The 57671-nt window shown below is 56.4% G+C and carries 39 protein-coding genes, 6 pseudogenes and 1 riboswitch (1 of these 46 running past the window's edge); of the genes and pseudogenes, 27 read left to right on the forward strand and 18 right to left on the reverse strand.

Annotation, left to right across the window (positions count from 1 at the left end; translation table 11 throughout):
* Positions 1-212: 212 nt before the first annotated feature.
* From GOX66_RS19440 to GOX66_RS19450, 3 genes are all read left to right on the forward strand, one after another.
* The gene (locus GOX66_RS19440) at positions 213-854 is read left to right on the forward strand and encodes a helix-turn-helix domain-containing protein (protein ID WP_170764682.1); all 642 of its coding nucleotides are present in this window, start codon (positions 213-215) and stop codon (positions 852-854) included.
* Positions 855-919: 65 nt separating this feature from the next.
* The gene (locus GOX66_RS19445) at positions 920-1120 is read left to right on the forward strand and encodes a YgaP family membrane protein (RefSeq protein ID WP_170764684.1); all 201 of its coding nucleotides are present in this window, start codon (positions 920-922) and stop codon (positions 1118-1120) included.
* A complete protein-coding gene (locus GOX66_RS19450; protein ID WP_170764686.1) occupies positions 1117-1734 on the forward strand; it encodes a rhodanese-like domain-containing protein in 618 nt (205 codons plus the stop codon). The genes GOX66_RS19445 and GOX66_RS19450 overlap by 4 nt, the downstream gene beginning before the upstream one ends.
* Positions 1735-1758: 24 nt before the next feature.
* On the opposite strand, the gene GOX66_RS19455 is transcribed toward GOX66_RS19450, so the two are convergent.
* From GOX66_RS19455 to GOX66_RS26085, 4 genes are all read right to left on the reverse strand, one after another.
* Positions 1759-3246: a TIGR01777 family oxidoreductase gene (locus GOX66_RS19455; RefSeq protein ID WP_170764688.1), complete on the reverse strand. Its 1488-nt coding sequence runs from the start codon at positions 3244-3246 to the stop codon at positions 1759-1761.
* Between the two features lie 171 nt (positions 3247-3417).
* Positions 3418-4239: a citryl-CoA lyase gene (locus tag GOX66_RS19460; protein WP_170764690.1), complete on the reverse strand. Its 822-nt coding sequence runs from the start codon at positions 4237-4239 to the stop codon at positions 3418-3420.
* A complete protein-coding gene (locus GOX66_RS19465; RefSeq protein WP_170764692.1) occupies positions 4236-5429 on the reverse strand; it encodes a CaiB/BaiF CoA transferase family protein in 1194 nt (397 codons plus the stop codon). Before GOX66_RS19465 ends, GOX66_RS19460 begins: the two co-directional genes overlap by 4 nt.
* Entirely contained in the window at positions 5413-5535 is a 123-nt protein-coding gene (locus GOX66_RS26085) for a hypothetical protein (RefSeq protein ID WP_272871534.1), read from the reverse strand. Before GOX66_RS26085 ends, GOX66_RS19465 begins: the two co-directional genes overlap by 17 nt.
* 280 nt (positions 5536-5815) lie before the next feature.
* Positions 5816-5935: riboswitch (TPP riboswitch) on the forward strand.
* Between the two features lie 109 nt (positions 5936-6044).
* Between GOX66_RS26085 and thiC the strand changes: the two genes are divergently transcribed.
* Together thiC and GOX66_RS19475 are read left to right on the forward strand one after the other, a co-directional pair.
* Complete coding sequence (thiC, locus tag GOX66_RS19470; protein WP_170764694.1) at positions 6045-7835, forward strand: phosphomethylpyrimidine synthase ThiC; 1791 nt, start codon at positions 6045-6047, stop codon at positions 7833-7835.
* Positions 7836-8150: 315 nt separating this feature from the next.
* Entirely contained in the window at positions 8151-8915 is a 765-nt protein-coding gene (locus tag GOX66_RS19475) for a TIGR01458 family HAD-type hydrolase (RefSeq protein ID WP_170764696.1), read from the forward strand.
* Between the two features lie 112 nt (positions 8916-9027).
* On the opposite strand, the gene GOX66_RS19480 is transcribed toward GOX66_RS19475, so the two are convergent.
* A complete protein-coding gene (locus GOX66_RS19480; RefSeq protein WP_170764698.1) occupies positions 9028-10047 on the reverse strand; it encodes a hypothetical protein in 1020 nt (339 codons plus the stop codon).
* A gap of 258 nt (positions 10048-10305) precedes the next feature.
* On the opposite strand from GOX66_RS19480, the gene GOX66_RS19485 reads away from it, so the two are divergent.
* The 6 genes from GOX66_RS19485 (at position 10306) to GOX66_RS19510 (ending at position 19466) form a co-directional block, all read left to right on the forward strand.
* Positions 10306-11031, forward strand: a complete 726-nt coding sequence (locus tag GOX66_RS19485) for a hypothetical protein (protein WP_170764701.1) — start codon at positions 10306-10308, stop codon at positions 11029-11031.
* The gene (locus GOX66_RS19490) at positions 11028-11915 is read left to right on the forward strand and encodes a hypothetical protein (RefSeq protein ID WP_170764703.1); all 888 of its coding nucleotides are present in this window, start codon (positions 11028-11030) and stop codon (positions 11913-11915) included. Before GOX66_RS19485 ends, GOX66_RS19490 begins: the two co-directional genes overlap by 4 nt.
* Entirely contained in the window at positions 11915-13339 is a 1425-nt protein-coding gene (locus GOX66_RS19495) for a hypothetical protein (protein ID WP_170764705.1), read from the forward strand. Before GOX66_RS19490 ends, GOX66_RS19495 begins: the two co-directional genes overlap by 1 nt.
* Before the next feature lie 174 nt (positions 13340-13513).
* On the forward strand, positions 13514-15244 hold the full coding sequence (locus GOX66_RS19500) for a thiamine pyrophosphate-binding protein (protein WP_170764707.1): 1731 nt from the start codon (positions 13514-13516) through the stop codon (positions 15242-15244).
* A gap of 16 nt (positions 15245-15260) precedes the next feature.
* Complete coding sequence (locus GOX66_RS19505) at positions 15261-18086, forward strand: peroxidase family protein (protein ID WP_170764709.1); 2826 nt, start codon at positions 15261-15263, stop codon at positions 18084-18086.
* Positions 18087-18089: 3 nt separating this feature from the next.
* Positions 18090-19466, forward strand: coding sequence for a hypothetical protein (locus GOX66_RS19510; protein ID WP_170764711.1), 1377 nt, complete (start codon positions 18090-18092; stop codon positions 19464-19466).
* A gap of 505 nt (positions 19467-19971) precedes the next feature.
* Here GOX66_RS19510 and GOX66_RS19515 read toward each other — a convergent pair.
* The 3 genes and pseudogenes from GOX66_RS19515 to GOX66_RS19525 form a co-directional block, all read right to left on the reverse strand.
* Positions 19972-20175: pseudogene (locus GOX66_RS19515) on the reverse strand (integrase); the annotation flags it as partial.
* 50 nt (positions 20176-20225) lie between these two features.
* Positions 20226-21557 (reverse strand): sensor histidine kinase, encoded by a 1332-nt coding sequence (locus tag GOX66_RS19520; protein ID WP_170764713.1) that lies wholly within the window; start codon positions 21555-21557, stop codon positions 20226-20228.
* A 65-nt stretch (positions 21558-21622) separates the two neighbouring features.
* Positions 21623-22285 (reverse strand): response regulator transcription factor, encoded by a 663-nt coding sequence (locus GOX66_RS19525; protein WP_170764715.1) that lies wholly within the window; start codon positions 22283-22285, stop codon positions 21623-21625.
* A 234-nt stretch (positions 22286-22519) separates the two neighbouring features.
* Between GOX66_RS19525 and GOX66_RS19530 the strand changes: the two genes are divergently transcribed.
* From GOX66_RS19530 to GOX66_RS19555, 6 genes and pseudogenes are all read left to right on the forward strand, one after another.
* Entirely contained in the window at positions 22520-23584 is a 1065-nt protein-coding gene (locus GOX66_RS19530) for a Bug family tripartite tricarboxylate transporter substrate binding protein (protein WP_237212689.1), read from the forward strand.
* Positions 23585-23705: 121 nt separating this feature from the next.
* On the forward strand, positions 23706-25679 hold the full coding sequence (locus GOX66_RS19535; protein WP_170764717.1) for a tripartite tricarboxylate transporter permease: 1974 nt from the start codon (positions 23706-23708) through the stop codon (positions 25677-25679).
* A 93-nt stretch (positions 25680-25772) separates the two neighbouring features.
* A complete protein-coding gene (gene acnA / locus GOX66_RS19540) occupies positions 25773-28418 on the forward strand; it encodes an aconitate hydratase AcnA (protein WP_170764761.1) in 2646 nt (881 codons plus the stop codon).
* A complete protein-coding gene (locus GOX66_RS19545; RefSeq protein ID WP_214652697.1) occupies positions 28415-29563 on the forward strand; it encodes a PrpF domain-containing protein in 1149 nt (382 codons plus the stop codon). The genes acnA and GOX66_RS19545 overlap by 4 nt, the downstream gene beginning before the upstream one ends.
* Positions 29560-30060: a ribonuclease E activity regulator RraA gene (rraA, locus tag GOX66_RS19550; RefSeq protein WP_170764719.1), complete on the forward strand. Its 501-nt coding sequence runs from the start codon at positions 29560-29562 to the stop codon at positions 30058-30060. Before GOX66_RS19545 ends, rraA begins: the two co-directional genes overlap by 4 nt.
* A 132-nt stretch (positions 30061-30192) precedes the next feature.
* Positions 30193-30531 (forward strand): annotated as a pseudogene (locus tag GOX66_RS19555) (IS6 family transposase); the annotation flags it as partial.
* Positions 30532-30584: 53 nt separating this feature from the next.
* On the opposite strand, the pseudogene GOX66_RS19560 reads toward GOX66_RS19555, so the two are convergent.
* Positions 30585-31286: pseudogene (locus tag GOX66_RS19560) on the reverse strand (IS6 family transposase).
* A 62-nt stretch (positions 31287-31348) separates the two neighbouring features.
* Between GOX66_RS19560 and GOX66_RS25890 the strand changes: the two are divergent.
* Positions 31349-31513, forward strand: a pseudogene (locus GOX66_RS25890) (IS6 family transposase); the annotation flags it as partial.
* 189 nt (positions 31514-31702) lie between these two features.
* Positions 31703-34183: a DNA/RNA non-specific endonuclease gene (locus tag GOX66_RS19565; protein ID WP_170764721.1), complete on the forward strand. Its 2481-nt coding sequence runs from the start codon at positions 31703-31705 to the stop codon at positions 34181-34183.
* Positions 34184-34252: 69 nt separating this feature from the next.
* On the opposite strand, the gene GOX66_RS19570 is transcribed toward GOX66_RS19565, so the two are convergent.
* The 4 genes and pseudogenes from GOX66_RS19570 to GOX66_RS19585 all read right to left on the reverse strand — a co-directional run bounded on the left by GOX66_RS19570 (position 34253) and on the right by GOX66_RS19585 (position 39019).
* The gene (locus GOX66_RS19570) at positions 34253-35332 is read right to left on the reverse strand and encodes a trypsin-like serine peptidase (RefSeq protein WP_170764723.1); all 1080 of its coding nucleotides are present in this window, start codon (positions 35330-35332) and stop codon (positions 34253-34255) included.
* 302 nt (positions 35333-35634) lie between these two features.
* Positions 35635-36334, reverse strand: a pseudogene (locus tag GOX66_RS19575) (IS6 family transposase).
* A 200-nt stretch (positions 36335-36534) separates the two neighbouring features.
* Complete coding sequence (locus GOX66_RS19580; protein ID WP_170764726.1) at positions 36535-37512, reverse strand: hypothetical protein; 978 nt, start codon at positions 37510-37512, stop codon at positions 36535-36537.
* Between the two features lie 814 nt (positions 37513-38326).
* Positions 38327-39019: pseudogene (locus GOX66_RS19585) on the reverse strand (IS6 family transposase).
* Between the two features lie 484 nt (positions 39020-39503).
* On the opposite strand from GOX66_RS19585, the gene GOX66_RS19590 reads away from it, so the two are divergent.
* The 7 genes from GOX66_RS19590 (at position 39504) to GOX66_RS19620 (ending at position 49698) form a co-directional block, all read left to right on the forward strand.
* Entirely contained in the window at positions 39504-40613 is a 1110-nt protein-coding gene (locus GOX66_RS19590; protein ID WP_170764728.1) for a Fic family protein, read from the forward strand.
* 588 nt (positions 40614-41201) lie between these two features.
* Positions 41202-42251 (forward strand): sugar ABC transporter substrate-binding protein, encoded by a 1050-nt coding sequence (locus tag GOX66_RS19595; protein ID WP_214652701.1) that lies wholly within the window; start codon positions 41202-41204, stop codon positions 42249-42251.
* Positions 42252-42418: 167 nt separating this feature from the next.
* The gene (locus GOX66_RS19600; protein WP_170764730.1) at positions 42419-43951 is read left to right on the forward strand and encodes a sugar ABC transporter ATP-binding protein; all 1533 of its coding nucleotides are present in this window, start codon (positions 42419-42421) and stop codon (positions 43949-43951) included.
* A 12-nt stretch (positions 43952-43963) separates the two neighbouring features.
* Positions 43964-45124 carry a sugar ABC transporter permease gene (locus tag GOX66_RS19605; protein WP_214652705.1) on the forward strand — a complete coding sequence of 387 codons (1161 nt, stop codon included), beginning with the start codon at positions 43964-43966 and terminating at the stop codon, positions 45122-45124.
* A gap of 82 nt (positions 45125-45206) precedes the next feature.
* Positions 45207-46274 carry a substrate-binding domain-containing protein gene (locus GOX66_RS19610; protein WP_170764732.1) on the forward strand — a complete coding sequence of 356 codons (1068 nt, stop codon included), beginning with the start codon at positions 45207-45209 and terminating at the stop codon, positions 46272-46274.
* Between the two features lie 57 nt (positions 46275-46331).
* Complete coding sequence (locus GOX66_RS19615; RefSeq protein ID WP_170764734.1) at positions 46332-47315, forward strand: carbohydrate kinase family protein; 984 nt, start codon at positions 46332-46334, stop codon at positions 47313-47315.
* A gap of 34 nt (positions 47316-47349) precedes the next feature.
* Complete coding sequence (locus GOX66_RS19620) at positions 47350-49698, forward strand: glycoside hydrolase family 65 protein (RefSeq protein ID WP_170764736.1); 2349 nt, start codon at positions 47350-47352, stop codon at positions 49696-49698.
* 51 nt (positions 49699-49749) lie between these two features.
* On the opposite strand, the gene GOX66_RS19625 is transcribed toward GOX66_RS19620, so the two are convergent.
* Complete coding sequence (locus GOX66_RS19625; protein WP_170764738.1) at positions 49750-50907, reverse strand: sugar-binding transcriptional regulator; 1158 nt, start codon at positions 50905-50907, stop codon at positions 49750-49752.
* 138 nt (positions 50908-51045) lie between these two features.
* Here GOX66_RS19625 and GOX66_RS19630 point away from each other — a divergent pair, with 138 nt between their 5' ends.
* A complete protein-coding gene (locus tag GOX66_RS19630) occupies positions 51046-51708 on the forward strand; it encodes an HAD family hydrolase (RefSeq protein ID WP_170764741.1) in 663 nt (220 codons plus the stop codon).
* 147 nt (positions 51709-51855) lie between these two features.
* Here GOX66_RS19630 and GOX66_RS19635 read toward each other — a convergent pair whose 3' ends face one another.
* The 4 genes in view from GOX66_RS19635 to GOX66_RS19650 are tightly spaced (at most 5 nt apart) and all read right to left on the reverse strand, a layout consistent with a single transcriptional unit that may run on beyond the window.
* The gene (locus GOX66_RS19635) at positions 51856-54486 is read right to left on the reverse strand and encodes a nitrate reductase (RefSeq protein ID WP_170764743.1); all 2631 of its coding nucleotides are present in this window, start codon (positions 54484-54486) and stop codon (positions 51856-51858) included.
* Positions 54486-54818, reverse strand: a complete 333-nt coding sequence (gene nirD / locus GOX66_RS19640) for a nitrite reductase small subunit NirD (protein WP_170764745.1) — start codon at positions 54816-54818, stop codon at positions 54486-54488. The genes GOX66_RS19635 and nirD overlap by 1 nt, the downstream gene beginning before the upstream one ends.
* Positions 54815-57247, reverse strand: a complete 2433-nt coding sequence (gene nirB / locus GOX66_RS19645; RefSeq protein WP_170764747.1) for a nitrite reductase large subunit NirB — start codon at positions 57245-57247, stop codon at positions 54815-54817. Before nirB ends, nirD begins: the two co-directional genes overlap by 4 nt.
* A 5-nt stretch (positions 57248-57252) precedes the next feature.
* A protein-coding gene (locus GOX66_RS19650) for an ABC transporter ATP-binding protein (protein ID WP_170764749.1) crosses the window boundary here: on the reverse strand, positions 57253-57671 show its 3' end. The gene runs 1282 nt beyond the window's last position; 419 of the gene's 1701 nt are visible here — the last part of the coding sequence; its start codon lies beyond the right edge, outside the window; the stop codon is at positions 57253-57255.

The following is a 57671-nucleotide window of genomic DNA, read 5'->3' on the forward strand; positions in this document are numbered from 1 at the left end:
GATTTCATGCTTTCAAGGCGGCGAAACAAGCCTGCAGCCACAATCTTCTTCGGCAATCCATTGACCTCCAGCATCCTGGCGAAGGAGTTCGTGACGGCCGGACTGTCGGCAACTGTAACCTCGGCCTCAGGCGGCTTTGTCACAGGTTCCATTGGTTTTTTCCGTGATGTTCTGCGCGTAGATTAAAGCTGATTGTTAGTGGAGATGCGCCAGTGAATCTGCAAAACTGGACCGATGCCATTCTTGACCGGCTGGAAGCCGTAGGGACGCGTCTTGAAATCAATGACGGCGCCGAGCTTTTTGCCCCCGGGGCCTATGGCGAGGTGTTTCTGATCGTGCGTGCGGGCATTGTTCGGGTGGAACAGACAGGGCCCTCGGGACGGACAGTGGTTTTGTATCGCGTTGGGCCGAACGACAGCTGTGTGATGACCACGTCCTGCATGTTGTCCGATATTCCCTATTCGGGCTTTGGCTACGCCGAAGGACAGGTGATCGCGTTGGCAATCGGGCGGGAACGCTTTAACGCGCTGTTGGCCTCGGATGCCGAATTCCGAGCCGCGGTTTTCAGGGCCTTTTCCCTGCGTATCGTTGAACTTTCCGAGGTCATCGACGATTTGCTGCTGAACCGGATGGACCAAAAGCTGGCGCAGTGGCTGGTGGATCAAGGTGGTCAGAGGCCGGACATCCGCATCACGCACCAACGTATCGCCACCGAACTTGGCAGCGCCCGAGAGGTCATGTCGCGTATCCTCAAGGATTTCGAACGTCGCGGATGGGTGGGTTTGAAACGCGGTGTCGTCCAAGTATGGGACATCCCCGCCCTGCGACGCCATGCCAGATCAGATGCTGTGTGACCCCGTCACATAATCCACGGCTCAAACCTGCGAATCTCGTCTCAAACCAATAAGGAGATTCGATTATGCAATTCACCACCAACGTCGGTTCGGCCGACCGTATCCTGCGCCTGATATTGGGGTCCGCGCTGATCCTTCTGGCCGTGACCGGAACAATTGGTTATTGGGGCTGGCTTGGTACGGTATTCGTTGTGACCGCGTTTGTCAGGTTCTGCCCGATATACGCGATGTTGGGATTGTGCACCGATAAAAAGGCCGGCCGATGAACACGCTGCGCTTTCCGTCTCGTCGGTCAGTTCTGAAAATGGGGGCCGCCAGTGCGCTGGCGGCTCCTGCCTTGATCGCGTCAGCGGCTGCCGGCACTGAAACGACAATTGATCCTGCAACGCTGAGCGACCGGCAACGAACGCCTTTGGGCCTGTATATGACGCCGCTTGAGGCGTACACGGCCTTACGGCACGCCCCGGACATCATGTTTGTCGATGTGCGAGATCCGATTGAAATCTCATTTGTTGGGCACCCTGAAGGGGTGGACAAGATCATCCCGCTGGGAATTGTGACGCATCAGATTGAGCCTGACAGCGGGCAGTATCGTACGGTCAACAACCCGAACATTGTGGCCGAATTCGACGCGCTGCTGACATCCAGGGGCAAGACCAGGGATGACGCCATCATTGTGACCTGCCGCTCCGGCGCGCGGTCGGCCCTGGCTTCCAGGAGGCTTATTCGGGCGGGGTACAAAAACGTTTGGAATCTGGTCGAAGGATTCGAAGGAGACAAGGACGCAAACGGTGTAAGGTCTGTGAATGGATGGCGCAACGCCGGGTTGCCGTGGGGCTATCGCCTGGAACCGGGCGTTGCGTGGGTGCGTCCTGGTTGATCGGGTTCTTGTGGCGGGCGCCGCCTAGGCCCGCCGCTCTTGCGTGTGACTTACTGGCGCAAAGGACCGCGTACCGGTAATTGAGCGTAGGGCAGGAGTCAATTTTGGGTGCGCAAACACAAAGCCGTTCTGTAGCAGCTGTGACGGAAGGACACGTTGTCCGCCAACCATTGTTTCACGCGCCATATCACCCGCCAGACCGGCAAGCAGCCATTCGGGAAAACGCAGGAAAGCAGGCCGGTTCAAAGCCCGCGCCAGGGCGTGCGTGAAGTCGATATTACGAACCGGTTCCGGAGCAGTTGCGTTGACTGGTCCGTTGATATCCCGCCGCGCAAGCGTAAAGGCGATGATCTGAACTATGTCGTCGCGCTCGATCCAGGACATCCATTGCTGCCCGTTGCCCAGTATCCCGCCACCGCAGAACTCAAACGGCGTCAGCAACCGGGCCAACATTCCGCCTTCGACGCCCGGCACAAGCCCGATACGCAGGGTAACAACCCGCACGCCATGCGCCGCGATCTTGTCGGCGGCGCTCTCCCAGGTATCACACACCTGATGAACGAAGGCAGGAGAGGGGGGAGAGGATTCGGTCAACTTTTCGTCCTGACGCAGCCCGTACCAGCCAATGGCCGACCCGTTGATCAGGCAATCCGGTCTATGGTCCAGCCTTTGGATCAATGCCTCCAGCGCCCTCGTCATCTCAACGCGAGAGTCGATGATGCGCGCCCGCTTTCTGGCCGTCCACAGTCCGTTCGCGACGGGGTCTCCGGCAAGATTGACAATGGCGTCAAACCGGTCAGTGCTGTGGATCTGGTCTAAACTGGTAATGATGCGCACCGGATGAATCAGAATTTCGGCTTTGCGCAGATCTCGGGTAAGTACGGTGACATAATGCCCGCCCGAAACCAGAGCCTGCACCAGCCGTTGTCCGATGAACCCGGTGCCGCCGGTGATCAATACGTGTTGCCCAGGTTCAAGATCCCCGACAAGAGTGACCGGGTCACCGGTAGTCAATCGTGTACTTCGGTCCGCAGCCATCAAGTCGCGTGCGCTGAACAACCCAACGCCAACGGCCGAGAGGGTCGCCATGACGCTCCACCAGTCGTAGTTGACGGGAACCAGCGCCGTTGGCAAGGTCGACCAGGCCCACAAATAGGGCGCGGCAAGCGCAAGGATCGCGCCGTAGTTCAGGGCAAGAAGGGTGTGATTGATGCGCTCGCTGCCGGGCAGGCGGCGGGTCATGTCCTCTTCGACGAAGTCCCAAAGTGTGATCAGGACTTCAAGACCTAGGATGATGGCGAGGGCAATAGTGAATGCGCCATGTGGCTCGAACCAGCCGAAACATAGAAAAATCACTGCATAGAAAAAGTTGCGAACCCCATGCAGGCGCAACTCGGTCTTTTGAGACGGGCGCCAGGCAAGCCGTTCCGTCCCTTCATGGTGCACGAGCGTATCGAATGCCCCCATGAAAACTTGAATGGAAATCAAAGTCCAAAGAAGAGGGTTGTCCATGTCCGTTCCTAAGCCAGCCCTTGATCAGCATACGAGCTGAAATACCGGTCGATGCCGCCGTGCATTCTGCTACCGGAATGAGTCCAAAGTACTGAGCGCTGCGGCATAAACGAACCGCTGCAACTTGGAACTCATTTGTTGATGGCTTGAATCTGCTTTTCAATTCGCAACTTAGTCAGCATCAATGATCGGGTTCGGACCGGTGTAGGTCCAGCGATAGCCTGGAGGCGTAGGGCCCTTGTTGCGACCACCCTGGTTGATCTGTTCCCAGGCGTGGGCAATGACACCCACTGACCGTGACAAACAAAACAGGCCTCGGGCCAGGGGCCCGGCAAAACCCAGTTCGGCGTAGATAACTGCTGTCGCGCCATCAATATTCATCGGCACCGGTTTGCCTTTGCGACCGTTGAGCGTTTCCTGAACGGCTCTGCCGACCGTCGCAAAGCGACCTTCCACTGTTCCTGATTTAACCGCTTCATCTACCAGGCCTAATAGACGCGGCGCGCGAGGGTCTTCGGGCTTGTGAAAACGGTGGCCAAAGCCCGGTACAAACATTGTGCGCTCCGCTTGCCAGCGGTCAATCATTTCTGCCGCCGCATCCAATGGGGGCTGACCACCGGCGATGGCGTCGTCAATCCAGAAATACAACTCAACCGCTTGCTCTCCGGCGCCACCGTGAACGTCATCAAGCATGTTGACCGCCGAAGCCATCGCGCCGTTCAGCCCGAGGCCACAGGTCACGGCCATCCGAGCCGCCGCAATGGACGGCGCCTGAGGTCCGTGGTCCACGGCTGCAACCAACGCACATTGCAACAGATCAGCCTGCGCCTGCGTGGGTACCTCCCCTCTCGTCATCAGCCAGATCATTTGCGGGAAGGTCACATTGCCGATCAAGTCTTCAATTGGCGTTCCCCGAAACCTGATCTGTCCCGGTGCCATGTCGATGATGTCGGTGGTCCACCAATCGGATACATCCGAGCGGGTATCGCTCATATGGCGCCCTCCTCTTTCAACTCGTCCAGTTCGTCCTTGGACAGCCCGAGCTCTGCCCAGATGGTATCGTTGTGCTCCCCCAGAAGGGGAGGCGGCGTGTCGACTGTTGGTGCGGCGCCGTCGAGTTTCATACCCGTCGTTGCTACCTGAATGTCGCGTCCAACACCGGGCACATCTGTAAACGTACTCAGAAAACCCCGATCCGCGATTTGGGGCATGCTGAGCACTTCTGGCACCGTGAGGACTGCTCCGGACGGCACTCCGATCCGGTTGAGTTCTTTGGCCCAGTCCCGCGCCGGGCGGGTCTTAAGGACCACTTCAAGATCGGCTTTCAACGCATGACGATTTTTTTTACGATCCTCTCGTGAGCGGTATTCTTCCCGGTCTCGCAGCTGGGCCAGCCCAAGGTGATCGGTGAGAAGTACCCACTGTTCATCCTTATTGGCGGCAATATTGATCAATCCGCCACCGGCTTCGAAAGCACCCGAGGGGGCGGAGGTTGCGTTTTCGTTTCCGTTGGCTTTGGGTTCCTCTCCGGCGATCAGGTAGTTGGATACAACCCAGCCCATCGTCGCGAGCACGGATTCAAGCATGGATACATCGATAAACGTGCCACGCGGTTGCGCATTGAGTGCGGCGGAAATCCCGAAAGCCGCAGTGATCCCACCCACTGTGTCTGCCACCGGAAAACCGACACGTAGGGGGGCACTTTCATGATCCCCGGTAATGGACATCAATCCGGAAGCGCCTTGTATTATTTGGTCGTAGGCCGGGCGATGCATCCAGTTGCCATCCTGCCCGAACCCCGAAATTGCACAATAGATAAGGGTTGGGTTTGCTGCCTTGAGGTTTTCATAGCTGACGCCGAGACGGTCCATCACCCCCGGTCGGAAGTTCTCAACAACAACATCCGCGCTTTCGACCAGTTTAACGAACAGCGCCTTCCCCTTGGGATTTTTTAGGTTCACTGTGACCGACTTTTTCCCGGCGTTCTGGGCCAGAAAAGACACGCCCATCCCCGCCGCGTTCAATTCGGGATCCGCTCCCAATTGCCGGGCCAGATCACCTCGGCCCGCAGCTTCGACCTTGATCACTTCGGCACCCAGGTGCGCCAGGTGATGACAGCAAAACGGACCGGCCAGCACGTTTGTCAGATCAAGAACACGGATACCTTCAAGTGGCTTCGACATCGTTCGTCCCTCGGTAGGCATTGGCAACAATCATCGCGATTGAAAGTGCCGCCGCAAGGTCAACCGATGTATTTTGAATTAAAACTGCGATAATCCCCGCCGCCATCACCGGTCTCTCCGGTAGGACCATTTGCCGGTCAAGGATTGTCAGGTTGACCTTGAGCACCGGAGATTGGCATCGCACGGCTGATCATAGGACTGCGTTTCGCAGTTGACGGCGCAAAGTCAATGACTTGACCGTGCCGACCGTTGTCCCAGAGTTCGCGTACAACCTGCAGGATCCCGGTATTGCGTCCATATGGATGCTCCAGACACCCGTGAGAAAGGGCATGGTTGGCATCGGAGAGATTTGGTTCTTGCTTATGCGGTGAATCACGCGTTAAACCCTCAGCACGCAGGGGAGTCCCACCGAGGGGACTGAGAGGCTGACGGGGCATTGCCCGGGGACGCGACCCTTTGAACCTGACCCAGTTGATACTGGCGTAGGAAGCTAGGGCGCGCAGGCCACGAATCCGGGCAGGCGTTCTCCGAACAGGGGGCCAACCGCCCTCTCGTTTCCCCAAGCCAAAACTCATCTGGTGTCTTTTTGAGTTGAACCGCTTGAGGAGCACCACCATGAACGTCCCCAACCCAAAAATCACCACGGGTGAATTGCCCGCATCGCGCAAGATCTACGTGAATGGCAAGCTGCACCCGGATGTCCGCGTGCCGATGCGTGAAATCTCGGTCCACCCGACGGCGGGCGAGCCTCCGCTGCCGGTTTATGACAGCTCTGGCCCTTATACAGACCCGAATGTGATCACCAATATTCGACAGGGTCTGACGCCATTGCGCCGAAAATGGATCGAAGCGCGGGGAGATATCGAGGAATATGACGGGCGCGAAATCAAACCCGAGGATAACGGTTTTGTCGAAGGCGACCGGTTGACGCCGGAGTTTCCGGTGCGCCCACGTCCGCTACGTGCGAAAGATGGTAAGGCGGTCACGCAGCTGGCCTATGCTCGCGCCGGGATCGTCACACCGGAAATGGAGTTCATCGCCATCCGCGAAAACCAATTGCGCGAAGCAGTGGCCGAGCAACGCGAAGGCAACGACTGGGGCGCCAACATTCCCGACTATGTAACCCCTGAATTCGTACGAGATGAGGTCGCCTCAGGCCGTGCCATCATCCCCGCTAACATCAACCACCCGGAAAGCGAACCGATGGTTATCGGGCGCAATTTCCTGGTCAAGATCAACGCCAATATGGGCACTTCAGCCGTCACATCCTCGATGGAAGAGGAAGTGGACAAGATGGTCTGGGCGATCCGCTGGGGCGCAGACACAGTTATGGATCTGTCCACGGGCCGCAACATCCACAACACACGCGAGTGGATTATCCGCAACAGCCCGGTTCCGATTGGTACGGTGCCGCTCTATCAGGCGCTGGAGAAGGTGAATGGCATTGCCGAAGACCTGACTTGGGAGGTGTTCCGCGACACGCTGATCGAACAGGCCGAACAGGGCGTGGACTATTTCACCATCCACGCGGGCGTCCGTCTGCACATGGTTCCGATGACGGTAAACCGGGTGACCGGCATCGTCTCGCGCGGTGGTTCGATCATGGCCAAGTGGTGCCTGCACCATCACAAAGAAAGCTTTCTGTATGCGCATTTCGACGAAATCTGCGACATTTGCAGGGCCTATGACGTATCGTTCAGCCTTGGGGATGGCCTGCGCCCCGGCTCGATCGCGGACGCCAATGATGAGGCGCAATTTTCCGAGCTGGAGACATTGGGAGAACTGACCAAAATCGCCTGGGCCAAAGATTGCCAGGTGATGATCGAAGGCCCGGGCCATGTGGCCATGCACAAGATCAAAGAGAACATGGACAAGCAGTTGGAGTGCTGCCACGAAGCACCATTCTACACGCTTGGGCCCCTGACCACCGATATCGCTCCGGGGTATGACCACATCACCAGCGGTATTGGCGCCGCGATGATCGGTTGGTTCGGCTGCGCCATGCTCTGCTATGTGACGCCCAAGGAACACCTGGGCCTGCCGGATCGGGACGATGTGAAAACCGGCGTCATCACTTACAAGATAGCAGCCCATGCCGCCGATCTGGCAAAGGGTTTGCCGGGTGCACAGCGCCGCGACGACGCCCTGTCCCGCGCCCGTTTCGAATTCCGTTGGGAAGATCAGTTCAATCTGTCACTGGATCCTGATACAGCGCGCGAGTTCCATGATCAGACGCTGCCGAAACAGGCGCATAAGGTGGCGCATTTTTGTTCCATGTGCGGGCCGAAATTCTGCTCGATGCGGATCAGCCACGACATCCGGTCCGAGGCCCAGAAGGAGGGAATGGAAGCTATGGCAGCCAAGTTCCGCGAAGGGGGTAATCTCTACATGCCTTCCGAGGAATAGGTGGGTGTTTTACAATTGCGGGGCCAGCCTATCTGGTCCCGCTTCCGACTGCACGCGGATGAAGGAAATAACCATACCGCAACCTGACCGCTTATACCGTTAGTGCGAGGTTACAGTTGGAAACCGCGTGAAAAGAGCCGTCCGGGCTTTTGCGGAACGCCTGGCATTCCTGGGTTGAAACGCGGTCCCTGTGGGTAAATTGCTGACCTTAGTCGCGCTTCCTAAAGACCCTTTGCTCTGCAAAGCAGACGAAGTGCGGCTTTAACGAATGGTGTCACATTTGACGTGTCGAAAAAGCTCCGACACACTTTGGCAATGATCCAAACGGTATTACTCGATATTTCCGGTGTCCTTTACCAAGGCACTGATGTGGTTCCCGGAGCCATTCAGGCACTGGCGCGATTGCGGTCCAGCGGACGGCAGGTGCGTTGCCTCACCAACAGCACCCGGATGCCTAAGCGCCTGATATTAGGAAAATTGCAAGACCTTGGTTTTGCTGTACAGCCAGAAGAAGTTTTTACGCCTGTCGCTTTCGTTCTCGATTGGCTGAACCGTACAGGGCATAGCCCACATTTGCTTGTCCACCCCGCACTGGAGGAAGAATTTGTCAGCTGCGACAACACCGGACCGCCAGCCGTTATCGTTGGCGACGCCGCCAACGCGTTTTCTTTTGATAATATGAACCGTGCGTTCCGGATGTTGCAGCAAGGCGCGCCCTTGGTGGCCCTCGCGAACAACCGTGTCTTCATGGATAGCGATGGGGAGTTAAGTCTGGACGCAGGATGCTTCATAAAAGCGTTGGAATATGCCGTGGGGATGCAAGCTCGGGTGTTTGGAAAGCCGGAACCCGAGTTCTTTCGAGCAGCAATAGCCAGTGCGAAGGGTAATCCCGACCAGACCGTAATGATCGGTGATGATGCTGAAAGTGATATCGCAGGCGCCTTGGTTGCCGGCCTAGCGAAAGGTTATTTGGTGCGAACGGGAAAATATCGCCAAGGCGACGAGGCGCGTTTCTCACCCAAGCCTACCGCGACTGTGGCCGATATTTCCGAAGCGGTATCACGCATTTTGGCCGAATGAAGAACGTAAGAAAATGGCATGTCGTAAACACCGAGCAACGTATAGGGGCGCCTACTCTTTCAGAGCCTTTCCTATACCTATTCGGATGGGTCTGAACACAGACTAACGCCATTCAAACCGCAACGGACGAGATGCCCCCGGCAAATGAGGCGAGAATCGGTGCGGTCAGCGCAAATCCCGCGCGTAGGAATTCTCCTGTGCCTTCTTTCAGCCCGTGCGATGCTTTCCAGCCCTCGACGTCAAAGCTGTCTTCAGTCTTTGTGCCGCGGCTGGCAACCCGGGACAGTTTTTTGACCCTGCTGTCCAGGATTAGGGCAACCGGAAGATAGAAACTCAGCATCAGCAGGCAGAAGTAGGTTCCGGTGAACAACGCCGAAGCGGTTACTAGCGAGTTATAGTGGACCTTGGCGGACTCGACGATCAGAGGCATGGGCCAGTACATCCAACTTGATGCAAAAAACATGCCGAAAGTCAGAATGAGACTGGTAAGGTACAGTTGCTGCCGCATCTGGCGCAGGTTTCTGCCCAACTCGTCAGCGGTTTCCTCCACAGTTTCGCCGTCACAGGACGCCAGGCACAGGATCATGCCAGCGATCAACGCACCCACAGCAAGCCCGGCGAGGGCGTTGATAATGTCCAGCACCCGTCTGAACATGGTGAAAACCGGTATTTCTCCGCACCGGCCCAACAGCCAGAAATCGTCAGGTTCCAGGCACCCGGGCAACGACCCCTTGGACAAAGCCATTTCAAAGACCGCCTTGCCGACCTGATGGTATATCCGGGGGGCGCTCGCCGTCGCGTACTGCTGGATCGTGGGCAGCAGGGCCAGCGCAAAGATGGCGAGCGTGGTACCAATGGCGGCAATTCGCGTACCCCGCGCCATAGGACGCATCAGGTTGCGGGCAAGTACCGCGACAGCCAGAACAGCAAGTGATGCAAAAAACCATGAAGCCGCAAGAAACCGGAAACGCCCGACCGCTTCCAGCCAGGTGTTTTCGTTCTGCAGTATCTCTGGCGGCACGTTCAGGTCGTTTGCGATCAGGTGTGTTTGCATCACTTCGTGAATTGCGAATATGAGCACGGGCAGCAACGCTATTGCGAAATAATGCAGTTCCACTCGACGGTTAGACACGACCGGCCTCTTGCGCTGCTGAAGTTGCTTGTAAAATTCGTAGCACAAAACGGACCTGCCGGCATCCGTCAAGAGGTGTTTGCCTTTGGTCCGGTGGGTCGTGACGTTTGGCCAAGCGTTTCTACCGACGCCCTCTGGCACGGATCATCTGCGTTACTGCATGCGAAGATTGTGCCTGCCAGAGGCGGCATTCTTCTGAATTCAGTCGTCTTGTGATAGAGTTACGCAAGCCCACAGGATCGCGATGCCTGGCACGGAATGGCCGAAAACGACGCACATACACCCGGCGATGAAGCCTCTGAACAGTCTGAGGCTCTCATTCTCTACACGCGCAGTGTCGGGAATGTAGAACAGTCAACGAATGCGGAACCCGAACGAAAGAAAAGCCAGACAGGCGCGTGGTTTGCCGAACTGCTGATGTCGCTGATTAAGACCTCGGTCGCTTTCTTTCTGGCCTACCTGCTGGTGCAGAGCGTCGAGCTTGATCTGAAACGCGCGCAGTTCACTGCCGATGCCGCAGACAAGCTCAAAACCTATGTGATTGATCTGAACAGCCCGGAACTTGCAAACGACTCTGAAAAATCCAAGGCAACTGCGCTTGCCCTTGGAGGGTTTGGAAGCGTCGCGGCCTATCCCCTTGTGCAATTTATCGATCATGGGAATGAGTTTCAAATCGGATGGGGAAAGCTCGGGCTGGAGCAGGCGGGGCTGATTACAAATGACGCGACCTGCGATGTCATCGTTCGCGTAATTGACGACCCGACCGAAACCTTCAAATGGAGCACGCGCAAAGCGGTGGCTGAAATCGCTGGCACAGTGGGGTGTCGGGACGCGGTAGGCCCCTTAACACGATTGGGTGCGAACTTGACCGCTGCCGGTGTGCCGTCGGACGTGCAGCCGGATTTCGAGGCGGCAATTCAGACGGCGCTGACGCAAATTGAAAGAGCCAACCAGAGGGCGCAACCATGGTGGAAGGTTTGGTGAACTATATGTCTTGCACGTACAGCCCTTCGAGGCTGATCAGAACCATCCTTGCCGGTCTTGCTGCGGTGTTGCTTGTGGGGCAGCAGGCGCATGCAGCGCTACAAGGGTGTCCGGATGAGGCCGCGGCGAAAGACAAGCTGCTGATTGGCTCGATGGATCTTGTGCGCACAATCAGCGAGCGGAAAAGGCGTGCTTTGCTTGCGGCATTCGAGATGCATTTCGACAAGGCCGATGCGTCGCTGGGATCGCTTGCAAATGTCATCTATTGCCCGCAACGGCAGATGCGGGACTCGGACAATTACGATGCAAATGTAACCGGTGTACTCAATGACGAGCGGGTGCTGCTGGAGGTTGGAGCCCGTGTCAGCGGTGACGACATAATCGTGGCGTATGTGGTCATTCCGCTTCGCCACTACGAATACCACAATGCCCGCCCGCCACGCATGCCGGGTTATCACGAAGCCCTTTATGAACAGACACAGATCGACGCCGGGTTGGCGGATCTGTTTCGCGGGAATGCCGAATTGCGCCTGATGGCCGCGTTGGCGCTTGGTCTCAGGCATGAAAAAGCGGCTGAAGCGGTCCCGGCGCAAGAGCGCAAAACGAGGCTTCTGCGTTCCCGCGCGTTCTATTGCGATGCGATCGGTACGCTCGAGGCGGCTCGGCCAAGGCCGGACTTTCTGGGTCTGGAACAAGCTGAATGGGAAGATCTGGGGGATTTCGCCCACGCGGGTGCCGAACGCGTTTATCAACAGGCGATCGCCGATTTTGGAGACCAGAGCGTGCTTCCCATACTACAGGAAATTCGCGGTGACGGCAGTGCGGACAGCGGCGTCTGCGTGGACCCGCTGCCCCCTCGGACCGACAGCGGAGGAGGTCAGTGATGAAGGATGCAACCGACATTCTCAAGACCCGACTGGCGGCGCTAATCCTTTGCGGTGTGCTGACGCTGCTTACGGGCGCGTCGTTCGGCGCGCGAGGGGCGGATGCGGGCGGCTTTACCGCGTGTGACAGTCCCTACATCTTCGAAGGGTCGGCTGCGAATATCGTGCCGTTGGAGTATCTGGCAACCTCGGCCGAAGCGACTTCGTCCGAGGGTAACAGGCTGGAAAGGTTGCAGGAAATGGCACAGCGGTTTTCATGGCTGTTCAAGCTGGACAGCTGGCATCAGCCGACCTATGGCAGTCTGGGCGTCGTCGCCCATATGTTCCTGGGGCAGGTGTGCGATCCTGATGAGGTTCTTGAAAAGTTGCTGGCAGGAGGTGCATCTGTACCGCTGCGTAATGGACAAGTCCTAGTCTTCATGCAGGGCCGCATCTTTATCGAGGATGAACAGATTTTCCTGCAATCCAGGCTAAGGGGGTTTCGCCGCCAATCGCATCAGTATGAGTTTTTGCAGCCGATGCCGCGAAACTATGCGGAAGAAGTCCTGTTCGTGCCCCTTGCGGGGTCTGATCAGAGGTTGTCTGTCTCGGTGCCTGCACTGGACGTGACCTTTGCCGCGCGGGTCATCTCGGCAGAACTGTTTGACGGCATCGACAGTGCGTTTCTCGAGGCCAGCAGAGTCTTTGCCCAACCGGATGTAAATGCGTCCAGCGAGGAATTGATGTTCGAACCGGGTCAACCGAGGGCGTTCAGCGTTCGGATCACAAACGAACCGGGTTGGATCGAAGTCAACGACGAGATGGGTGGACACCCCGACCACGGGTTTATCCGGGTGAACCCGGAAGCCTCCCGGCTGTTTCACCATAGCCTGCCCGAGCTTGATTTTCTGAACGGTATCCTTGGTTTCCTGAGGTTGCAGCAGGATCATGAGCTTGGTGAATATCCTCCGGTGCCGGGGCGGGCTCCGTCCCAGGCGATTGCGGCCTTCGAGCGCTATCTGGAAAACGAGTTGACGGGTGACGAGCCTGAACTGCGTGCGCTGGCGCATGGTCTGATCGGATTTATTGAAGCGTCGGAATTGAACAACTGGTCCGCGTCGCGAAAGTCATTCCTGCGCGCGGCCGAACTTGCTCCGACGGACACCCATTATCGCAATGCCCTTGGGGTGACGGACGCGATTCTGTGCTGTTCGGGGGATGCACGGCCACCCTATCGCGACCCGGCCAGGTGGTTCGCCGATGCGATATCAGTGTATCCGGTAAACGGCGAGGCTCTGAGCAACCTGCTTCATTTCCTCGAATTTCTGATGGCGACCGAACGCACGCCCGAGGGGATCGACACTGCCAACTTGCCAAAAACGCTGAATGTGGTCCGAAACGTCACCGAAAAGAACCCGCACTTGCTCCGAAAAGACCTTAGATAACACTGATCTGTTCTGTTGAACGCCGCCTTCCCGTTGCGAGAACAACGTTTCGATTGCCGGATTTCACCACCCGCGTTGCTACCTATGCGCGAGTTTAATCCCGTGCTGTTTCTAAAAACGGCAATTTCTGCTATGGTTGGGATTATTGTTGAGACATTGATTGGATGGCATTAGATGCGGGTTTACGACGCAGTAGTTGCCGCACTTGAGACTATCGGAGTCGATGCCGCGTATGGCGGGGCCGGCGAAAACGCCGCTGGGCTCATGCTTGCCCTGGATGCTTCCAACAAGATCAGACCGGTTATTGCTAAGAACGAACAGGGTGCGGCCTTCATGGCCTGCGGCCACGCAATGTTCACCGGCAAACTTGGCGTGTGTTTCGCCACAGCCGGACCGGGGGCTTTCAACCTGATCTCGGGCATGTGTGTGGCCCTGACGGACAGCTACCCCCTGCTGGCGATCAGCGGGTATTCTACTGTTGCGTGGCAGGGACGCGGCGGGCTGAATGAAACCTCGGGTCTGGCACGCACACCGGATTCCCGGATGATGTTCCGCGCCGCGACCAAGAAAGACCCGGAAACAGGCGAACCTGCGGATTTTCTTGTCACCGACCCTGATGATCTGATCGATACCCTGCAGAAGGCCATCAATATAGCATTCGAAGGACGGCCTGGCCCGGTTCATATCGCGGTCGCAGAGGATATCACTGATCCAAAAGTCGAAGTGACGAATTTTCGACCTCTGAGCGAGCCTCAGACAGGCGTGGCACCCGATCCGGATGCGCTGGACAGGGTTTCAAAAGCGCTGGAACAGGCGATCAAGGCTGAAAAGACCGTGGTCATGCTGGCCGGCTTTGGCGCAATCCTTGCCGGGGCGAACGATATTGCCAAGTCGTTCATTGAGCGATTCCAGATTCCGCTGCTCACCACGATGGATGGCAAGGGGATCGTTGCCGAGGAAAACCCGCTTGCGATCGGACTTTATTGTGATTCAGGCCACAAGGCGGCCTGGGATTTGTTTTCGGATGCCGATGTGGTGCTGGCCGTCGGTAATTCATTTGCGCAGCATGCGACATTTGATTTTTTTGACGGGCTGTTTGACGAAAAAACGCTGATCCACGTCAACATCGATGCGGGTGAGTTCGACAAATTCTACAAAGCGGACCACGTAATCCTCGGTGATGCCCGGCAGGCGTTGCAGGGCCTCTTTGAACGCCTCGACGCGGTGATCGGACCAGTGCCAAAGCGTGACTATAGGCCAAAGGACTATGACGAACGCTTTATCATCTCGCCGCAGAAGCAACTGCATCCGGGCGAAATGGTCCAGAAAATCTCTCAGCTTCTTCCACCGGGTGGGATCGTTCTGGCCGACGCAGGCGCACATGCTGCCTGGGCCGGGTACTACCTGGAACTCAAAGAGGGCCAGAACTTCCGCAAGCCCGGAACGTATGGGCCAATGGGTATTGGTGTCTGTGGAGCAATCGGCGCAAAATATGCCGAGATGCACCGCCCCGTGGTCGCCACGGTCGGCGATGGTTCCTATCTGATGAGCGGTTTCGAACTGATGACTGCGGTACAGTATGACATTCCAGTGGTCTGGGTCATTTTCAACGACCGCGAATTCAAGCTAATCAAGCTCTATCAGCTATCCGCCTTCTTCAAGACGGGACTGACCGAATTCGAAAATCCCGACTACGCTGCCTATGCCCGTGCCTGTGGCGCCGATGGGTATGTCGTCAATCAGCTGGATGAGTTCGAGAAGGCGTTCGGCGCAGCACTGGCAAGTGGCAGGCCATCCCTCATCGATGCGCGGATCACGCGATTGGCTTTGCCAAACTACTCACCTCATCCCGAAGGGGTGCTGGCGGCGATCCGGAATGGCATACGCACGCGATTTGGATTGTAGTCAAGAGGAGGCCACAATGGACGGCAGTTCGGAACCCCTGCGGAAATGGCGTGAGGTTTTTGTGGGCGGGTCGCCCGAGGCCGAACTGAAAGAATCCAAGGCGCTGGCCGAAATGATGATGGCGGCTCAGCTGAAGTCCATGGCAGCAGGCGGCGCGCGCAGCGTTGACCGGGCTTTTCACAAGAAAGCCATCGTTGCGTTCAAAGGCGCTGAACTTCGATTTGCCGATAACCTGCCCGAGGATTTACAGGTTGGGTTCGCGCTGCCTGGTAAAACGTATCCGGCAACTGTGCGGTTTTCGAACGCTTCCTCGCAAACCCAATCCGACGAAGACAAGGATTTGCGCGGACTGGCTGTACGCGTGTGGGAATCCGACAGTATTGGTCACGATCTGCTGGCCACCAACTTCCCCGTGCCTCATGCACGCAACGCCCGGCAATTCGTGGTATTTGCCCATGCCGTGTCCGGTGGGCGGATGTCAAAACTGGTCGGACTGATACGCCTGTGTTTCCTTCTGGGATTCTCCGAGACCCGTCGCATGCTGGGCAACGTGCGAACGGCCCTACGGGTTTGTGACAGCGTTGCGCTGGAGAGCTATTGGAGCCGCGGCGCAATCGCCTGGGGCAACGAAGCGGTGCGCTACACGTTCAGCCCGGCAAAAGACATCGCGGGTGTTCAGGGCGCATATGCCGGCGCATCTCGCCTGTCGTCAGAATACGCGGCGCGTCAGGCGAAAGGAGAAGTCGTTTTCGACCTCACGGTTCAGCGGTTTGTATCTGAGGAGCAGACACCCATCGAAGATGCGGCGCATGAATGGGACGAACTGGTCAGCCCGCCGGTCAAGGTTGCCGAACTGGTTTTGCCTCAGCGCGATCTGTCCACGCCCGAAGCGCTGGCAGAGGCGCTGGAAATCGAAAATATGGGCTTCAACCCCTGGAATACGACCGAGGAGTTCCGCCCGCTGGGAAATCTGAACCGGGCGCGCAAGGCTGCCTATGATGCGTCCTCGTCTCACCGGCAGGGCAAGCGGTTCAAAGCGCCGCCGCCGCCGCTTCGAAACCGGGTTTTCGGCTCGGCTGCCCGATCCATCCTGCGGGCGGTGAATCGGCGCGTGCCATGGCACCGTATCCCATTCCTGTTGGTGCAGCTTCTGAATTTAGATGCGCTCAGACACGATCTGAGACAAAAGAACCTTATCGACACCGACCCCGAGGAGCCTGTTCCAAGTGCCCGCGCGGTCCCACCTGAACCTGCTCCCGCGCATCGCGTGTATCGCACCCATGACGGTAGCTATAACGACTTGTCGGATCCCAGAATGGGTGCGGCCGGGGCCACCTTTGGGCGCAACATGCCGCCGCAAGTGCAGCCCGACAACAGTCCGAACCCGGTCGAGGTGGCGCGCCGGCTGATGGACCGGCAGGCATTCATCCCGGCCAAGATACTCAACATTCTCGCGGCCTCGTGGATTCAGTTTCAGGTCCATGACTGGGTTGCCCATGAACGCCGGAAACTGGGTGAAGACGACGACATCGTTCCGATCCCCGATGGTTATCCCGATTGGAAGAACCGGCCCGACGGTGAACCGGAACGCGAGATGCGAATTGCAAGCAATATTCCGAAGAAAGGGGCTGACGACCCCTTCCTGTTTGCCAATGAGAATTCCCACTGGTGGGACGGCTCGCAGGTTTACGGTGTCAACTCCGATGCCGCCAGAAAGCTGCGGGACGGGCCGAAACTCAAACTGACAAAAGAGGGCTACCTGCCCCTGAACACCAAGGGCTTCGAGCTGACCGGGTTCAACGAAAGCTGGTGGCTGGGGCTTTCCACGCTGCATACGCTTTTTGCCCGCGAACACAATGTTCTGTGTGACGAATTGGAGCGTGCTTATCCAAAGATGGATGAGGAGCGGGTGTACCAGACCGCGCGCCTTATCGTTTCTGCCCTGATCGCCAAGATTCACACAGTTGAATGGACCCCGGCCATTCTGGGAACCGAGGCGCTTGATATCGGCATGAAGACCAACTGGTATGGTCCGCCGAAGTCCTGGCTGACACGGCTGGGCATCTGGCTAACAGACGTGCACGCATTGAAAGGCATTCCCGAAACCGAACCGGATCACCATACTGCGCGCTATGCCCTGACCGAGGAGTTTGCCACAGTCTATCGGATGCATCCATTGATCCCGGATGACTACATTTTCTATGACTACAAATCCGGCAAGGAAAAAGCGCGGCGCGGGTTCCTTGAGATACAGGGTGAACAAACCGACGAGCAACTGCGTGAATTGGGATTGCGCGATTGTCTGTATTCTCAGGGCGTTGCCCATCCTGGTGCGATCACGTTGCACAATTTTCCGAAATCGCTTCAAAATCTTGAAAGGTTTGGCGAGTTGATTGACCTGTCTGTGGTGGATATCGTTCGGACCCGTTCCAGACGCGTGCCACGGTACAACGAGTTCCGAAAAGGCCTGCACATGCCGGCTGTGACCGAGTGGGACGAACTGACTGCAAGCCCCGAGACCAACCGCATCCTGAAAGAACTCTACGACGACATCGACAAGGTCGATACCGTGATTGGCCTGTTGGGGGAAACGCCTCCGGACGGATTCGGATTCTCGGATACGGCCTTTCGGATCTTTATCCTGATGGCGTCGCGCCGGTTGCAGTCGGATCGGTTCCTGACCACCGATTTCCGACCCGAAATCTATACGCAACTGGGCATGGATTGGGTCGCACAAAATGGCATGAAGTCTCTGCTGTTGCGCCATTTCCCCGAATTTGCACCAGTGCTGCCGAAAACCGCCACGGCCTTTGCGCCATGGCACAAGGTGCAGGAGGGCTGAGACATGCCGGACAAAAAGGCTCGGAATGGGTTGGACTCGTTCCTGAACGCACCGCTTGCGCGCACGTTGTGGAACCGGCGGACCAAGCGGGTCAGCCGCGGATCAAACGTGGTTGCAGGCTCGTTAAGCTGGACGTCCCAGAACGATCGCGCGCCCCTGTCGCCCCTGCAGGAAGCGATCCTGATTGCCGCAACCGGAGCGAGTGGCCTCACAATGCCGGACCGTCCGTTTTTCGACGATGAAAGCGGCGATCCGATCATGTCCAAACCAAACCTGGTGATGGAGGGGCGCACCGCAGGCAGCCCCGACAACGCGCAGGGCACCCACTTCTTCATGATCAATGACAGCGGCACATACTTCCTGCGCCGTCTGGATCCACTTGAAGGTGGAACCGGGAACTGGACGCCCGAAGTGCTGATTGAACGCGCGGAACAGGCGAAGGTACGTATCCTCGACCGTCGCATTGATGTGCCGGACGGTATGCGTGATTTTCCCGCCTATCTGGATTCAAACCGGTTTCTGTCGAACACTCCTGGTTCCACACTTTTCTTTCCCGTCGTTAACCTGTCATACCAGTATATCAACGCCCTGATGTATATCCTGACTCAGCCGGACAAGGCGCGTCCCGTCATTGTGGATGACCGCAACTTCTATCAGCCCGCCGGCGTGAAACGGTGGATCGACAAGGGTTTTCTGAACCCCGACATCAAAATCCCGCTGGGTGTTCTGGGACAGATGCGGACCCAGATCGAGGCCGATCTTCTGATCCAGAACCTGTTTCTGGTGACCGAGGCGCTGGGTCTGGGCGGCTGGATTCATGCGGCCATATCACCGCCGGTTCTGATGGGCGATCCAAAATTCAGCGACCGCTTTGGCACCATGCTGGGCTTTGACTACGTCACGCCCAAATGGCGGCTTATGGATCTGTTGCGCTGGCACACACTGCCGATCGCGGCGATGAAGCATGTACGGGCTCATGCCGTCGGCCTGCGCCATCATGGAGAGCATCTGATCAAGGGCAAATGCCCACCTTACTATCCTACCATGTCCGATGCAGTCGATGCGGTGGTTTCTGGCAAATTTGGCCCAGACGGGATCTACAAGAACGAGGCGTTGTTTCAGCAAATCTACAAGGACGGCTTCGGGAACAAATATTTAGAAGAGGCCGGTGAATACGAGCAGGACATCATCGATTGCGCCCGCGACATCTGTACTTACATCTACAAAACCCACGGTCGCTTCCCGGCCCATTGCGAGGCGATCCACGCGCCCGGCATCTGGTTGCAGGCCCATCGTGTGGAAAACGAATATTACGATGCGTATTTCCGGAATGGTCTGACAGCCGCACAGCGCGAGCACGACTCGAATTGGCCGGCGTGAGCCCTAAAAGGTTGGAACACCACTCACGGGTGAGGAATTATCAATATCAATAGTGGTTCGCACGCAATATTGAACAAAACAAAAGATTAAGCGTGATGTCACGATAACTGAAGCAACCCGGTTTGGTTCAGTACGTTGACACGTTAACCGTTCGGAAAACGGGAACTGGAGGAGCTTGGGTTTCAAGCTGCTCTGGTGGCGGCATTCCAAGCGTCAAATGCCTCGGGGTGGCGATAACAGATTGTTAAGGCTGAGCGGCGGTGCGCGGGGGCGTAGAAGAATTTCCGAGCGGATGAGTGGATAGCCACGAGCCGTGGCAAGCCATCTGGAGACCGAAAACGCAGCATCGCCCTTCTCGCTTTCGAATCGGAAAGCGGCTATTCTCATCATGATTTTTGAGACTATTCACTCGTAAACCCCGAGAGCGTCAATATTCCAGACTATGCAACAAATCCCGCAGGCTGTGTCCCGAGAACAGGGCGATGCGGTCTTACTCGGGCAGCTAGGCGCGGATCCCGGCGGCCAGCACGGTCTGTTTGATGAGCCGCGCGACGTGCCTGTTCAATAGCCGTGCCTCAAGCGCGCGTTTGTCATTGCGCGATGTACGCGCGAAGACCTGTCCAAAATCGATACTGGCGAAGTGCAGCCATTGGTCGAACGCATGAACCGGGCAGGTCTGCTCGTTCGATCCGCGCCCGATCTTGACCTGAATTTGCTTCGAAAAAGTGGAGTGCACGAACTAAACGGACAGGGCTGAACTCAGTTTCCAGTGATCCTTATGTCGGGAAAAGCTATCCGAACACAAAGCCCCGTTCCCTGAGGGCCGTCGTGAAGCGATATGCCCGCATTGTGCCACTCAGCGATTTCCCTTACGATCGACAGGCCCAGCCCACATCCACTTCCTTTCGAACCCGGGAGGCGAACGAAACGGTCGACGACCTGAGCCCGATCCGGCAAAGGAATTCCGGGGCCGTTGTCTTCGACTTCCAGAATCGCGGTGGCGTGATCGACTGATATCCGCACTGTAATCCTCACGTCCTCTAGGCCGTACTCAATTGCATTGTCGATCAAATTATTGACAAGTTCCTGCAAGAAAACCGGGTCACCATGAATAAGTGCGGGAGACGCGCTTTTCTCCAGCCCGATATCGGTGGATTTGCCTTTCTGCCGTTGAACCCAATCGAGCACCACGCGTGCCGCAAGATCATTCAGGTCGACCTGTTTCGCATCGGTCAATCCACCTCTGGTCTCTGGTCGCACTGTAGCGAGACTGAGAAGCTGATTAGCAAGTCTGGTGGATTTTCGCGTGCTTTCAACGATCTTTTCCAAATTGTCCCGGTCCGAGGCATCGCGGACTTCACGCAGCGCAAGTTCCGATTGCGCCTGAATTTCGGCCAGGGGCGTCCGGAGCTGATGCGCCGCGTTCGAGATAAAAGCCTGGCTGGCTTTGATACTGTCTTTCAACCTTTCGAGTAGCCGGTTCAGCTCGTTGACGACGTCGGAAATCTCCGCAGGCATTTCGTGCCGGATCTTGCGCAAATCATCATATGAGCGTCGCTTGATTGCACCACCGAGAACCTCAAGCGGTGCGAGGCCGCGAGTGATACCGATCCAGGCGCAAAAGACCGCAAGCCCAATGGTAATGGAAAGCCGCAGGATCGCCCGGACTACGGCCTCGCGCGTAAGCCGGTCACGAACTTCGCGCGTTTGGGCAACCTGCACAGTTACCCAGCCGTTGATGTCCCGTTCCGCGACCAACATGGACAAGGAGACCAGGCGAATTTTCTCTCCTCGATAGACAGCGTCGAAAAAAACTGGCACTCCGCCTTCTTCGGGGATGGAACCTGAAAACATCGGCAGATCGACATGCCCAGTCAGAAAAGACCGATCCGGGCCGGTGACGCGGTAGTAAATCCGCTCGCCGCTGGAACTGGTCATCAGCGCCAGTATGTCGGTCGGCAGCAGATCCCCTGTTGATCCAACAACATATTCGGAAATTCCCAGTGCCGTCGAAACTAGTTGCTTGTCGTGAATTTCTCCTACCAAAGAGCGCGCGCTGACATAGGCCTCGGTTACCATTGCGGCAGACATGACTCCGGCCGGGACGAGCATCCACAAAAGCAATCTTCCGCGCAGTGACATCCCGGACATTTACGCTATGTATCCAGCATGTAGCCAAGCCCCCGGACTGTCCTGATCAGCTTGCTGTGGCGACCCAGCTTCCTTCGCAGCCGGTGAATATAAAATTCGACAGTCGAGACTCCAGCTTCGTCATCGAAGCTGTAAAGGTGTTCTGCGATGCGGTCCTTGCTCATAACCGCTCCGTGGTTGGCAATAAGGATTTCCAGAACGCTGCGCTCTCGTGGGGTCAGCTCGACCGGTTTTCCGGACAAGTGCGCGGCGCGGTTAATGGTATCAAATTTCAGCGGTCCCAACTCAACGGTCACAGGTTTCGTGTCTGGTCGTCTGCGCAGCAGGGCGCTGACCCGCGCGTCCAGTTCGGCCAGCTCAAATGGTTTCGTCAGATAGTCGTCCGCTCCGAGGTTCAACCCACCGACCCGGTCCTCAAGCCTGGATCGCGCGGTCAGGACCAGCACCGGTATGTTGGTGCCGCGCCGACGCATGTGTTTCAGAACCTCCAAACCATCAAGGCCCGGCAGGCTGAGATCGAGCACGACCAGATCGAAGCCCTGCGATGCCAGCAGTTCGTCCGCCAATTGTCCATCGTCAACCGTGTCCACCGCATGTCCCATCTGGGACAGCGACCGGCATATCGTTTCGGCAAGGCGTTCGTTATCTTCGACCACAAGAATGCGCATGCTTCTACAATACGGAGGTCACGATTTGCTTCAATCGACTTATTTTTTGAGTTGAAAGCGGAATGATAGGTTCGCGAATTACAGTCGATTCTGCTTCGGATGAGGGAGGAGAGTCCAATTCATCCGGATCCTAAAGGCGATCTGCCCTTTGCAGTATTCCTGTATCTTTCGGAATGCGGATAAGGGAACGACTGGATCCATATGACAAAAAAGGAACAAGCAGGAGGAGGCCTTATGCTTCGGACACTCATCAAGCCACTCGCGGTATCTGCAGCGTCGGTAATTGCATTCACGGGGACAACTGCCCAACACGTAGCTGCGGCAGATTTTTCGGGCCAGCGCATTGAATGGATTATTCCGTTCAAGGAGGGAGGCGGATCGGACCGCTGGTCCCGTTTCTACGCTCCGCTGTTGTCCGAGCAGTTACCAGGCCAGCCCACCATTGTCGTCAAGAACATCCCCGGCGGTGGTTCGACCAAGGGCGCAAACCAGTTTCAGGCCCGGGCAGAACCCGATGGCAAGACCCTTTTGGGAACTTCGGGGTCGACGCAGCTTCCGTACTTACTGGGCGATAAGCGCGTGAACTATGAATACAAGGACTGGACTGTCGTTCTTGCCACCGGAACCGGTGCCATCATGTATATCAATCCTGAACTGGGCGTGGAAAAGGCCGCCGATCTGGTTAATCTGGACGGAACCGATCTGAAATTCGGCAGTCAGGGAGCTACGTCGCTGGATCTGCTGGTTCTGCTGGGTCTGCAGATGTTGGAAGTCGATGTCAGCCCGGTATTCGGGATGAAAGGTCGTGGTGCAGCGCGTCTGGCCTTTGAACGCGGCGAGGTGAATCTGGACTATCAAACCTCGGCCAGCTTTCTCACAAAGGTCACGCCCCTGGTTGAGAAAGGCAAAGCCGTTCCGATCATGACCTGGGGCTTCCCCGATGGCAGCGGCAATATCGTCCGCGATCCGACCTTCCCCGATCTGCCAAGCTTTCCCGAAGTCTATGAACAGGTGCATGGAAAGGCCCCGAGCGGTCAGGAATGGGAGGTCTGGAAAAGCCTCTATTTCGCCGGATACCCCGCGCAGAAGATGATCTTCTTGCCGAATGAAACGCCTGACGACATCGTTCAGGCATACCGCGATGCCGCTCAGGCCGTGATTTCGGCCCCCGATTTCGCAGAACGTGCTGAGGCGGTTCTTGGGACCTACCCGCAAGCGGTGGGCGAGGGCGCCGAGACGATGATGCAGCAGGCCGTGGACCTGGACGAAGCGTCCCGGACTGGGTGCAGAACCGGCTGACCGAGCGTTACCACGTCGAGTTCTGAACAGGCCGCCCGGCCTTTGGGCGGCGGTCTGCGCCGCCCAAAAAACCTGACTCCCAACATTCCCAAAACACCCACTGGACGTGGAGGTCCGAGCAATGATTGATGCGTTGCTGTCGGCGCTCGAGGCAATTGTTTCTATCGAGCACATGCTTTTTCTCGCCGGGGGTGTTCTTCTCGGCCTCACCATCGGTATCCTGCCAGGATTGGGCGGAATTGCCGGCCTGTCCCTGCTGATGCCATTCATCTACGGCATGGATACGGTTTCCGCGCTGGCCATGCTGATCGGACTTGTTGCGGTCATTCCTACCTCGGATACGTTCACATCGGTGCTGATGGGTATTCCGGGCTCGAGCGCGTCACAGGCGACGGTGCTTGACGGGTTTCCATTGGCCAAACAGGGCAAAGCCGCCTATGCGCTCGGCGCGGCGTTTTCAGCGTCGCTGATGGGCGGTCTGATCGGCGCGGTCGTGCTGACGGCCTTTGTCCTGATCGCGCGCCCGGTCATCCTTTTCTTCGGATCCGCCGAATTATTTATGCTTGCCGTTTTGGGCCTCAGTATGGTGGGCGTGCTGGCGGGCAGCAGCCTGCCCAAAGGTCTGTCCGCTTGCGGTCTTGGCCTTTTGGTTGGCTCGATTGGTGGCGCTCCTGCGACGGGCGAATTCCGCATGAGTTTTGACATCTCCTATCTCATGGACGGTATTCCGCTGGTCGTTATCGGCCTGGGAATGTTCGCCTTTCCGGAAATCATCGATCTGTGCCGTCAAAACCGTTCTATCTCAAAAGCCAACGCCCTTGGAACCGGCTGGTTCGAGGGTTTGCGCGACATGATCCGCCACAAGTGGCTATGCCTGCGCTGCGCGGCCATTGGCTGCGTCGTCGGAGCGCTACCCGGGCTTGGCGGCAGCGTCGTGGACTGGATCGCCTATGGCCATGTAGTGCAGACCTCGAAGGACAAAAGCCAGTTCGGTAGGGGCGACATCCGCGGTGTGCTGGCGCCGGAATCCGCAAACAACGCCAAGGAAGGCGGCGGTCTGGTGCCCACCCTGCTGTTTGGTATCCCGGGCTCCGGCAGCATGGCGGTTTTCCTTGGGGGCATGGTTCTGCTTGGCATCGAACCCGGTCCAAGCCTGGTCGAAAGCCAGCTCGACCTCACCTATACGATCGTCTGGTCGCTTGCGCTGGCCAATGTCATCGGTGCTGGAACCTGTCTATTCCTGTCCCCGGTCGTGGCGCGTCTGACCACCATTCCATATCACTATCTTGCGCCTTTCATGATCGCTGTGATTTTCTTTGCCGCCTTTCAGGCGACACGGGATTTCCTGGATATGTTTGCGCTGCTGGTCGTAGGCGTGCTTGGCGTGTACATGAAGCGGTTCGGCTGGCCGCGCCCGGCTTTCCTGATCGGGTTCGTTCTGGCCGGGATGAGCGAGACCTACTTGTATCAGGCGCTTCAGTTTTACAGCTGGGGGTTCCTGCTGAAACCCGGTGTCGTGGTAATCGCGCTGATTACTCTGGTTTCGGTCTGGTATGGTGCCCGCAACGTTCCCCACAACCCGGCCGATGAGGAAGACGAGTCTCGGGCTATCAATCTGACTCCGCAGGCTATTTTTGCCGGCGTGGTTGTCGCGCTATTCGCCTTTGGCCTTTACGACGGTTTGACCCGGTCGTTCCTGGGTGGCGTTTTCCCAGCCGGTTTGAGCGCGGTTATGCTGGTTATCTCTGGCATTGTTTTCGTCAAGCTGGCGATGGGAAAAACTGCGGACGCGGCCAACTACGATCACGAGATCGTCGGGGACCATGTGGGACAGGACGGCATCGTTGGCCTTGGTCACTACGTCTATTGGATCACTGGGTTTGTGGCCGGGATCGCCCTGGTCGGCTTTCTTCCCGCACTCATCGTGTTCTTTGCCATCTTCCTGCGCGTCAAGGCGCGGGCAACCTGGGCACGCACAGGGCTTTTGACCGCAGCGCCATTTCTAGGGCTGGTCGGCCTGGCCCGGATCATGGTTCTCGAATTCCCCGGCGGGCTCTTGCAGTCGCTGGTTGATCTTCCCTGGCCCTTTGGCTGACGCATCGAGATTGGATGACACATGAAATATCTCGCAGAAACATACCGACGCAAGTTTGCAACACCTCTTGGAAAAACTGCCGAGCTAATCTAGCTGCCCGCGTTTGCAGAGAACGGGTATGAGGGCGTTGCGCGTCTGCCGGTCACAATCCGCATCCTTCTGGAATCGGCCTTGCGCAACCGGGAGGCGGCAAGTGTGACGGACGCTCATATCGAGGCACTGGCAAACTGGCAGCCTGGCGGACGCCGGGGCGAGGTGCCTCTGACCGTGGCGCGGGTGGTGTTGCAGGATTTTACCGGGACACCGCTGATTTGTGATCTCGCGGCGATGCGCGATGCGGCGGCACGGTTCGGAAAATCCCCCGAGCTGATCGAGCCGCAGGTGCCGGTTCAGCTGGTGATTGATCATTCGGTGCAGATCAACGCAACCGGGCCGGGTTCCTTGCGTCGGAACACCGATCTTGAATGCCAACGGAACCGCGAACGTTATGAGTTCTTCAAGTGGGGGACGCAGGCGTTTGAAAACCTGACGACTTTTCCGCCCGGAAGCGGGATCGTGCATCAGATCAACCTTGAACATCTGGCGCAGGGAGTAGGTGAAGACGGGTGTTTGTGCTTTCCAGACACGTTGGTCGGAACCGACAGCCATACAACAATGATCAACGGCATCGGTATTCTCGGCTGGGGGGTCGGCGGGATCGAGGCGGAAACCGCCATGCTTGGTCAGCCGATCTATCTGACGGCGCCAGATGTGGTGGGCGTTGCGCTGCGTGGTCAGCTGCGCGAGGGCGTTACAACCACCGATGCCGTCTTGGTCATCGTTGAACGGCTGCGGCAGGTGGGCGTTGTCGGTAAGTTTGTCGAATTCCACGGCGATGGGGCCGCAAATCTTAGTGCGACGGATCGCTCGACCATTGCCAACATGGCCCCGGAATATGGTGCGACGACCGGGTTCTTTCCGGTGGATGGCGAAACCATTGAATACTATCGCAATACAGGTCGTTCCGGTGATCAGGTCGACCTGATCGAAGGGTATTTTCGGGCGCAGGGCTTGTTTGGTATGCCGGCCGAGGGTCAGATTGATTATTCCGATACGATCGAGATTGACTTGTCCGCGATCGAACCCTGTGTTGCCGGGCCCAAACGTCCGCAAGACCGGATTGCGCTTGCTGCGCTGTCCGGGAGATTCGACGCCCTATATCAGGCTCCGGTTCAGGACGGCGGCTATGACCGGGACAGCCCGATTGATACACGAACGCCGGTTACCGGCAGCGCGGCGGGTGGACCAACCGATCTGGGCCATGGCGATATTCTGATTGCCGCAATTACGTCCTGCACCAACACGTCCAATCCCAAGGTTTTGATCGCAGCAGGATTATTGGCGCAAAAGGCCGTCGCCGCGGGGTTGACGGTGCCGCACTGGATCAAGACGTCATTCGCTCCAGGGTCGCGCGCCGTCACCGAATACTTGAAAACCGCGGGCCTGATGCCGGCCCTGAAAGCGCTAGGTTTCGATGTGTCGGCCTATGGCTGCGCCGTTTGCGCCGGAAACAGCGGCCCGCTCGAGCCCGAGATCGAGGACGCAATCCGTCAGGGCGATCTTGTCTGTGCCGCGGTTCTTTCTGGCAACCGGATTTTCGAGGCCCGCATCCATCCCGCGCTGCGCGCCAATTTCCTGATGAGCCTGCCTCTGGTCGTGGCCTATGCGTTAGCCGGGACAGTCCGAACGGATTTGTCCAGCCAGCCGATCAGGTCTGATCCACAAGGCAAACCAGTGTATCTCACCGATATTTGGCCGAGCAACGCAGAGATTGAGGCCGCTCTGGCCTTTTCTTCGGATCCTGAAACCTACCGTTCGGTTTATGTGTCCCAGACGCCCGAGGATCGTCTTTGGGACGATATCGAGTGCCCGCAAGGTAGTGTTTTTGACTGGAAAGAGTCCGCCTATGTCGCCGAACCTCCACTATTCCGGGATTTCGGCGAGCTGCCTTCGCCGATGAAACCGATCCTGGATGCTCGAGCATTGGTGATACTTGGCGATTCCATTACAACGGACCACATCAGCCCGGCAGGGCGGATTGATCCCGCTTCGCCAGCCGGTCAATGGCTGGTGTCGCATGGCACTAATCCTGCCGACTTTAACACCTATGGCGCATATCGCGGCCAGCACGAGGTCATGATACGCGGCACTTTTGCAAACGTGCGGTTGCGCAACGCGCTGGTGCCTGGAACCGAAGGCGGTTTTACCCGGATCGACGGAACCGGCGAAAGGCAGAATATCTTTGACGCGTCGCGGATCTACCGCGAGCGGTCAACACCGCTGGTCGTGATCGCCGGAAAGGAATATGGCTGCGGGTCAAGCCGGGACTGGGCGGCCAAGGGAACCGCCTTTCTTGGCGTGCGGGCGGTAATTGCGCAAAGCTTTGAACGTATCCATCGGTCGAACCTGGTTGGCATGGGGGTTCTGCCTTGCCAGTTCAACCCCGGCGACAGCGCAGCATCTCTTGGCCTGGATGGGACCGAGAGCATCAGCATCGAGGGATTGGAACACCCGCCGCATCCGGGATCGGACGCGCGACTGGTTGCTACAAAGCCTGACGGAACCCGGATCGAAGCCACGATAACCGTTCGGATCGACAGCACCATGGAATGCGAATACTTCCGGCATGGCGGTATGCCCAGCTACCTGTTGCGCAACATCCTGTTTGCCGACGATCTGGGTGAAGGGGAAGTGCGGTGAAGTCCGTCAGAGCCAGCTACATGCGCGGGGGCACCTCAAAGGCGCTCGTGTTCCACCGTGATGATCTGCCCGATGACCAGGATCGATGGGCACCGATTTTTCGGGCGGCCATGGGCTCTCCGGATCCGTTCGGGCGTCAGCTTGACGGGATGGGTGGCGGGGTGTCGTCGCTTTCGAAAGTCTGTGTGGTCGGGCCGTCCCACCATGCCGACGTAGATGTGGACTATACCTTTGCCCAGCTCAGCATAAAGTCAGATCTGGTCGATTATTCGGGGAATTGCGGAAACATGTCCGCCGCCGTGGGTCCTTTCGCGGTTTATCGCGGCATAGTTGCTGCGCCCCGCGAAGGCGAAGTCACTGTCCGGATCCTCAACACAAACACCGGAAAGGTAATCCACAGCCATTTTCAGATACGTGCCGGTCTGCCCCGGGTCAGTGGAAATTATGTAGTCGATGGCGTGACCGGAGGTGGAGCGCCGATCCGACTGGAATTTCAGGAGCCTTACGGTACCAGAAGCGGGCGGCTGTTACCGACTGGACTGGCATGTGAGCTGTTGGAGTATGGTGCGGGCAAATCGATGCCCGTTAGCCTGATCGACGGCCCAAACCCGCTGGCGCTCATCGCCGCCGATGCGTTGGAGTTAAGTGGAGTAGAATTGCCGGCGGAGCTGGCGGAAAACCAGAATTTCGTGGAACAGATAGAGGCAATAGGATGTGCTGCCGCGATGCGCATGGGGCTGGCCCAAAGCATCGAGGGTGCCAGAATGACCGTTATGCCCCAGATCGCGATTGTCTCGCCGATGAACAAGGAGGCGGCCACGATTTCCGGGGAGCGTGTTCGGCCACAGGACGCCGATTTGCTGGTTCGGCTGTACTCTTCTGGTCAGCCACATCAGGCGGTCCCGATCACAGGGTCAATGGGCATTGCGATATCGGCCCGCGTACCCGGTACGGTTTCACAACAGGCACTTTCTCCCGATGCAGCAGACCACACAATCCGGCTGGCTCACCCCTCGGGTGTATCGCGAGTGTCCGCGCGGGTGACGAAAGGCAACGACGGGTATCAGGCCAAACATGCGTCGGTAACCCGGACGGCCCGGCTTTTGTTTAACGGAGAGGTGTTTTTTCAGGAGAAAGGGAAATGAAGCTCGAACTGGACCCATTGGCAACGTCCGATCTCAACGACGCACATCCCGAAAAAGTCAGGCGCGTCACGATTCCTCTGCGTGACTTTGGAAAGAAGAAACGCTTTGCCGGGCTCATCCGCACCGCAGTTACAATGGAGGATTCTCGGCTGGTCCAGCAAAAGCTGTTTCGCACGCCGGGCGAAGGCGGGGTCATTGTGTTCGACGGCGGCGGCTCATGCCGCTCGGCGCTATTGGGCGATGTCAATGCCGCGGTGCTGCGCGACAACGGCTGGGCCGGGATCATTATCAACGGGGCCTTACGTGACAGCGCGCTATTGGCTGGTATCGACATTGGGATCAAGGCGCTTGGGGTTACGCCGGTCCGCAGCACCAAGAAAGGTATCGGAGCGCTCGATATTCCGGTCGCATTCGGACATGTTCTGTTTGAACCGGGCCAGTGCGTCTATTGCGACGAGGATGGAGTGTTGGTGTCGGACGAACCGCTTCGGTTGTGACAACATTAGCGCTCCAACAGACCCGCCTTGCACCAATTACTGCGTCGCGCTGGGTTCTTTCGCAAACTTCGATTCATCTGTCAGGCCAAACAAGTTCTGATAGTGCACGCTCGAATTTGACAAGAGCAGACCGTGACGGTCTCGTTCAAGGGTGCACACTTTCCAAAAGAAGTGATCTTGCATGCGGTATTCTTCTATCTCCGGTCTGGTGTTTCATATCGCAACCTTGAAGAAATTCTGGCGGCGCTGGGAGTGCGCGTGGATCATGCAACCCTGAACCGTTGGATCACGAAATTTGCAACATTGGTAGCGAACCGGGCTCGTAAGAAATTGGGTTGCGACCGTTCCTGGCGGATGGATGAAACTTATGTTCGTGTGAAGGGCGAGTGGGTGTATTTGTACTGAGCTGTCGACAAATTCGGCAAAACGCTGGATTTCATGCTCTCGAGGCGCAGAAACAAAGCAGTGGCGTCGGCGTTGTCACTTTAACTTCCGGTCCACAAAGAAATCCTGATGTTTAATATTCAAGTTGCTCGGACAGCGGCATTCCAAGCGTCAAAAGCTTCGAGACAGTGATATCGGGTTGTTTCGGCGGAGCGACGATGTGCGGGAACGTAAAAACAATTCCGAATGACCGAGTGGGTAGCCACGAACCGTTGTAATCCGCCTGTAGACCGATACCCCTGCATGGCTTTTTCCCGCTTTCGGACTGGGAGATGGCTGTTTTCTGCACGGTTATTCAGACCTTTGTGTGACCATTGATCCAGACTCGGCGCAATCGCCCGCTGGGCAGCCCCATAGGACTGCAGTTTGTCCGTGATCATCCTCTTGGGGATAAAACCAATTCGCCTTATCAAGCAACGCATCAGCCTTTTTGCTGCGCGTTTGTCCCGTTTTGGTTGGAGTATTTTGTCCAGCCCGACGCCATGCTGATCGACCGCGCTCCAAAGCCAGTACTAGCGACCTGAGATTTTCACGACAACTTCATCCAGATGCCAGACATTGCCTGGACGGCCTTGTCTCTCCCGCAAGCTTCAAGCGATCACCGGTCCGAACTTGATGACCCAACGCCGGACGGTCTCGTGGGACACATCGGTCCCCCGTTGCAGCAACATCTCTTCAACTTCCCGAAAGCTGAGATAGAACCGGCGATACAGCCACACCGCGTGCGCGATGATTTGAGGCGGAAAGCGGCGGCGCTTGTAGCTGTCGGGAGGTGATTTCATCAATACCAACTACGTTCAAATCTGGGCGCGAGCATTCGAACGACGGTTAATGTGATAACACCGTTGAAGATCTGCTCGCTGAGCGCGGTGCGACGGTCAGTCGGGAAACCGTCCGACAATGGATTAACCGCATTGGCGGCCATTTCGAGAATTGCAGCAGGCGAGACAGGCCAGAGGTAGCCGACAAATGGCATTTGGACGAGTTGGTCATCCCGATCAACGGCCGGGCACTGACGCAAGCTACGATTTGTTGTGCGGTGGATTGACTTCGGCGGGTATGCATAGGCGCCACAGCCTTTCGCGGCCAGATGGCAAGCCTTGTGTACTCGAAAGGTTCAAATAATCTTTCTTGTTTTGTGATCCGTCGGCAGTGCGGTATTATTCTGGAAGATTGATCCAGAAAAGACCTATTTGTTATGTATTCTCCCGAGAAATATGCACTTGAAAGAATCTCGCAGTCAAAGGCTGATATTCACAATAGCCTCATCATGGCCCAATTGGGCAATCCATTTGCAGCTGAGCCGAACGCAGAGCGGCGACGTGGCCGCGTGCAAGCCAAAGCGAATCTCACTGCGACAGAGGCCAACGCTTTCGACCGCGAGGTGATGCGACGCAGCGAAGCGGGCGCGATGGCTTCCGAAGCCGATTTCTCCGGAGCCGAGGCTGTTTGGGGGGATACGATCGATTTCGTAAACGTCGCCTTTCTGGCAAAAGGGGCAAGGGTCGCCCGCTCGGTTGCCCGTGTCACCAACTCCAGAAATGGACGTGGACGCGGTTCTGGCGTTTTAATCGGCGGCAATCTCTTCATCACGAACCAGCATGTCATTGCGAGCATCGGCCAAGCCAATCAACACATCCTTGAGTTCGACTTCGAGCGCGACGAACAAGGGGCCCGGCGTGCGGAAACGCGTTATGCTATAGACCCGTCCGTCTTCGTGAGTGACCCGGTACAAGGTCTCGACTTTGCGATATTTGCAGTGGGCAATCGGATTTCCGGCCCCGCGGTCCTCGCCGATTTCGGATCGAGCCCGTTGTCGGATGCGTCTGACAAACACATGCTCGGTGAATTCGCCAATATTGTGCAGCATCCTCAAGGTCGCCTGAAAGAGGTCGTCCTGCGCGAAAACCGGCTGGTAAGCCGGTTCGACGATTTTCTGCATTACGTTGCGGATACAGAAAAAGGTTCATCAGGATCGCCGGTCTACAACAGTGAATGGCAGATGATCGCCCTGCATCATTGGGGGTCGCCGAAGGGTGCCACAGCCGATCCCACAATTCCAGGCTCCGGAGATGTGAACGAAGGAATTCGCATCAGTTCGATCGTGCGGTACCTGATGCGTAACATGAGCACCTTCCCTACGGAAACCCAGAACCGCATCGGCGCGGTGTTGCAAGCGCAGCAGGAGTCTCTGGTGACACGTGGCCCGTCGCCCTTAAGTCAAAGCGGAGCCGGAGCGGCCCCCCAAGTCCGGCTCGACGCTGATGGACGGGCGACGTGGACCGTGCCGCTCGAAATCTCGGTTCAGCTTCCGGCGGTGGGCCCAAGTGCCGCGCCAGCGCCGCAGATCGAGCAGTCGCTCGCAACCCCGGCCATCGAGTCGTCGACGGCCAACGCAAAGGACCGTTATGCCGACCGCAAGGGCTATCAGCCACATTTCCTGCCTGGTTTTGAGATCCCTCTTCCGAGCCTCGGCAACGAGATCAAGGCCGATGCCGCGCCGTTGCTCGATCCGGGACCAGGCGAAAACCCGCACGAACTGAAGTACCATCATTACAGCGTTATCATGAACGCGCAGCGCCGCCTGGCCTTTGTCTCGGCCTGCATGATCGACGGAAAGAGCTCAAAGAGCATCGGGCGCAGCAGTCGCAAGGTGACGGATCTTAGCCCGAATTCGCCTGGACTGGCGGAAGCGATGTCCTCTCTGGAAGACGCCGAGGCCGACAGTTGGTCGATCGATCCGCGTATCAACCGGCTGCACCAGTCCGGCGACGAGCTGTACCGCAAGCAGGTCATTCCTGGGTTTCCCAACCCTCAGTCTGCAGGCAGGATCGCACGGATGTTCCAAAAGGGCCATCTGGTGCGGCGGCTCGACCCTGCATGGGGAGACGAGGATCGCGCCCTCGAAGCTGAAATCGACACGTTCCATTGGACTAATGCCGCGCCGCAAGTGGGCTTCTTCAACCAAGGCACGGCGGACGAGGACATGCCGGGCACTGGCAAGGGCAACCTATGGCGCGCGGCTGAGAATTATGTGCTGCGCAATGCAGTCGCCGAGGACCAAAAGGTAGTGTCGTTCACCGGACCGATCTTTGCAGCAGACGATCGAAAGTTTCGCCACACCAAGGTTCCCGGGCGGTTCTTTAAGGTCACAGCCTGGGTAGAGAATGGTCAATTGCGCTCGCTGGCGTTGATCGTCGACCAGATGCAGGTGATCGAAGTCTGGCCTGATGCCCTGGACGCTGAGGCTTGGCCCGACGATTTGGATGCCGCAGAGGCTTTCCAAGCTACAGACGAGATGGAGCGCGTGACCGATTTCCTCAGTACGATCGAAGAAGTGGAACGCCTTACGCATCTCGATTTTGGTACGTCGGTGCGCGATGCCGATATTCGGAAAGGCGAATTGAACCATTTGGTGACGTCTGACGAGGAGCTTCCGTTTACTGGGGAAGGGTCCGGCGCCGTTTACGACACCGGTGACGACCTGACACAGATCAACGGCATTGGGCCCGCGACGATGCGCGACTTGAACCGCTTCGGAATCTTCTCGCTCCGCCAGATTGCCGCTTGGACCAGTGAGCAGGCAGAGGACATCTCTGAAAAGATCGGCCTTCCTAGACGAGCAGAGAGAGATGACTGGGTCGGCCAAGCGAGCCAGATCCTGAACCTGATGGAGTAGACACTTTTTTGGGGAGAGGTTTTGCAAAGGCGGGCCATGTTAAGCCCGCCTGTTTCATGGTCCGATCGATTAAGACCCGTCGCACGCGTCGGGATGATCGCCGCACGCCGCCTCGATTAGCGCGAGGATGTTCGATTTCGTGGTAAAGCTCGTGTTGGTCGAGAACCGCGACGCGCCCTGTACCTTGACCCTGTCGTTCGTGAACCCCCAGCTCGTGACGGAGCTCACAATATTCGGTGTACCGTCCGTGGGGTCCGACGTCGCTGCGGTCGTCGGGGCGCCAAAGTTTTGCAATTGCGGGCCACCGCTCGATCCGCCAGTCTGGCCCGACCCCCAGACGACATTGTTCGGGTCATCCCAGATACCCACGGAGTCGGTCCGGATCATCTTGTCACCGTCGAAATCAGCCGACGGATAGCCGAGTTGCGTCAAATGCGCGGCGCGCTGGCCGAGGAAGAAGGCGTACCCAAATTCGTCGAATTCGACCACTTTATAACGGCCGACGACGTCCGCGATCTTTTCTCCGTTTTCATTCGGTTCGAGCACCACAACGGCGATATCGTTTTCGCAGACGATACCCGGCGCTTCGACAGAGCATTCGTCCGTACCGTCCACATATACTGTCGGTGCATACCAGGTTCGGCCGGTCCAGGTCCCGAATGGCCGATCACCCTCATGACGTGCTGGCTCAAAGGTCACAGCATCGGCAAAGCCGTCCTGGCCTTGACCGAATTCGTGAACGCAGTGGGCCGCGGTCACCAGAAGATTGAGTTCAATCACTGACGCCGTGCAAACGAAGTTGCTTGCGCCGAATTGCATCAAGAGTTTGCCTGTGGCCCGCCAAGGGTATTCGCTGACGGGTGTCGATGAGCCCACCGAACTTGCACGCGCTGTGGTGTAGGGATGACCGCCATCGCCGAAGGCTTCGGCCGCTGAATCTTCACTCGGAACATTAAGAATCGAGCGCAACTTCTCTGTCAACTGCACGTTGGTTAGGTCGCGGCCCGGCCGGCGCTCCTCTGTGTCTTCGACGATTGTGGCGGCCTCTGGCCCGACGTCCGCCGACGTCACTTCATTGGCGTGCGCCCAACCCGGTGTCACGAGCGCTGCCGCGAGCGCAACTATCGATATGCTACTATTAGGCTTCATGATAATCTCCGATCTATACAGCCCCGAACGCGAATGGGCCTCAAAATGTCATTCGAGCGAAAACACCCACTTCGAACAATATGGCTGGTCGATAATCCGGAAAGAAATGCGATCGACTGACGAGTCCACCCGGACCAACGAGGTAGAAGAATGTGCCCTTCCAGCCACAACCTAAAGTTAACAGGTTTCGCGGCCATTTTCCACATTTGTTCCCTTGGGTCCTTTCTGCATACCGAAGGAGCTCCCGTGCCGTGATTGCCAACTTGATTGTGCGTGATTGAGAAGAGTGAAGCGTGTGAACTTCAGGCAGTCATTTCGGCAATATAGCCGTCCCGGAGGTCGAACGCATCGGCCCTGGCGTAACGGTATGAGACGGTGGAGAGTCGATAGCGGCGGCGAAAGACGGTGTTGATCTGATCATGAGCGGCCAGGAACCTTTGCGCCTGTTTTGGCGACTTGAAGCGCCCATCATCTTTTCGCGCTTTCGAGTGGATCTGTGTGATCCATCGATACGATTGTTCAACCCCTTGCGCGCGCGGTGACCCGCGCCCTGTGCGAGATCTCGGATCGGCTTGAAAAAGCTTCGCGACTTATCCGTGATCACGACACGGGGTACGCCGAATTGCGAGATCAACCGCTACAGAAAACGCCGGGCTGCCTTGGCATTCCTTCGTGGTTGGAAGAGAATATCAAGGGTATCCCCGTTTGCATCCACGCCCGCCAGAACCAACACTTCCGGCCGTTGATCGGGATGACCAACTCGTCCAAATGCCATTTGTCGGCTACCCCTGGCCTGCCTCGCCTGATGCAATTCTCGAAGTGGCCGCCCATGCGGTTAACCCATTGTCGGACGGTTTCCCGGCTGACCGTCACACCGCGTTCAGCGAGCAGATCTTCAACATCGGCGGTGCTAAGCGCAAAGCGATGATAAGCCCAGACTGCATAGGCGATGATCTCGCGCGGGAAACGAAAACCCTTCAGACACGGTATTTGGGGAGATATTCGCCGACAGGGCCTAGAAACGCTTTGTCCGCTTCACAGGGATCCATCTCCCACGGAATTTCGATGACGAGTTCTCGTATCTCACGGTTTACGTATTGGCCGCCAACAAATGGATCAAAGACAAAAACGCGGAGTTTTCGAGGCGGCATTGCTGCATATGACAAAAGGGGCAATCCAGATCACTTCCTTGAAAGGACAATTCAGGTCAGTTCAATTTTAACATCTTGCAATCCCGGTTTGAGTTCGACGATGAAGCTAGCTGCAAGCGGGTCACCTGCCGGGGATTGCGCCATGGCCTCGATTTTGGCCAAGCCGGGTGCAAGGTCATCAACCGAGAAATTCTTAAGATGCGAGGCATAAACCTGTCGGCCCGAGGCTTGAACAGAAACATTGCCGGTGAATTCTCCTTCCACCACGAAATTTACGATTGCAGCTTTTTGAGCATTTGCTGCCTCCACAGCCGCTTTGAGGTTCTCTTTCGCAGCCTTTTCGAGGTCACGCACTGCTGCCTTTAGGGATCCGGTAACCTCCGCGGTACCTTTTTGCGCTGCCGCCTCCAATTCCGACAGCGATAGAAGATGCTCGGTTTTCCATTCGCCGAGTTCTTCTGTGGCGAGTTTATCAAGATCAGTTGTGAAGGCTATTCCCAAATCGATGACCCGCTGTATCGCATCTTTTTCTTCTTGGGATTTCGGCGTGTAAACAACAACAGCTTCGGACAGGATGGCGAACGAAGCTTTCGTCCACAGGTCCCGGATCGCAAGCAGGATCATAAGATATCGAAAATACGACGACGTGCGATCGCTGTTTGTCTCGTAAAAGCTAACAGCCGCTATAATCGCATAAATTGCAAGAGCACCGACAAAGAGCCAGACATCATACGCAGGGCTTGGTGGGTTTGAGCCATAAAGAACCCGCACGACTGCTGCTGCCGATGTCAGAAGAACTGCGATAGCTCCGAGCGCAGAGAGCCATGCCTTGGACCGGTTCGCCCAGCGTGCGTCCTGCGAACGTTTGAAGTTGTAGTAATCGAAGCGCTTTTTCTTGACGCATTCGAGATCTTCGTAAAGGGCATCGACGACCTCTGGGAATGTTTTTGCGCGATATTTGGTGTAGTCTAATGAGATGGGTTCAAGCGTATTCCCTAGAGGTGGTTTATTTTCCGCTTTTCTAAGCATTTCAAATACCCATTGCTCAAATCATGTTTACGATCAATTCTCAATAAAGAAATCAAGAAAAGACTGGTGGAAATAGGGTTTTAGTTACCTTTTCAATAAGTTTGCGAGTCGTCATTTTTCTAATGTGATTCGGAGTAATTTGAGTAGCATTGTAACCCGCCAAGTTTGGTTCCTCCAATACTCTGAACCATCTAATCCGGCCAATCGGATAAGAGTGAGGCTGTAGTCGAACTATAATTGATCAATGCAGTTCGGTCACTAAACCAAATCCAATCAGATCATTGCAATTAGGCGGGGCACATTTACGTCCCCACACCTATCGGAAGATACTCCTTCTTTGCAATGAAGCGTCGCTCGTCGTGTCCACTAAGTTTATTCTTCAAAGGCAGAGTAACGGACAAATCTGTAGTGACTTTTCCGAAATCCGGAAGCTGGTTTTGATCAAGATTTGTCAGAATTGAAGAAACGAATGTAAAATCGATCGAAAAAATTGACGTTCTAGAAAATGTAAATGTGACTTATGCAAGAAGAGCGAGCACCTTTGTAGCTGCAATAAATAAACTGGTAACTCCTGCCAACGAGTTTGTAAGTTTTTCTCGTTCTTTTTTAATGGTTTCAAGGTTATTTTGGCGTCTTGCAGTCGGCCATTCACGACTGAGTATGGGGTTTCAGGTGTCACACTCAGCAAACGGCGATGTTCGGTTTTCAGCGCACCAATTGTCCTTTCCAAAGTTGCGCGTTCTCCATCGCTAAGGTTTTCTTCGGTATTGCCAAGTTGTTGACCTGAGCATGTGAGGTATAGGCAAAGCCAGGATCAAACCGTCATTTCCGTAGTGTAATCGTCCCAGAGGTTGAATGCGTCGGAACGAGCGTGGCGGTATGAGTTTGCAGTGAGTTGATATCGGCGGGGACGGAAGATCAGGTTGATTTGGTCATGTGCGGACAGAAATCTCTGAGCCTTTAGGTGAGGCTTAAACTTGCCGAATAGCTTCTCGCTTTTGCGAGTCGGTCGGTGCGAGACTTCGATCGCGTTGTTAAGACCTTTGTGGGCACGATGGTCAGCGTCCGGTGCCAGTATTTTGATCGGCTTGATATAGCTGCGCAATTTGTCGGTGATGACGACCCTGGGTTCGCCAAATTTAGCAACCAGCCCTTCGAAATAGCGCTTTGCAGCTTTGGCGTTTCGGCGAGTTTACACGAGAATGTCGAGCACGTCGCCATTTGCGGCGATCGCGCGCCACAACCAGTGCTTCTTGCCACGGATCATGATCACGACTTCGTCCATGTGCCACTTGTCATTCGGCCGTGGACGATCTCGCCTGATGCAATCTGCGAAGTGTCGACCAAAGCGATTGACCCACACCCGAACTGCTTCCCGGCTGACGATCACTCCCCGCGCAGCCAACAGATCTTCGACGTCAGCTGTGCTCAACGCAAAGCGATGGTAAGCCCAAACCGCGTAACCAATGATCTCACGAGGAAAGCGAAAACCCTTCAGGCGTGGCATGATCGTTGGGATGTTCTTTAGCGCGACATAGCTGGATCACTCAATCTGAACAACTTGGCAATACCCTCAGAACTACGCTTCGCAAAAGATCAGATCCATTGCGATCGGCTCATGGATAATATCGCAGAGTATCTACGTCTTGGCCAAACCTAGTATGCGATGAAAGCAACGTTTGGCCCAGCTATTCGCTACATCGTTCTCGGATACATCTTTCAACGTGCTGAGAACATTCAGTCTCCGGGGGCTTTTTTGATTTCATTGCTGGCTAAGATCGAAAAGGGAGAACTGTCTCCAAAGGCAATGTTGTCGCGAACCTCCAATGCTTCGTAGATTTTATGAAACAAGAAGAGATTTGCCGTCTTCAGATTACCCTTCTTATCAATGATCGAATTGAACGGTTTGAAAAAGGTGAGCAATAGGATTGACCCCTATAGATCACAAATGCATAAATAATGAGTTATAAATAGGAATCTTATACCTCACGATGTGGAACTGGCAGAAACCTAACTGGCCGACGTTTCGTTACGATGCCGCAGGACTTGAACCTTATGAGCAACAGTTCTTGTTGTCCGCGGGGGAAGTCCTTGGAGCGGTACATCATGTGAACACGTCGGATCGAGATCAATTGCGTATCGACCTGCTAAGCGAAGAAGCGATGAAAACCAGCGCGATCGAAGGTGAAATGCTGGATCGGCTCAGCGTGCAATCTTCCTTGCGTAGACATCTTGGACTGGCTCCCGACAGCTATCCGTCCAAACCGCGCGAGCAGGGGGTTTCTGAGATGATGGTGGATGTTTACTCCACCTATTCAAACCCGCTGTCACACGACACCTTGTTTCGGTGGCATGACATGTTGCTATCGTACGACAGGCACTTGGAAACGATTGGTGCCTATCGGAGCCATGAGGATGCGATGCAAATCGTGTCAGGCCGACTCGACCGCCCAACAGTGCACTTCGAAGCGCCACCTTCACATCAAGTTCCGGCTGAAATGGACCAGTTCGTAACTTGGTTCAACCGGACCGCACCAGATGGTCACGAACCATTACGCGCACTGATCCGCGCCGGTTTGAGCCATCTGTATTTTGAGAGCATTCACCCCTTTGAAGACGGCAATGGCCGGTTGGGTAGGGCGCTGGCTGAAAAGTCCCTGGCACAGAATATTGGACAACCAAGCCTGATTGCGCTCGCTTTTACGATCGAGCGAGAGCGGAAGGCTTACTACGACCAGCTCAAACGTCATCAAAAGACACTAGACGTCACACCTTGGCTTATCTGGTTTGCCGAGACCGTCCTTGCAGCGCAGCAGGTAACTCTTGAACGGGTTGGTTTCTATATTTCCAAGACGCATTTCTATGACCGGCATCGTAATCAGCTAAACGCACGCCAAAGCAAGGTAATCGCACGTTTGTTCAAGGCAGGACCGGAGGGGTTCAGAGGGGGTTTGAGCGCTGAGAACTATATCTCGATCACGGGAACGTCGCGCGCCACCGCGACACGGGATCTGCAGGATCTGGTAGAGAAGGGGGCTCTGACCCGAACGGGTGAACTCCGGTACACACGCTATTGGCTAAATTTGGACCGGGAAGGGTAGGGGGGGTGAAATACGGCATCAGCTTCCTTCGTACATAGTTCACTCGTGTCAGCGACTAAGCTGTCCTCATTAGGGCACGAAAGGGCGGGAACCGGCCATTCGCTGCGAGCGAGAAAAAGCCATTCGCAGTCTTGCTTAGCGGTCATTCGACGACGTCTGCATGAATTGACCTATTGGTCCGCTTGAGCACCCCAACAGAGAAAACACCAGACGGTGTCGGCCTGGCTGTCTCAACAGGATGTTTGATTGCCGATTTCGCGGCTTTGCAACCCGCTTCGCGATTACGGCACAACTCTGTCGCGGCCTGTCCAAGAGACTTCAATGTCTTCGACTAGTGAGTGGCAGCCTATTATGGTGTTGTTAAATATGTAAAATCCCTTTGGGCGCAGGAGTCCCAACGGTGTTGTGAATATTTATGCTTTCTAAATATACAAATTCTCCTCTCAATCTTCATCGCTATGTTAGCGTTATCGCTTTGAGATTGACGCTTGTTCTTACCGGTTAGCCGGCACCCAGCACAATTTGCGAAGCATTTAGCGTTGCCAACCCAATTGGACCGGCAGCCAAGGAACATACACTGGAGGAAATATGTCCCTTTTGCAGACCATTACCCGTAGAGCCGCCTTGCTTTCTGTCGCCGCTGTCGCACTAACTGTCGGGACAGCGTATGCAGGCGATGTCAAAATTGGCTTTCTGCTGAAAACCATGCAGGAAGAGCGCTACAAGCGTGACCGCGCCGCGTTTACTGCGAAAGCTGAGGAACTGGGCGCCGAAGTTATCTTTGATTCAGCGAACAATGACGAGCTGACCCAGCTGGCTAAGTTTGAAAACATGCTCGCCAAGGGAGCAGATGTCATCGTGTTGCAGCCGGTGAATACCGGTACTGCCGGTAGCATGGTCAGCATGGCAAACAGCGAAGGTGTGCGCGTTGTCGGGTATGACTCGATGCTTGTGGACGGGCCGCTGGATGCGATGGTGATGCAAGACAGCTGGGCAGTGGGCCGCCTGCAAGGCGAAGCCATGGTCGAATGGCTGCAGGAGAAGAACGGAGAGGTGTCCGGCAAGATCGCCCTGATTCAAGGTCAACCCGGCGACTCCAACGCGATTGCCATGAGCAGCGGTGTGTTGGAGATTGTCGAAGCGAACCCGGGGTTGGAACTGGTAACAAATCAGGCGCATGAAGGTTGGTCATCTGAGAAGGCCATGGCGACTGCGGAAAACACGCTGACCTCTAACAGCAACAGCGTCGACGCGTTTATCGCCAACAACAGCGGCATGGCCCGTGGTGTTATCGCGGCATTGGAAGCACAGGGGCTGGCGTCATCAGACAAAGTGTTTGTAGCCGGATCTGATGCCGACCTGGCCAATATCCAATATGTTGCGCAAGGCAAGCAAGCCGTTGAAATCTGGAAGCAGATTGATCCGTTGGCAGAAACTGCGGCAGAAGTGGCGGTCGCTTTGGCTGCCGATCCCAACACCGCGCCCGCAGATCTGGTCAAAGTGGACAAGGTTATCAACAACGGTTTCGCCGATGTGCCGACAATCGTGACCCCGATCACGCTTGTGACGCAGGACAACATCGATGACACGATCATTGCCGGCGGCTTCTACTCCAAGGAAGAAGTCTACGGGAACTGATCCCCGGACTATTTCCTGAAGGAGGGCGTTTCACTGTTTAGCTCCCAATGCGTGTACTCCCCGCGCGCGGCTTCATGGTGCCCTCCTTCCTTAAACCTCTCGCTGCGAATTGGCTGACCTGGTTGGGGAGTGACCGAAACACCTTTCTGATTGTGATGGGAAAAAGCATGTCTGAAGTCGTCCTGAAAATGCAGGGTATCATCAAGGATTTTCCCGGAGTTCGCGCCCTGAACAATGTCAATTTCGAAGCCCGCTCGGGCGAGCTTCTGGCGTTGATGGGGGAAAACGGAGCTGGCAAATCCACGTTGATGAAGGTGCTCAGTGGGGTTTGGCCCTATCCCACCTATGAAGGCGATATCTATTTGCGCGGTGAGAGGGTTCGCTTTGCCAACACGAAGGAAGCCGAGGCCGCCGGGATTGGCATCATTTATCAGGAACTCAATCTGATCCCCGGCTTGTCCGTAGCGGAAAACATATTTCTTGACCGACAGTTCACCGATGCCAAGGGCCGGATCAATTGGAACCAGACCTTTGCCGAAACACAGAAGCTGCTGACCGAACTGGGCATCAATGACATTCGCCCAACCGATCTGGTGCAGAACATCACCGTGGGCAAACAGCAGATGGTCGAGATCGCCAAGGCTTTGTCACTGAAGGCAGAAATCCTTGTACTGGATGAACCAACCTCGGCACTGACGGATAAAGAAGTCAAAGATCTTTTCCGCATTATCCGCAAGCTGAAAGCCGATGGCGTTTGCATGTGCTACATCTCGCACAAAATGGAAGAGATTGAGCAGATTGCCGATCGGATTGCGGTTCTGCGCGATGGTCAAACCATCGGTGAAGTAACTCCGATAGCAGATATTACACTGGATCAGATTATCGCCCGAATGGTTGGGCGCGACATCAAGGACATGTTCCCCAAGATCGATTTCACTCCCGGTGAAGTGACTCTGGAAGTCAATGATCTTTCCGTTACGAACCCTGACTTGCCCGGCAGCTATCTGGTTAAGAACGCCAGTTTCGTTGCGCGCAAGGGCGAGATCCTGGGTATTTCCGGACTTATGGGCGCGGGTCGGACCGAATTGGTTGGCGGCGTATTCGGAGCCTATCCGGATCAGACCACCGGTGAGGTCAAGTTGAATGGTCAAAAGCTGAACATCAAGTCACCGAAAGACGCAATCGATGCTGGCATCGCCCTGCTGACAGAGGATCGTAAGGCGTTGGGTCTGTTTCTGGACAAATCCATCTCATTTAACACGACGATTTCGTCGCTTGAAACGATCAGTTCGAAAGTTCTGGGCATCATCAACACCCAGCAAGAGCGCAAAGTCGTCAAGGAATATGTCGATCAGCTTGGCGTGAAAACACCGTCGATTGACACGGTTATCGGCACGCTCAGCGGCGGGAATCAGCAAAAGGTCATTCTGGGTAAATGGCTGAATTCGCGACCGGATGTGTTCATCCTGGACGAACCCACGCGCGGGATCGATATCGGTGCCAAGGTCGAGATTTACAAGCTGCTGAACGAACTGGTTCAGCAGGGTGTCACCGTCATCATGATCTCATCAGAACTGCCTGAGGTTTTGGGCATGTGCGATCGGATTCTGGTGATGTGCGAAGGCGAGATCGTGTCGAACTTTGAACGGGACGACGCGAAGAAAGAAGCAATCATGGCGTATGCCACCGGCAGCGCATAAGGGAGGAAGCAAATGAGTGCTGACAGCAACGTTGCAGGTGTTGGCGTCAATGGCGCCAAGGAAAACCACCTGATAAACTTCATCAAGGACAACGCGACACTGATTGCGTTGATCGTGCTTGTCGTCGGGCTCAGCTTTGCCGACGACGCGTTTTTTACCGCGCGGAACCTAAGCAACCTGTCCCGTCAGGTTACTATCATCGGGATCATTGCCGTTGGCATGACCATGGTTATCCTGATTGCCGGTATTGATCTGTCCGTTGGCTCTGTCGTCGGGTTATCCGCGGTGGTCTGCACGCTCATGATGCAATGGGGTGTGCCGACAATATTGGCGGTGCCTGCAACCCTTTTGATCGTGGGTGTCGGAATAGGTCTGTGGAATGGGTTCTGGATAGCCAAGTTCAACATACCACCATTCATCATAACCCTTGGAATGCTGACTATCGCACGCGGTTTGGCACTGACCCTGACCAATGGCAGTTCTGTACCGGTAACGAGTAATGTGTTTCCATTGATTGGTGGGGCTTACATCCCGCCGACGATGTCCAGTATCGTGCTGATCGTGTGTGCTGCGCTTGCTGTTTATTCGATATTCCGAGACGTTCAACAAAGCAAAGCCCACGGCGTCGAAGTGAATACACAGGAGCTGCTGGTCAACGGGGCCGTAATGATTGGTGGTTTTGCTTTGGCCTTCCACGTGTTCACCAGCTACAAAGGTATCCCCGTTCCTGTCGCGATCTTTGCAGTCATTGCGTTCGCCGGAATCTATACGCTGAACAGTACCCGTTTTGGTCGCCGCCTCTATGCGCTTGGCGGCAACGAGGATGCTGCACGCCTGTCCGGCATAAACGTCGTGCGCACCAAGATGGTTGTCTACACAGTCATTTCGGTCCTGTCGGCCCTGGCTGGTATCATCCTGGCCTCGCGTCTGAACGGTGCCTCGCCCAATCTTGGAACGATGTTCGAACTCGACGCGATTGCGGCTGTTGTTATCGGCGGCACCAGTCTGGCCGGTGGCTCGGGCAAGGTGAGTGGAACCATTATCGGTGCCTTGTTGATCGGCGTCCTGAACAACGGCATGAGCCTACTTGGGGTGGTTACGTTCTATCAGCTGATCATCAAGGGCCTGATCATCATCCTCGCCGTATGGTTCGATGTAATGCAGAAAAAATAAAGCTGCAGGCCTGCCCCCGGTCACACGCACCGGGGGCACGCCAAAATCCCCGAAATCTTGAATGACAGTTGGGAGGTGAGCGATGGTACCGTCCATTCTAGCAACCTTACGCACAAATGGCCTCAGAGCTTTGGGTTTGGCCGGCCTTCTATCCGCATCCCTGCCTATGATAGCGGCAGCGCAGGACAACGCCACAATTGGGTTCCTGCTCAAGACCATGCAGGAAGACAGGTACCAGACAGACAAATCTCTGTTCATCGCACGCGCGGAATCCCAAGGTGTTGATGTGATCTTCGACAGCAGCGGCAATGATCCATTGCGCCAGTTACAGCAGGTCGAGGAAATGCTGGAACTGGGAATAGACGTTCTGGTTCTGCAACCTGTCAACACTGCAACCGCTGGCGCCCTTGTTGATCTGGCCCACGATCAGGGCGTTAAGGTCGTCGGATATGACTCGATGCTGCAGGACGGACCGCTTGACGTCATGGTCATGCAGGACAGTTGGGCTGTTGGGCAGTTACAGGCCGAAGCATTGGTCGACTGGCTGAACGACACCCGCGGAGAGGTCAAAGGCCGCGTCGCCCTGATCCGGGGCCAGCCCGGTGATGCCAATGCCGAAGCGCTCAGCAGTGGTGTGTTGAAAGTTATTGCCGATCATCCGGGCCTCGAACTTGTTGCAGATCGCAGCCACGTGGACTGGTCTCCGGATATGGCCAGAGACACTGCCGAAAGCCTTCTGGTCGAATATGACAACGACATCGATGCATTCATTGCCAATAACAGCGGACTCGCTTTCGGGGTTTTGGCGGCATTGTCGGATGAGGATCTGGCATCGGCTGATCAGGTCTTTGTTGCCGGGTCGGATGCTGATCTGAAAAATGTTCAGATGGTCGCCAACGACATACAGGCGCTGGAAATCTGGAAGCAAATCAAACCTCTGGCCTATGAGGCGGCGGATATTGCTGTGAAAATAGCGCTGTCTCCAGACACGGGAATTGGTGATTTGATCGGAGAACATACGCTGATCGACAATGGTTACGCGGAAATTCCGACAGTAATCACCCCTGTCTTTGCGGTCACAAAAGAAACGATCGACGACACGGTGATTCAAGGTGGGTTCTACACCAGCGAACAGATCTATCAGAACTAAAGCTGCTATAATCATCAAACCCGGCGGCAAAACAGCAAAAGTAATCAAGGGACCGAAATGTCTGACAAGATCAACGTCGCAGTCCTTGGCCCGATCCCAAGGGACAACATCACCAGCTACCAGGGTGAAAAATTCAAGAAATTCGGCTGCGCGGTTTACACGGCAGTCTGCATGTCCTCGCTGGCCGGTCCGGGATCGCGGATCAACGTCGTCAGCCATGTGCGCAGGTCAGATGTCGACAATGTTCGCAACTTGTTGTCTGAGTTTCCGTATCTGGGTGTCAGCCATGTTACCGGTGATGCAGATCAGGGTGCCGTGATCGATCTGGTCTACGTGGACCAGAACCATCGCAACGAGAAGCAAACGGGTTTCATGAACCCGATCCTGCCCGAAGACATCGAAGACCTGATGGATTGCGAGGCTTTCGTTTTCGTTCCGATCACGGATTTCGAGGTTCCGCTGGAAACGATCCGATACATCAAGGCCAACAGCGATGGTCTGGTTGTATTTGATGCGCATGGTCCCACCAGCGGGTGTTCAGCCCATGGCGAACGGTATCATAAATTCTGGATCGATAGAGATCGCTGGCTTCCGCATATCGACCTTCTAAAGATGAATTTGGAGGAGGCTCAATGCAGTTGGTTCAAGGGAGAATACGGCTCTGACGAACTGCAGGACATAAGCGAACTCACGATGGATCAGTTGCCCAAGTTCGCCCAACACTGCCTGGATCTGGGCGTCAAGGCGCTCTACGTCACGCTGGATCAACACGGCTGCGCCGTCTACCACAAGGACGCGAATGGACGGATGCGGGAGCATCTGGTCAAGCGGGTGCTTGTCGAGGATGTAGTCGACACCACCGGTTGCGGTGACAGCTTTGCTGGTGGCTTGGCCTTTGGCTACCTCAAGACACGCGATTTCGTCAAAGCCTGCCAGTTCGGCAACTGTGCCGGGGCGCAGCGCTGCTCGAGCAGCGAGTTGGATGTCTACGGATCACTGGAAGAAACCGAACGTCAGATTGCCGAAACCTACGGCGACTGAATTACCCGAAATATCACCCGAATGGAGCCCTGACATGCAGACAATGCTGAGCAGTAGCGACTGGCTGATCGAAGAAACCCAATTCAATCTGGATGAAGCGAACTTCAAGGAGACCATTTTCACGGTCGGCAACGGCTATCAGGGCACACGCGGCTCACTGGAAGAGGGCCACAAGGGTGAGCTGTCTGGCACCTATCTGGCCGGTGTTTACGATCATCATGACTCGACAGTGATCGATCAGGTCAATGTGCCTACCTGGCTGCCGCTTCGGGTCCGTGTCGAAGGTGAAGTTCTGGATGTCCAAACGTGTAAAGTGGTCGAACACAAGCGCGTGTTGGATCTGCAGACCGGAATTCTCCACCGAGATACGGTGTTTGAAGATAGCAAAGGCCGTCGCACTCGCATCACCAGCATCCGCTTTGCCAGTTTTGCCGATCAGCACATCTGTGGCATTCGCCTGACGGTTACGCCTGAGAACCACTCCTCGGAGATCACTGTCGAAAGCGCCCTTGATGCCCACCGATACAATCTGGACCGCCTGCCAGCTTATCAGGGAAACCCTGACTTCCACCCCGAGGTCAAATGGGAAAAGTGGGCCAAAAGCAGACACCTGAAGGTGACTCAGTCACATGCAAGCAGCGATGCGTCCTATATCGAAGCTTTGACACTGGACACTGGCATTTCGATTGGCATGGCGTCTGCCTTGAATTGTCCTGCCTTCAGCGAGTTCAAAGTCGCAAACCGTGGCTATGAGCAGGTTTCACAAACCGTTTCTGTCGAGGCGCTCAACGGGCAAAGTCTGACTTTCGAAAAGCTGGTGTCGATTTATACATCGCGAGATCTGAACGGCGCAGAATTGGCGGCCAAGTGCGAAGCCTCCCTTGAGACCGCGCATGCCAAGGGGTTTACCGCCTGTCTGAGCGAAAGCGCCGCAGCCTGGCGCGAAAAATGGGACGCCTGTGATTGTGTGGTGACGGGTGATCCAGAAGCAACGCGCGCAATGCGATTCAACATCTATCATCTGCTGATTGCCGCAAACGAAAACGACCCGCGCGCGAACATCGGCGCCAAGTCCATGTCAGGCGAGGGGTATAAAGGGCACGTTTTCTGGGATACCGAAATTTTCCTGCTGCCCTTTTATATCTTCACGCAGCCGGAGACGGCCAAAGCCCTTCTGAAATACCGTTACAACACGTTGAACGGCGCACTTGAAAACGCCCGAACGAATGGGCTTAAGGGCGCACAGTACGCTTGGGAATCCGCTGATACCGGAGTTGAGACAACGCCAAAATGGACAGCGGACGGTGCCAACCGGATCTGGACCGGTGAAGAAGAAATCCACGTCAGCGCTTGTGTGGCTTATGGCATACTCAGTTATGTCGCGGCGACGGGTGATCACGACTTCCTTCGCGATTTTGGCGCGGAAGTTCTGTACCAGACCAGCCGGTTCTGGATCAGTCGGCTGGAATGGAACGGCACCAAGGATCGGTATGAGCTGACCAGCGTGATCGGGCCGGATGAGTTTCACGAACATGTCGACAACAACACGTTCACTAACCGAATGGCGAAGTGGCATCTGGAGCAATCAGTGCGGGTCTTCAGAGAACTCAGTGAAACCTCAACACCGGCTTATGACGAGCTTCTGGAACGATTGGGATTGACGGGGAGCGAAGTAGCCCAGTGGGTCGAAACCGCTTCGAAAATCTATGTTCCCTTTGACCCCTCTCGCAATCTTATCGAACAGTTCGAAGGATACTTCCAGCTCAAGGACATTCCCATCACCGAATGGGACAAAAACCGTATGCCCGTCTATCCAGAGGGGCATGACCACTTCTCACTGAACGGTTCAATGCTGCTAAAGCAGCCGGACGTTATCATGTTGAACTATCTCTTGCCTGACGAGTTTTCAGACGAGGTCAAAGCGGCAAACTACGCGTTTTACGAAGAACGCACGATGCACAAGTCGTCGCTGAGCCCGGCTATTCACTCGATCATGGGGATCGAAGTCGGCGACATTTCTTCGGCGCATCGCTATTTTGAACGCTCTGCCTTTGTAGATCTGGTCAACAATCAGGGTAACACGCAGGACGGGATGCATATCGCTTCGGCCGGTGGTACCTGGCAGTCGCTTGTTTGTGGATTTGGCGGGGTCCGGGTCAAGTACGGCAAGATGACGTTCAAACCCTGGCTGCCCGAGGCATGGTCCGGAATCCGGTTTAACCTGAAATGGAAGGGGAATGACGTCGTGGTCGCGATTTCCCACGACGAGTACCGGTTTGAGCTCATCGCTCCGTCCGGCACTAAAGAAATTATCGAGGTAATGGGGCATCCCGTTACTTTGATTGCAGGAGAGAAAGTGGTCGTCGCGCCGCAGCCAGCGTGACGCCCAGGCAATTTTCGCAGGTATCGATCAAGGTTTGCCGAGGTGATGCAGTCAGTCTGCAAGAGCCTCGGCAATGCGCGTGTGCAGTTGTTCCGACGCTGCGTGATCAATGAGCAATTCGTTGACAAGCCCTCGGGTGATCAGTTCGAATACCGTATCACCTCGCTCCTTCTGAATCGCGACGACCACAACACCACTTTGATCAGGATCGTCAAATGCCCGATCTGCGATGGCCTTGATATGTTCTGTTTTGATCCCGGTCCACAGCCCGTTCAGTTCGTCAATCAGGTCCATCTTGGCCTTTGAAATCCCGGTTCTCGGGATCAAAATGCCGCCAAGGTCCCCGACAACCAATTGCCGAAGATCATCAGCCCTTAACCCGCCTGCCTGAACCAGCTCTTCAAAACTGCCCAGAACTGGAGTGCTTGAAGACCCAACACTGGAAATCAGCATATCCATTTTATCAATCAGCGCGTCAGGCCCCGAAAACACGCGGTGAAATCCTGGGGTGTCAGAGATGTACTGCCAGATGGAACGGCGCATGGTCTCATCATAGTGACGGGGTATGTATGCTGGAAAACCAGTGAGCTGAGGGCTATCCTCCGGCTGTTCGTTAAATAACTCATCAAACGTTCCGGCAAGCCGGCTGGCCGAATATCCATGCTGAGCCAGTGACATCAATTCTGCGCAAACCGCTGCAAACTCTGTCTTTTGCGACTTATCAATGGGCTGCCTTGAGGCTGCAATCCCTTCTGCCAGGGACTTGATTGTTCGACCCCACGCAACGCCGATGACGTTCGATTTCTCAATCAGTTCTATCAATCGCCCGGATGCGGTTCGTCCAAATCTGGTACGGCGCTGTGAAAGCGCAGCTTCGGTGTTCCCCGGGCCGCTTTCAAACACCCCAAGCCGGGGCGGTCTGAGGTTGTTCCTGGCGCAATATCGTTTCAGATCAGAATTAAGCCCTGAAGGAGCCAGCAATTCGTCCATCTGGGCAATCCACTCGTCTGAGAATTGTTCTTTGACGAAGCGTTGTTCGATGACCAGGTAGTTTTGGCGCTCAGCATGTTTCAGCAACCGCGATACGTGTGGTTGAGACAGGCCTCCAAGAATGGTCCCGATCTCCACCTGTGACATGTTGTGCGTTGCGCGCATATAGGCAGCGCACTGGGCGCGTTCTTCGAATGGAAGTTTTTTAACGTCAATCATTTGTTTCAACATTGTCCGGTAACGGAAGCTTGGCAGCGTGAATAATTATGCCAGATAAACATTCACATGCCAGCCGATTGAAGAAAATTCCCTACATGCTACGTGTTTCTGGCACAGGCTCGAACCAGGAGATTCAGCATGCCGACCAAAGGACTTATCTTTGACCTCGATGGTGTTTTAGTCGACACCGTACCGGCGCATTTTGCGGCCTGGAAACGCATGTTCGAAGAATACGGGTATGAGTTTGGTAGGGCGGAATACAGACGGCTTGTAGACGGACGCCCACGTTTTGACGGCGCGCGCGCGGTCATGACCTGGCATACGGAAAATGAAGTCAGATCCGCCGCAGACAAAAAAAATGACTATTATGTTGAAATGATCGAGCGAGGCAAATTTCGTGTGTTCGATGCTGCTGTGCGCCTGGTTAGACAATGCCAGTCAGAGGGTTACGGGCTGGCGGCCGCTTCCAGCAGCGCCAATGTCCGAGCCGTTCTTGAAAAAGCTGGTTTGTTGGATGCCTTTCCAGTTGTTATCGGGGGCGATGATGTCGAAAAAGGAAAACCCAACCCTGATATATTTCTCACCGCCGCCAGCGGGCTGGGGCTGAAAGTGGAGGAATGTGTCGTGATCGAGGATTCCTCCTCTGGAGTCGAAGCTGCGAAAAACGGTGGTTTCTACTGTGTTGGTCTTCTTCATGAAGATCACGAGAGTGAACTAACGGCCGCGGATTGCGTAGTTTCTTCGCTGACCGAGATTGATATTGCGCAGATAGATGAAGCCAGATCTAAGTTGCCAGTTTGAGTACTGTTTAGCGATATAGAATTGGATTTCTTTGGGACGAAGAAAATTTGCTCCAAAATTTTTTGCCATATGCTTCGCGAAGCCCAAGCGGCCGCGAAGTGTGCAAAGTCGCCATTGCCACACATGGGGACAAACGAAACCAGACGTTTACTCCGTCACCTCGCGAATTTGATTGCGTAAAACCAAGGCGGCGATCTCGGGACGGCAGGAGCCACAGTTTGTGCCCGCCTCGAGCGCGGAACCGACCTGTTCCACACTCCTCAAACCGTCGGCCTCGATGGCTTCAAGGATAGTGTTTTCTCCGACATTGAAACACGAGCATAGTACCGGACCGGGGTCGGGTCGACCCTCCGGCGCGACGCCGGCCAGCGCCTCCGGCGCATCGGTGCCGGGAAGCGTTGCGAGATAGTCGCGCATCACCGCGACGGGTTCGGCCGCCACGAAAAGAACAGCACGAATCCTGCCGTTCTCGTGCAGGGCCAGCCGAGTGGTGCCGCGGCCAGTGTCTCGTAGCATTTGCAGGCGCGCCTCGGGCAGACGGAACATGGTGCGCGCGGCGGCTTCCCAGTCGTCGACAGCTGACAGCCCGGCCAGTTCGGCACGATACCCGGCTCGAGTTCGGGCAAGCGCCCAATAGTCAGTATCCGGACTCAATGCACTGTCCGAGGCCGCAAAGCCGTACCAAGCTGCCGGGAACTGTTCCAGCGATACCACGCTTGCCTTGCTTTCAGGCTGGCCTGAGACAGGATCGGTTTCTGCAGCAACCAGTGCGTTAATTCGCGCAGATGGTGCAGTTGCCGCGGTCCAGTGCATCGGCGTGAACAGTTGGCCCAGTTGCATGGCTTCGGTGATCCGCGCCCGCAGGATCGCGGTGCCGTGAGAATTGCGCAGCCGGACAAGATCCGCCGTGCCAATGCCGAGCTCTCTGGCATCCGTCGGATGAATATCGACGTAAGGCTCGGCCAGATGCGCTGACAATCGCGGCGACCGGGCGGTGCGCGTCATCGTATGCCATTGATCGCGGTTGCGCCCGGTATTGAGCCGGAACCGATGGCGAAAGTCGGTTGCGACGATTGGTGGCTTCCAGCGGACCGGTAGCATTCTTGCCTTTCCGTCGTCATGAAAGAAACGGCCATTAGCAAAGAAGCGGCCACCTTCTCGCGTTGCCGTTATCGGCCAGCGCGTCGGTGACAGCGTGTCATAGGCATCGTCGTCGAGATCGCTCAGCCCAGAAATGTCAAAATCACCTCCGAACCGGCCAGCGATGCCCGAAAGTGCAACGTATTCGCGGAAGATTTCGGCGGGCGTTACGTAGGAAAATTCCTTCTCCCATCCCATGCGGCGCCCAACCTCGGCCAGAATTTGCCAATCGGGCCGGGCTCTACCCGGCACTGGCAGCACGGCGCGTTGTCGGCTGATCATGCGGTCCGAGCTTGTGACCGTGCCGCTTTTCTCGCCCCAGGCAGCCGCGGGCAGCAAGACATCGGCCAGCCGGGCAGTGTCGGTCTCGGCAGTGATATCGCTGACCACTGTGAAATCGCAGGCGCCAATCGCCTCACGCACCGCATCGGCTTCGGGCATAGTGACCGCCGGGTTGGTGTGAATGATCCAGAGCGCCTTGATCCGGCCATCCCCGACCGCGCGGAACATGTCGACCGCCTTCAACCCCGGAGCATCCGGAACCGCACGGGCGGACCAGAATTCCCGGACCGCGGCCCGGTGTTCCGCATTTTCCAGATCCATATGGCAGGCCAGCATATTGGCAAGTCCGCCCACCTCACGCCCGCCCATTGCGTTCGGCTGGCCGGTCACCGAAAACGGACCACAGCCGGGCTTTCCAATCCGCCCGGTTGCCAGATGACAGTTTAAGATCGCATTGACCTTGTCGCTGCCTGAGGTCGATTGGTTTACCCCCTGACTGTAGATCGTCACCACCTTTTCAGTGCGAATCCACAAGTTGCAGAAGGCGCGCAACTGAGCCGGATCCAGCCCGGTTTCTTCGACGCGCGCATTGCTGGCGGCATCCAGAGCGGCGCGGGCGCCGGTGACATTCCCGAGGAATTCCAGATCGAGCGCCCCTTGCTCTTCGATGGAACTCAGAAGCAGGTTGAACAAAGCGACATCGCTGCCGGGATCCAGCGCGAGATGCAGATCGGCCCCGTCGCAGCTGGCGGTCCGGCGCGGATCAATCACGACGACTTTGGTACCGCGAGCCTTTCGTGCCGCCAGCAGGCGCTGATACAGCACCGGATGACACCAAGCGAGGTTGGAACCGACCAGCACCACCAGATCCGCATCTTCCAGATCCTCATAAGTGCCCGGAACGGTGTCGGCGCCAAAGGCGCGCTTGTGTCCGGCAACGGATGAAGCCATGCAAAGCCGCGAGTTGGTGTCGATATTGGCCGAGCCGATGAAGCCCTTCATCAGCTTATTGGCAACGTAGTAATCCTCGGTCAGCAACTGTCCCGAAACATAGAATGCCACACTATCTGGCCCATGTTCCGAAATTGTCTGGCGGAACCGACCTGCAACCAGATCGAGCGCTTCGTCCCAGCCTGCGTCCCGGCCAGCGATCTGCGGGGCGAGAAGACGACCCTCGGTTCCGAGGGTCTCACCGAGCGCTGCTCCCTTGGAACAAAGCCGCCCGAAATTCGCCGGGTGGTCGGGATCGCCGCGCACGTCGAGCCCCCCCTGTCCGTTCCCGCGCAGCAGTACACCGCATCCAACGCCGCAATAAGGACAGGTCGAACGGATCTCGGGCAGCGCACTTCCGTCCATCAGGCGGCACTCCTTTTTCCGAGGAGCGTACCGTCCAGCAGCACCCGGCCAGCCTCAATCTGCACCGGATAGGTCTCGATCCGGCCTTCATCAGCCCCCTGCGCCTCGCCTGTGTTCAGATCGAACACCCAGTTGTGCAGCGGGCAAGTCACACGCTGGCCGTGGATAATGCCTTCGCTCAGCGGCCCGCCCTTGTGGGGGCAGCTGTCCGACGCGGCATAGATCTCTGCCTCGTCTGTGCGGAAAAGCGCGATGCAGCCAACCGGGGTCTTCACGACGCGGGCGCCCCGCAGGGGGATGTCGTCGATTGACGCGATGTCGATCCAACTCATTCTGCTGCCTCCAGGGTAAGATCGGCAAGGGGCGCATAGGTTTGCGCCTTTTCGGCCTCTTCGGCCCAGGGGTCCTTGCGATAAACGGATTGCGACAGTTCGAAACGCTCGACCAACGCCTTGCGTTCTTCGGAGTTGTCGACGACGCGTTCGCGCACCCAGTCCAGCCCCACTTTAGCGACCCATTTATAGGCGCGGTCGAGGTATTTAGCATTCTCGCGGTAAAGCTGGACGAAGGCGATAGTCATCTCGACCGCTTCTTCCTCGGTTGCGACATCCGCCAGTCGTTCGGTCTCTTTCACGTCCATGCCGGCTGCACCCGCAACACCCACCTGATAGCCGCTGTCGACACAGATCACGCCCACATCCTTGCAGGTCGCCTCGGCGCAGTTGCGCGGGCAGCCCGAGACTGCGAGCTTGACCTTGTGCGGCGTCCAGCTACCCCAGAGTGCGCGTTCCAGCTTGATCCCCAGACCGGTCGAGTCCCGCGTTCCGAACCGGCAATGATCCGTACCGACGCAGGTCTTTACCGTTCTCAAACCCTTGGAATATGCATGGCCCGACACCAACCCAGCACGGTTCAGATCGGCCCAGATATGGGGGAGATCTTCGCCCCGGACACCCAGCAGATCGATCCGCTGACCGCCGGTGACCTTGACCGTTGGCACCGCATATTTGTCGGCGGCATCGGCAATGGCGCGCAGTTCGGTTGAATTGGTAATCCCGCCCCACATCCGGGGCACGACGCTGAATGTGCCGTCCTTCTGGATGTTGGCGTGCTTACGCTCGTTGACAAAGCGGCTTTGCGGGTCGTCCTGGTATTCGAGCGGCCAGTCGGCCAGAAGATAGAAATTGATCGCCGGACGGCAGACATGACAGCCATTGGGCGTGGCCCAGCCCAGTTCCTGCCAGACCGCAGGCTGCGATTTCAGTTCCTTTGACTTGATCAGGCGGCGCACGTCCTCGTGGCTGAGATCGGTGCATCCGCAGATCGGCTGCGCGGTGGGCATCTGGAATTCGTCGCCCAGCGTGACCTGGAGCAACTGTTCCACCAGCCCTGTGCACGTCCCGCAGGAGGCGCTGGCCTTGGTTTTGGCCCGGATTGCCGCCAGATCGGTTGCGCCACCGCTGATCGCCTCGACGATTGTTCCTTTGCAAATGCCGTTGCAGCCACAGATCTCCGCTTCAGGCGGCAATGCTGCAACGGCTGAGAGAGGGTCCACGGAACCGCCTCCCTGATAGGCCGGACCGAAGATCAGCGTGTCGCGCATTTCCTCGATATCTGTGCCGTCCTTGATCAGCCCGAAGAACCAGTTTCCGTCGGTCGTGTCACCATACATCACCGCACCAATCAGCCGATCGTCTTCCAGCACCAGCCGTTTGTAGACCCCGCGCGCCGGGTCGCGGAAAACGATGTCCTCGCGACCCTCGCCTTCGGCGAAATCTCCCGCCGAGAACAGATCACAGCCTGTTACCTTCAGCTTGGTTGCCAACTCCTTGACCACAAAGACCTCCGGCTCGTCCAGCAGAGTCTGCGCGACCACCTTTGCCTGATCATAGAGCGGCGCGACCAGCCCAAAGAGGTGGCCGTCGAATTCCACGCATTCGCCAACCGCCTGGATATCCGGGTCGCTGGTTTGCATTTGCGCGTTCACTTCAATACCGCGGGCAACGTCGAGTCCCGCATCGGTGGCAAGCCGTGTCTCGGGCCGGATGCCCACGGCCATGACCACCAGATCGGCGTCCAAAACCTCGCCGCTTTCAAGCAGAACTGCTTCGGCCCTTTCCTCGCCAAGGATCGCCTTGGTCGAGGCCTGGGTTATCACCGTGATACCGCGCGCCTCGAGTTCTTTGCGCAGTAGGAAACCGGCAGATTCGTCGAGTTGCCGTTCCATCAGGTGGCCCATCAGGTGCAGCACCGTCACGTCCATGCCGCGTTCCTTCAGGCCGGCCGCCGCTTCCAGCCCCAGAAGTCCGCCGCCGATGACCACCGCCTTGCCGCCCTTGGCGGTGGCGTCAATCATCGCGTTGGTATCATCCAGATCGCGATAGCTGATAACATTGGGCATATCATGCCCCGGCACCGGGATGATGAACGGCGCGGAGCCGGTGGCGATAACCAACTTGTCATAGGGCACATGGCCGTTCTGCCCCTCGACCACCTTCATCTCGGGATCGATACCCACCACATGCTCGCCAAACCGGCAGGTTATGCTGCGTTCCGCGTACCATTCGTCATCATGGGTGACGATCTCTTCATATGTCTTTTCCCCCGACAGCACTGGCGACAGCATGATGCGGTTGTAATTGCCGCGCGGCTCGGCGTTGAAAAGGGTGATGTCATAGGCATCGGGGGCGGCGTCGGTCAAGTGCTCCAGCACCCGGCCGGAGGCCATACCGGCACCGATGACCACAAGTTTCTGTTTCATTTTCATTACTCCGCAGCAATGGCCTTGGCGGCCTTTTCGATCGACTGTCCGGCCTTGAGCTTAGGTTTTGCCCCGTGTTCGTACTCTTCTAGGAAGCCGAGCACTTCCTGCCGGTAAGTGTAATAATCCGGGTGTTCCAGTAACGCCTTGCGGGTACGCGGGCGCGGTAGATCGACATCGGTGATCTTTCCGATGGTGGCCTGCGGACCATTGGTCATCATCACCACGCGGTCGGCCAGTAGGATCGCCTCGTCCACATCATGGGTGACACAAATTGCGGTCACTTTGGTGCGCGACCAGACCTCCATCAGAACTTCCTGCAGCTCCCAGCGGGTCAGGCTGTCGAGCATGCCGAAGGGTTCGTCGAGAAGCAGGAGGTTCGGTGATAATGCGAAGGCCCGCGCGATACCGACACGCTGACGCA

This window comes from Ruegeria lacuscaerulensis, from assembly GCF_013031245.1.
Classification (GTDB): domain Bacteria; phylum Pseudomonadota; class Alphaproteobacteria; order Rhodobacterales; family Rhodobacteraceae; genus Ruegeria; species Ruegeria lacuscaerulensis_C.

Excerpts from the sequence above, each read along its gene's own strand:
- rraA (WP_170764719.1), top strand. The coding sequence starts at position 29,560 with ATGAAGCTCGAACTGGACCCATTGGCAACGTCCGATCTCAACGACGCA.
- GOX66_RS19610 (WP_170764732.1), top strand. The coding sequence starts at position 45,207 with ATGGTACCGTCCATTCTAGCAACCTTACGCACAAATGGCCTCAGAGCT.
- GOX66_RS19465 (WP_170764692.1), bottom strand. The coding sequence starts at position 5,429 with ATGTCGAAGCCACTTGAAGGTATCCGTGTTCTTGATCTGACAAACGTG.
- GOX66_RS19510 (WP_170764711.1), top strand. The coding sequence starts at position 18,090 with ATGCCGGACAAAAAGGCTCGGAATGGGTTGGACTCGTTCCTGAACGCA.
- GOX66_RS19445 (WP_170764684.1), top strand. The coding sequence starts at position 920 with ATGCAATTCACCACCAACGTCGGTTCGGCCGACCGTATCCTGCGCCTG.
- GOX66_RS19450 (WP_170764686.1), top strand. The coding sequence starts at position 1,117 with ATGAACACGCTGCGCTTTCCGTCTCGTCGGTCAGTTCTGAAAATGGGG.
- GOX66_RS19505 (WP_170764709.1), top strand. The coding sequence starts at position 15,261 with ATGGACGGCAGTTCGGAACCCCTGCGGAAATGGCGTGAGGTTTTTGTG.
- GOX66_RS19570 (WP_170764723.1), bottom strand. The coding sequence starts at position 35,332 with ATGAAGCCTAATAGTAGCATATCGATAGTTGCGCTCGCGGCAGCGCTC.
- GOX66_RS19590 (WP_170764728.1), top strand. The coding sequence starts at position 39,504 with ATGTGGAACTGGCAGAAACCTAACTGGCCGACGTTTCGTTACGATGCC.
- GOX66_RS19475 (WP_170764696.1), top strand. The coding sequence starts at position 8,151 with ATGATCCAAACGGTATTACTCGATATTTCCGGTGTCCTTTACCAAGGC.
- GOX66_RS19605 (WP_214652705.1), top strand. The coding sequence starts at position 43,964 with ATGAGTGCTGACAGCAACGTTGCAGGTGTTGGCGTCAATGGCGCCAAG.
- GOX66_RS19635 (WP_170764743.1), bottom strand. The coding sequence starts at position 54,486 with ATGGACGGAAGTGCGCTGCCCGAGATCCGTTCGACCTGTCCTTATTGC.
- GOX66_RS19600 (WP_170764730.1), top strand. The coding sequence starts at position 42,419 with ATGTCTGAAGTCGTCCTGAAAATGCAGGGTATCATCAAGGATTTTCCC.
- GOX66_RS19530 (WP_237212689.1), top strand. The coding sequence starts at position 22,520 with ATGCTTCGGACACTCATCAAGCCACTCGCGGTATCTGCAGCGTCGGTA.
- GOX66_RS19625 (WP_170764738.1), bottom strand. The coding sequence starts at position 50,907 with ATGATTGACGTTAAAAAACTTCCATTCGAAGAACGCGCCCAGTGCGCT.
- GOX66_RS19500 (WP_170764707.1), top strand. The coding sequence starts at position 13,514 with ATGCGGGTTTACGACGCAGTAGTTGCCGCACTTGAGACTATCGGAGTC.
- GOX66_RS19580 (WP_170764726.1), bottom strand. The coding sequence starts at position 37,512 with ATGCTTAGAAAAGCGGAAAATAAACCACCTCTAGGGAATACGCTTGAA.
- GOX66_RS26085 (WP_272871534.1), bottom strand. The coding sequence starts at position 5,535 with ATGGCGGCGGGGATTATCGCAGTTTTAATTCAAAATACATCGGTTGAC.
- GOX66_RS19495 (WP_170764705.1), top strand. The coding sequence starts at position 11,915 with ATGAAGGATGCAACCGACATTCTCAAGACCCGACTGGCGGCGCTAATC.
- GOX66_RS19620 (WP_170764736.1), top strand. The coding sequence starts at position 47,350 with ATGCAGACAATGCTGAGCAGTAGCGACTGGCTGATCGAAGAAACCCAA.
- GOX66_RS19595 (WP_214652701.1), top strand. The coding sequence starts at position 41,202 with ATGTCCCTTTTGCAGACCATTACCCGTAGAGCCGCCTTGCTTTCTGTC.
- GOX66_RS19485 (WP_170764701.1), top strand. The coding sequence starts at position 10,306 with ATGGCCGAAAACGACGCACATACACCCGGCGATGAAGCCTCTGAACAG.
- GOX66_RS19615 (WP_170764734.1), top strand. The coding sequence starts at position 46,332 with ATGTCTGACAAGATCAACGTCGCAGTCCTTGGCCCGATCCCAAGGGAC.
- GOX66_RS19535 (WP_170764717.1), top strand. The coding sequence starts at position 23,706 with ATGATTGATGCGTTGCTGTCGGCGCTCGAGGCAATTGTTTCTATCGAG.
- thiC (WP_170764694.1), top strand. The coding sequence starts at position 6,045 with ATGAACGTCCCCAACCCAAAAATCACCACGGGTGAATTGCCCGCATCG.
- GOX66_RS19455 (WP_170764688.1), bottom strand. The coding sequence starts at position 3,246 with ATGGACAACCCTCTTCTTTGGACTTTGATTTCCATTCAAGTTTTCATG.
- nirB (WP_170764747.1), bottom strand. The coding sequence starts at position 57,247 with ATGAAACAGAAACTTGTGGTCATCGGTGCCGGTATGGCCTCCGGCCGG.
- GOX66_RS19565 (WP_170764721.1), top strand. The coding sequence starts at position 31,703 with ATGTATTCTCCCGAGAAATATGCACTTGAAAGAATCTCGCAGTCAAAG.
- GOX66_RS19460 (WP_170764690.1), bottom strand. The coding sequence starts at position 4,239 with ATGAGCGATACCCGCTCGGATGTATCCGATTGGTGGACCACCGACATC.
- GOX66_RS19520 (WP_170764713.1), bottom strand. The coding sequence starts at position 21,557 with ATGTCTGCCGCAATGGTAACCGAGGCCTATGTCAGCGCGCGCTCTTTG.
- nirD (WP_170764745.1), bottom strand. The coding sequence starts at position 54,818 with ATGAGTTGGATCGACATCGCGTCAATCGACGACATCCCCCTGCGGGGC.
- GOX66_RS19525 (WP_170764715.1), bottom strand. The coding sequence starts at position 22,285 with ATGCGCATTCTTGTGGTCGAAGATAACGAACGCCTTGCCGAAACGATA.
- GOX66_RS19630 (WP_170764741.1), top strand. The coding sequence starts at position 51,046 with ATGCCGACCAAAGGACTTATCTTTGACCTCGATGGTGTTTTAGTCGAC.